The following is a 57671-nucleotide window of genomic DNA, read 5'->3' on the forward strand; positions in this document are numbered from 1 at the left end:
CTGACGGTGGACCGCAGCGTGGTGTTGACCTGCCCGGCGGACGCCACGAAAGCCTGCGGGTCGACGGTCACCACCGGACGATCGGGCGCCACCGGAAGTTCGAACACCCCACCGTGGCCCAGGACCACGACCTGCCCGGGACCCGACAGCTGCGTGGTGAACATGCCCTGGCCGGTCACCGCACCCGCCGCCGCCGACCGCAGCGATCCGAGTAGACCCCCGCCTCCACCGCCACCGCCGCCACCTTGCGACGCCACGGACACCACCGACGCCTGCAGATTCGAGGTGTAGGCCAGCGTCCGCGACGCCTCGACCCGGATCGTCCCGCCGACCTGCCCGACGTCGATGATCTGCACCTCGATACCGCGGAACCCGTAGTGCACCACCCCCTGACCCTGGGCGATCATCGTCGACTCGTGCTCGCCCGCCATCATCCGGCCCGCCATGCCGGCCATCCCCGACATGCCGAAACCACCGCCGCCGGCTCCGGCGAGCTGATGCGGTTGGAAGAACACGTCGCCGGTGTAAAAGAGCATCGCTCCCTTGCGCGCCACGATCGGCCCGCTCTGGCCGATGTCGACCGATACGACCTTGCTGTTGACCTTGGTGAACATGACCCTCCCCTACCGTTCCGCCGGCTGGATCGAGACGACGCCGGAGCCGTCGTAGCGCAACGAGAACGCCTCGCCACCGCCCTGACCCAGGGCGCTGCGCCAGCTGACGTCGGTGACGAAGGACTGACTCAACGCGCCCTTCGCGCACACGAACGCGTCGGGGTCGACGACGAGCGGGAACTGCGGGCTCACCTCCAGGTGGATGAGCGGACCGCCCTGCGAGAGCAAAGCGACCTGACCGTGCCCGGTGACGGTGGTGGTGAACAAGCCCTGCCCCGACGTCGCGCCCCGCACACCGGCGAAGGTCACGTTGGTCTGCAGATTCCCGTTCATCACCATCAACTGCTGCGACTCCACCTGCAGGGTCTCCCCGGCCAGTTCGATGATGGTGGTCTCGGCCGCGTTGTGGGCGAAGTACACCACCCCGGTGCCGGACGCCTCCATCAGCGACAGGCCCTCACCCGTCGCTCGTTGCTTGATCCCGGCGAGCAGACCGTCGCCGCCACCGAAACCGGCGGACTTGAAGTTGATCTGCCCTTCGTAGGCCACCATCGACCCGGACAATGCCCGGACCGCGGTGTTGTTCAAACGGGCCTCCACGACCCGTTTCGAACGTTGCACTAGTTGCATTCGCGAGCCCTCCTCCGAAGTCGCCGCCACAGCACGGCGCGTCTGGGAAAGAAGTTAGTCGATAGCATCGACTACGTGCCCAGGAAGTTTGCACGGAAATGGTTCGGGGGCAGCTCACGCGCGAATGCCGATCTCGGCGAGTACACAACCCGAATGACATCGGCGTTCCTCGCGTCCGAGCAGACCCTCTCGGAGATCGATTCGCCCGTGCGTATCGCGGCCGAACTCGACCCGCGATCGCGGATCCTCGACGAGTGGACGCAATTGCGCGAGTACTACGGCCAGGTGACCGCCGACTACCTTCGCCTGTCGTCGGCAGCCACGGCTCCGGACCCCCAGAATCATCCCCGCCCCCGTCTCGACGAGGTCACACGCTGCACGGATGCTCTCGGCGCGGTGAACACCCAGATGGGTGAGTTCGGCCGCGTCCACGCCACCGAACTCGATCGCGCACGGCACACCGCCACCGAACTGCGGGTCCTCGATCAGCGTGCCCGGGAGTCCGCCACGCAGGCAGCGAGGTCGCTGGAGACCGCGCCGCCACACCTGCTCGGTTTGCGCGTGGTGACCACCGCCGCCGACTCCCTGCAGTCGGCGATCGCGGCGTTCGAGCGGGCCCAGAGCATCCGTGACCGTCGTGCCGCCGGGACCGCGTTGGTGACCGCCGGCGAGCGGGTGCAGGCCGCGCTGATGGACGCGCCCGGCTTCTCCGAGCGGGCCACTCGGGTCATCCGGTCGGTGGATACCCGGCGCAGCGCCATCCGGACCCGTAGCGAGAAGATTCCCGATCTGCTGTCCGCGTTGCGTCGCGAGTTCAGCGCCGAGTGTTCGACGGACCTGCAGGACTCCGATGTGGTGATCCGTACCCACCTCGAGGCGGCCGACGCACACCTCGCCGACGCCCGCACTCACCTCACCAGCGCGCCTGACCAGTCGATTACCGATGCCGAGGCGGCCCGTGACGACCTCGATTCCGCCGAAGGTGCCGTCGACGCCGTCGGCGACCGCCTGACCCTGCTGCGTGAGGTCAGATCCGATCCGACGGCGGTGGAACGGCAGGTACGTTTCCGGCTACGTGACGCCCAACACTTCGCCGTCGACAAGTCGCTGGTTGACGAATGGGGCTCGGTGCTCGATGCTCAGGCCGACCGGATCTCGAGGGCGCGGGGCGCGCTGGAGCGTGTTCACCCCGACTACTGGTCCTACCTGACGCAGTTGCGTGCTGTAGAGCAACGCGTGGCCGAGATCGTCGACCGCATGAGAGGACAGGTGGCGGCACGATGACCGCGGCAGCACCCGAGGACGTCAACGCGTCCGCCGGCCCGTCGAAAACCGATGGGCCCGCACACTTCCATCACCTCACCGCCGAGGTCCACGAGCACCTGTTCATGCACCGACCCCAACCGCTGTCGGATGCGTGGCCCACCCGCCGTCTCGCGGTCGCACTGGGAGCGACGCTCTATATACCCGCGACACGACCCGACCTGGCCGAGGTGATCGCCCGCCGATACGCCGATGGCGTGTTGTCGATGGTGATCGACCTCGAAGATGCCGTCGCCGACCATCAGGAATCGGAGGCCATCGCCTCCGCGGTCCGCGCACTCCATGACCTCGAAGGCACCGCGGCGGGCGCGATGATGCTGTTCGTCCGCGTCCGGACCGCCGCTCAGATCGGCACCCTCACCTCCTTGCTCGGATCGTCGGAGGTGTTGTCGGGCTTCGTCATTCCGAAGTTCGGCGCCGACCACGCCGAGGCCGCCCTTCAAGCGGTCCACGATGCCGGCGCAGTGTTGGGCCGACATCTGTGGGCGATGCCCGTCCTCGAATCCGCCGCGCTCGTGCACCGGGAGACCCGCGACGACGAGTTGGCGGCGATCGCAACGGCTCTCGATGCACATCGGAAGAACGTGCTGGCCGTCCGGATCGGCGCGACCGACATGTGCGGGCTCTTCGGCATCCGTCGCGACCGTGACCTCACCATCTACGACGTCCGCGTCGCCGCCGACGCCATCGCCGGGATCGTCAACATCCTCGGCCGCAGCGACCCCTCGGGTCACATCATCACCGGACCGGTGTGGGAGTACTTCGCCGATCACGAACGGCGATTCGCCCCGACGTTGCGGCACACGCCCTTCCGTGATCACGACGCGGTGTGGTTCCGTCAGCAGTTGGTCAGCCGCGACATCGACGGCCTGCTGCGTGAGATCGCCCTGGACCGGGCCAACGGCATGCACGGCAAGACCGTCATCCATCCGGCGCACGTCGCGCCGGTGCACGCACTGAGCTCGGTGACCCACGAGGAGTACCACGATGCCCTCGACATCCTGGCCGCCGACACCGGCGGCGCACAGGCGTCGTCGTACCGGAACAAGATGAACGAGCTGAAACCGCACCGTCATTGGGCCACCCGCGTGATGGACCGCGCCGCCGCCTTCGGCGTCACCAATTCCGGGATCAGCTTCGTCGATCTCCTGACCGCCCTGGACGCCGCGTGAACAGCACCACCACCTCGGCCGGAGCCGTCTCGTGGGTCGGTGGGCAGTTCGGTGTCGAGGTACACGCGCGCAGCTCACCCCGGAGCCCTTGGGCCATCGACGATCTCATCATCGTCGGCCTGCGGCGTAATCGTCGGCGTGCACATCTGCTGGTGTCGACGGTACTCGGCAAGCACATCCCGACCCCGCCGAGCGCGGTTCGGGCCGCCGCCGACGACCTCGGCGACGCCGTGCTCGCCGCGGTCGGCGCCGACGCGGCGTCACGTGCCACCGTGCTCGGCTTCGCCGAAACCGCAACGGGTTTGGGCCACTGTGTGGCTGCGCGGATCTCGGCGCGGGCCTACCTTCATTCGACCCGGCGGCGGGCCACCGGGGTGCCGGCGTGGGGCACCTTCGAGGAGGGCCATTCGCACGCCACGACGCATCTGCTGCAACCCGCCGATGCCGACCTTCTCGCCACCGATCCGGATGCGCCGATGATCCTCGTGGACGACGAGATCTCCACCGGATCCACGGCACTGCGCGCCATCACCGCGCTCCAGCACCGCGCACCGCGCACGCACTACGTGGTGGCGTCGCTGGTCGACATGTGCACCGACGCCCATCGCGCCACGATCGCCGCGGCGGCCGCCGAGCTGGGGGTTCGGATCGATCAGGTCTCGCTCGCCCAGGCCCGAATCCTGCTGCCGGACAACATCATCGACGAGGTCTGGGCTCTCGAACCGGGTGCGTTGAATCCCGTCGGCGACCACCGCGGCGACGTGACAACAGTGCACTTGCCGTGGCCCGATGGCCTTCCCGACGGCGGGCGGCACGGATTCCTACACTCCGACGAGGCAGCGTTCGGGGCGGCGATTTCGGTTGCGGCCGAACAGATTGGCGAGGTCATCGATCCGTCCGGCGACGTCGTCGTGGTCGGGCACGAGGAACTCATGTATCTGCCGCTGTGCCTCGCGGAGGCGCTGGAGGTCTCCGGAGTGTCGGCGCGGTACCAGACCACCACCCGCTCCCCCGCCTATGTGCGTGATGTCGACGGCTATCCGCTGCGCCGCGGATTCACCTTCACCGCACCGGAATCCGATCCGGGGACTCCACGGTTCGTCTACAACCTGGTCTCGCCGTTCAGCGCGTCCGGGTCGGAGGTGCTGCCGCAGGTGGTGCTGGTCATCGATGCGCCCGCCGACACCGACCTGCTTCGCGAATCGGGTGGCGTCATCGATGTGCTCACCGCCGCCGGTCACGACGTGATCGTCGCCGTCGTCCCCACCGGCGGGCCGAAAAGATGACCGCACCCACCCCGCCACCCCTCACCCCGCCCCTGAACGGCCCGGCCTTCGGTTCCTACGCTCCCGACGAGGTGACCTGGCTGCTCAAGGACCTCTCCCATGTCGCCCTCGAGGGGGATCTTGCCGAGCGAGAACGCCGAATCCAAAGCGGTGCGGCCCATTACGCCGAGTCTCTGCCCATCGAGTATCAGCCGGGCTCGCAGTACCAGGACCTGTTTCACGAGGCGCTGCGCGGGTCCGCGGACCGGTTGGCCGAGGCGGTCGGTGTGGTCAGTGAGCTCGTGGTGGCCGAACGCGATCGGGTCCCGACGCTGGTGTCGCTGGCGCGGGCGGGCACGCCGATCGGCATCCTGATGCGACGCTGGATCGCTCACACCTACGGCGTCGAGGTTCCGCACTACACGATCTCGATCGTTCGGGGCCGCGGAATCGACACCGTCGCACTCGATCACATCACCGCGCGGCATCGGCCGGAGTCGGTGGTGTTCGTCGACGGCTGGACCGGCAAGGGTGCGATCCAGCGGGAACTCACCGAAGCTCTCACCGCGTACGCCGCCGCGGGCGGCGCGCGACTGCACGACGAGTTGGCGGTGTTGGCCGACCCCGGTTCGTGCACCACCACCTTCGGCACCCGAGACGACTTCCTCATCGCGTCGGCCTGCCTCAACTCCACCGTGTCCGGCCTGGTGTCCCGCACGGTGCTCAACGCCGACCACATCGGCCCGGGCGAGTTCCACGGCGCGAAGTTCTACTCGCATCTGGCGAAGTTCGACGTGTCAACTCTGTTCCTGGACACCGTGTCCGAGAGGTTCACCGCCGTCGCGCACCGCGTCCGGGACACGCTGGCGGCGATCCGCGACGGCGATCGGACGCCGCAGTGGTCCGGGTGGAAGTCGATGGAACGTCTCCGCGACGAGTACGGCGTCTCGTCGGTGAACTTCGTCAAACCCGGTGTGGGAGAAACCACCCGGGTGCTGTTGCGCCGCGTTCCGTGGATGGTTCTGGTACGGGAGGCCGACCTCGACGAACACGCCCACATCCGCGTCCTGGCCGCCGAACGCGGGGTGCCGGTGGAGGTACGTGGTGATCTCGCCTATTCCTGCGTCGGTCTGATCAAGGAGGATGCGTGAACGGCCTGATCGCCACCGATCTCGACCGGACCCTCATCTTCTCGCGTCACGCCATGGGCGAGGAGCAGTTCGCCTCGCTCGATCCGGTCTGCGTGGAGATCTACAACGGCGGACCCCTGTCCTATCTCACGCCGGCGGCCCGAAACCTGCTGGTGGCGTTGGCCTCCCAGGCGCCGGTGGTGCCGGTGACCACGCGGACACCGGCACAGTTCACGCGTATCGAGCTGCCCGGCAGCCCCTTTCGTCATGCGGTGGTCTCCAGCGGCGGCCGGATCCTGACCGACGGCACCGACGACCCGGCGTGGCGTGCGCAGGTCGACCGGCGGGTCGCGGCGTCGGCGGCCGACCTCGCCGAGGTGGTGGCCGCGCTCGAATCCCGCATCGACGAGAGTTGGGTGACCTCGGTACGGACCGCCGACGATCTGTTCTGCTACATCGTCGTCGACCTCGACCGGCAACCCGGCGACTTCCTGTCCGACTGGTCGCAGTGGTGTGCCGAGCGGGCGTGGACGGTGTCGCAGCAGGGCCGCAAGATCTACGCCCTCCCGCAGGTCGTCACGAAGTCCGCGGCGGTGGCAGAGGTCCGCGCGCGACTCGTCGCCGACGGGACGCTGCCCGACGACGCGCCCGTGTACGCGGCCGGTGACGGGCGTCTGGACATCGATCTCCTGGAGTACGCCGACGCCGCCATCCGGCCACGGCACGGCGAGCTCGAGCAGATCGGCTGGACACAACCACATCTCACCGTCACCGACACCACCGGTGCGCTCGCCGGCGAGGGGATCCTGGAATGGTTCACCGCGCGTATCGCCGACGCCGTGGTGACCGGAAATGCGAAGATCAAGGCATGACCGTACTCACCAAAGGACAGAACGCACCGCTGCCCGCAGGCGACGTGGTGATCTCCATCGACGTCGGGGCGCCCGCCGACCTCTCGGCACTGCTGGTGACCGATGCGATGAGGGTACGGACGGATGCCGACTTCGTGTTCTACAACCAGCCCCAGGGACCGGGCGTGGTGCTGGAGAACCCGACGAGCCGCCCGGTGCTGCGGGTGTCGACAGCGGGGCTGCCGCCGGATATCCACGCCGTGCGCGCGGTCATCACCCTCGATGACGCATCGTCGAGTTTCGGTCGGATCGCGGCGCCCGTCGCACACGTCGGTGATGTCTCGGGCCGGGAGCTGTTCACCTACTCGATCGACGGATTGTCCAGCGAGTCGGTGGTCGTCGCCCTCGAGCTGTACCGCCGCGGTGGCGACTGGAAGGTCCGCGCCGTCGGCCAGGGCTATGCCGGCGGCTTCGCCGACCTGATCCGCGATCACGGTGTGTCGGTGGATGACGCACCCGCCACGACGCCCGCGCCGGCGGCCGCGCAGCCGCCGACCCCGCCCGCCTATACCCCACCACCGGCGGCTTCGGCCTACCCCCCACCACCGGCCGCCACGCCGCCCCCTCCCCCGTACACGCCATCCGCACCCGCTCCGCCCGCTCCGCCTGCACCGCCCGCTCCGCCCGCACCTGCGGCGTCGGCGCCCGGCGAGATCAGCCTCACCAAGAATCGGCGCGTGAACCTGAGCAAGGGTCAGAAGGTGTCGCTGCGCAAGGACGGTGGTCTCGCGCTGACCCGCATCCGGATGGGCCTGGGCTGGGACCAGATCAAACGTGGCGGTTTCTTCGGTGGCCGGCAACGCGAGATCGACCTCGATGCGTCGGTGCTGATGTTCAGCCGCGGGCAACTCGCCGACGTCGTCTACTACGGGCATCTGTCCAGTGACGACAACTCCATCCGGCATTCCGGCGACAACCTGACCGGCGCCGGCGAAGGCGACGACGAGATCATCTACGTCGACCTCACCGCCATCCACCCGGCCATCGACAATCTGGTGTTCACGGTGACGTCGTATCAGGGTCAGACCTTCGAGGAGGTCGACAACGCCTTCTGCCGCCTCGTCGACGAGACCATCGGCACCGAGCTGGCCCGCTTCACCCTGCAGGGCGGCATGCCGTTCACCGGGGTGGTGATGGCGGTCATCAATCGCGAAGGCGCCGAATGGAAGTTACGGGCCATCGGCGACGGATTCCAGGGCAAGACACCGCGCGACGCGGTGGGTCCGGCGACGCGATACCTCGCCTGAGCCGAGCGAAGTGATGTCGATCGTAGTGCGGCCGGCGTCGGAGTTCGACGACGTCGCCACCATGGTCGGGCCGAAACGTCCCGACGCGAACGTCTGCTGGTGCCTGAGTTATCGCATTCCCAACAAGCTCAACCGATCCCTCGAGCGCCGGCAGCGCGGCGAGTATGTGCGGGGACTGTGCGAGAAGATGCCTGCCCCTGGGGTTCTCGCCTACGACGGCGACGAGGTGGTCGGGTGGGCCGCGATTGCGCCGCGCGCCGACACCACCTTCGCGGGCAACCGCAGGATCCCGCACATCGACGATCTCGACGTCTGGTCGCTGTGGTGCCTCCGCGTCCGTCCCGGGCATCGTCGACGTGGTATCACCGCGGACTTGATCAGTGGCGCAGTCGATTTCGCCCGGGCCAACGGTGCGCCGGCCGTCGAGGCCTACCCCGTCGACAACGGCGCCGATCGGGTGGACCTGACGATGGCCTACGTCGGCACGCGAATGATGTTCGAGCGCGCCGGCTTTCGGTATGCTGCCGACACCACGTCGGTGCTCAACCGGTTTCCGCGGGTGCTGATGCGACTGGCGTCGGACGAGTGCCGGTGATTGGCCGCCGGCTGCGCAATCCTCTCGTTACCACTCTGGAACGGCCGACGCTTATCGGACTTACTCATACCAATCACCTTCGATCTCGAAAATCCAGCGCCCGGTCGCTGCATCAGCACGCGGTGCGCCGCATCAGCGTAGGCCGAGTCGTTTCAGCTGCCGGTTGACGGCGCCGACGTCAAAGATCGTGGCGTCCACCGATACTCCGGCCGGAAGCCCGGCCCACTGCCGCAGATCCTGATGGTCGGGGTGAGAGGGTGTCACCGCGGCGAGGAAACGCTCCCATCCCGGCGGATCGCCGACGTCCTCGAGCGGGGCCGTCCCGGCACCGTCCCGTTCGGCCTGCTTGGCGCGGCGTTGTTTCTTCGTCGACATTGGGTCGACCCGACCGGGAGAGGGCAGTGGATCGGGCGCAGAGCGCTGTCAACGTGGCGGCGAGCGCTGTCAACGTGGCGGGCGGCGGGGTCAACGGTCGACGAGGTCGGCGAGCGAGCAGTTGGGCAGGTGAATCCAGCCCTCCCGCGCGGCGACGTCGCGGGCGGCGGCGGCGGGCAGCTCGGTCCGGCCGAGTGCGGCGGCGCGGGCGATGAGTGCGGTGATCACCGCGTCGAAGGCATCGTCGTCGCGTTCCATCACCGCACGGTGGGCGCCGAGATCGAGCCAGGGCGCGTCGGTGCGCAGTTCCACCACCAGTTCGGTGAGTACGGCGCGGTTTGCCGACCGCTTGTATCCGCGGGAGCGCAGACCCCACCGGCGCAACGCACCGGCCGGATACGCCTCGACGGCCCAGCCGTCGACACGATCGGCCACACCGAGATCGGCGAGCAGTCCGGCGCACCGGAACGCCACGTGCGCGATCTGATCCGCCGACACACTCAGCGGACGACCCGCTCCGATCTCGATGAGGTGACGGTCGCTGCGGCGCAGGGCAAGTGGGCGTCGTCGACTCACATCGTCGAGTCCGCGTCCGGTCGGTGTGGTGCCACGGTGATGGGCGCTCACGAAGTCGACGAAGTCGTCGGGCCAGCCGAACGGCGAGTCGATGCCCACGCGGTCGGCACCCGAGACGACGGCGTGAATTCGCGCGTCATCGGCCGGGATGACCAGATCGACCAGGCGGGCCCCCGAATCCGCCCAGTCGATCACCGCCACCGCGGTCTTGGTCGGTGCGGCCGCCAGATCGATTCCGGCGGTGCGCATCACGGCCGGTGTCACATCTTGCCGTCGAGGAACTCCGCATAGGCCGGAAGATCCAGCTGTCCGTGCCCGGAGAGCCCGATGACGATGACCTCGTCCTTGTCGCTGTCGGCGACGTGTGCGGCTGCGGCGGCGATCGCATGCGTCGACTCGGGGGCGGGCACGATGCCCTGGGTGCGGGCGAACTGCACACCGGCGGCGAACGCGTCACGCTGGGTGATCGCCACGCCCGAAACCAGTCCCAGCTCCACGGTGTGGCTCAGCGCGGGCGCCATTCCGTGATAGCGCAAACCGCCGGCGTGGATCGGATCGGGAACGAAATCCATTCCCAGCGTGTGCATCTTGAGCAGTGGGGTGAGCCCGGCAACGTCGCCGTGATCATACCGGTACTCACCCTGGGTGATCGACGGGCACGCCGCCGGCTCGGCAGCAACGATGCGCGGATCGGAGCGGCCGTGGATCTTCTCCCGCAGGAACGGGAACGACAGCCCCGCCAAGTTGGAACCGCCACCAGCACAACCGAAAACGATGTCGGCGCCGCCCGGCTCCACGGCGGCGAGCTGTTCGACGGCCTCCACGCCGATGACACTCTGATGCAGCACAACGTGATTGAGCACGCTGCCGAGTGCATAGCGGGTGTCGTCATGGGTGGCGGCCACCTCCACGGCCTCGCTGACCGCCATCCCCAGACTGCCGGTGGTGTTCGGGTCCTTGGCCAGCATGGCGCGTCCGGCCTCGGTGAGCTCCGACGGGCTCGGGTGCACCGTGCCGCCGTAGGTGCGCATCAGGTAGCCGCGGTACGGCTTGGAATCATAGGAGGCGCGGACCTGCCACACCTCGACGTCGATACCGAATTGGGCACCGGCAAACGCCAGCGCGCTACCCCACTGCCCGGCACCGGTTTCCGTGGTCAGCTTCCGTACGCCGTCGATCGAGTTGTAATACGCCTGCGCCACAGCAGAATTGGTCTTGTGGCTGCCGACCGGGCTGACGCCCTCGTACTTCACGTAGATGCGCGCCTTGGTGTTCAGTGCTTTCTCGAACCGCCGCGCCCGGAACAACGGCGACGGCCGCCACATCTGGTAGATCTCCCGAACCGGTTCGGGTATCTCGATGTACGGCTCAGCCGAGACCTCCTGCGCAATCAGACCCGACGGGAACAACGCCGCCAGATCGTCCGGACCCACCGGTTCCCCGGTGCCCGGATGCAGGTGCGGCGGGATCGGCGTGTCGAGCTCGGCGGCCAGGTTGTACCAGTGCGTCGGGACGTCAACGGTGATCAGTTCGGGGTTGGAGGCATCCACGTGCATCGTCATAGGGTCACTGTAGTGGGTGGGTGCGGGGTGGTTGGTCGGGTCGGGGGTGGTGGACGTCGCTGCTTCCGTCAGCTCCAGGTCCAGTCGCGGACCTCCGGGATGTCCTCGAAGTGCTCGCGCACGTACTCCTCGTGTCTGGCCAGCTGCGCCCGGCAGAAGTCGGCGAGCTCGGCACCCTTCTCCGGCGCCCGGCGCGATCGTTTGAGCGCCTCGAGCACCAGGTGGTAGCGACTCATCCGATTCAGCACGACCATGTCGAACGGCGTCGTCGTCGTGCCCTGCTCGGAGAAGCCACGGACGTGGAAGCGACCCGGGTGGGTGCGGCCGTGCACCAGTTGATGGATCGCGCGCGGGTAGCCGTGGAAGGCGAAGACCACGTCGGTGTCACGGGTGAACAGGTCGATGAACTTCTCCTCCGCCAACCCGTGCGGGTGATCGTTCTGCGGCAGCAGCACCATCAGATCCATCACGCTGACGACGCGTGTGCGCAGGTAGGGCACCCACTCGCGGAGTAGTTGCGCGGCGGCCAGGATCTCCTGGGTGGGCACATCGCCCGCGGCGGCGAGCACGATGTCGGGCGGCAGATCGTCGGATACCCCGGCGGGTTCGGTTCCCGCCCAATCCCAGATCGACGCGCCGGCGGCGGCCTGCGTGCCGGCCTCGTCGAGGGTGAGGTACTGCAGGTGCGGCTGCTTGTCGACGACGATCACGTTGACATGGTCGCGACTGCGGAAGCAGTGATCGGCGATCGAGAGCAGCGAGTTGGAGTCCGGCGGCAACCACACCCGCACCACGCCCGGCGACAACGGCAGCACCAGATCGATCAGGCCGGGTCCCTGATGAGAGAAGCCGTTATGGTCGTTACGCCAGCACGTCGAGGTGAGCAGGATGTTCAGCGACGCCACCGGCTCCCGCCAGGGCAGATCCGCGGCATGCTGCAGCCACTTGGCGTGCTGCACCACCATCGACGCGCTGACCATCGCGAACGCCTCATACGTCGCGAACAGACCGTGCCGCCCCGAGAGCGTGTACCCCTCCAGCCAGCCCTGGCAGAGGTGTTCGCTGAGTACCTCCATCACCCGACCCGACGACGAGAGCCCGTCGTCGTAGCTGGTGGTCGGCAGTTGCCAGCAACGGTCGGTCACCTCGAAGACCGCGTCGAGGCGGTTGCTCGACGTCTCGTCCGGGCAGAACAGCCGGAACGTGCCCCCACCATCGGGGGTGGTGTTCTGCCGGTAGATGTCACGCATGAATACGCCCAGCACACGGGTGGTTTCGTGCTGTACGACTCCCGGGGTGGGGATGTCGAGGGCGTACTGCGTGATCGGCGGCAGTCGCAGCGGACGCAGCAGTCGGCCACCGTTGGCGTACGGAGTCGCCCCCATCCGCAGGTCTCCCCGCGGCGCGAGGTCGCGGATGGCGTCGACGACGGTGCCGTTGTCGTCGAACAGTTCCTCCGGGTGGTAAGACCGCAGCCAGTCCTCGAGGATCTGCAGGTGCTCGGGGTTCTCCCGCACCCCCGACAGTGGAACCTGATGCGCCCAGTGGGTGCCCTCGATCTTCTTGCCGTCCACGTACTTGGGCCCGGTCCAGCCCTTCGGAGTGCGCATCACGATGACCGGCCACTTCTGGTCGACGACGGGCCCGGTGTACTCGTCCGCATGCTCGCCCACCGATTCCCCTGCGCCTGATTCCCCTGCGCCCGAATTCTTTCCGGCGGTGCCGCGCACGTCGGCCTGGATGCCCCGGATCGTGCGGTAGGCCTCGATGATCGCGGTGCGCAACGCCGGGAAGACCTCACGTGGATCGTCGCCCTCGACGAACAGCGGCCGCCACCCCTGCCCGGACAGGTAGTCCGACACCTCGGCGTCGGTGCTGCGCCCCAGCACCGTCGGACCGGCGATCTTGGCGCCGTTGAGATGCAGGATCGGCAACACCGCTCCGTCGCGGACCGGGTTGAGGAACGCCGGGATCTTCCACGAACCCGACAGCGGCCCGGTCTCGGCCTCGCCGTCGCCGATGACCGCGGCGACGATCAGGTCCGGATGGTCGTAGGCGGCGCCGGCCGCGTGCACGAGGGCGTAACCGAGTTCGCCGCCCTCGTGGATGCTGCCCGGCGTCTGCACGCTCACGTGGCTGGGAATCCCACCGGGAGTGGAGAACTGGCGGCAGAGACGTCGGACGCCCTCGGCGTCGAGGGAGATGTGCGGATACACCTCGGTGTAGGTGCCCTCGAGATAGGTGTTGGCCACCAGGGCGGGCCCGCCGTGACCGGGGCCGGTGATGTAGAGCCACTCCGATCCGGTTTCGTTGATGATGCGATTGACGACGGTGTAGATGGCCGAGAGCCCCGGGCTGGTGCCCCAATGCCCGAGCAGTCGCGGTTTGATGTGGTCGACGGTGAGCGACTCACACAGTAAGACGTTGTCCTGCAGGTAGATCTGCGCGATATTGAGGTAGTTCGCCGCCGCCCACCAGCGCAGGTCGGCGTCGAGATCGGTGGTGTCGTACGGGTGATGTGCCTCGGCTGCCGTTCCGGCCATGTGAGGTTCCTCCGAATGCGTCGGGTGTTGTTTCGCGCGGTCCCTACGCTCCTTCATACGCGCTTCGGGTTGCGCGGATCATGCAACTGCGCGAATTACCGGGCGGCGAATCGACACGCCGACACCCACGTCAGATGTATCCGGCGCTCCACGCGATGAGGGTCTGGCCCGGTCGGCAGCCCCGGATGACGGAGAGGTCGCGATCGGTCTCGGCGTGGGTGCCGTTGTCGTAGGTGTCGGTGACGATGATGCCGACGGGTGCCAGGTCGTCGGCGGCGTCGAACTCGGTGCACGGGTCCGCCGACGCCGCGCAGGTCTCGATCCGACGTCCCTCGTGCGGACTCGCCTCCGACAGGTCACGCGCGCCGAGGTAGGCGTCGACCTCGCCGTCTGGCACCAGGAACGCCAGCGTCGAGCAGAAGCCCTGCCATTCGATCCAATTAGGATATGCCACAACGATTTCCGCGTCATCGGGAATCGATACCCGCAGTTCGTGCGCCGCGACGCGTGCCCGGCCGAAGGTCGACGCCAGGACGCAGACGGCGATGATCAGCGTGACCACGACCATCGCCACCAAGGCGATCAGGGCGCGCACAACCGATCGAGGGGGCATCTGCTCGAGCATATCGCCCGTCGAGGGATGGTGTTCCAACCGATCAGTGAGCCGCTCGCCGATACTCCTGCCGCGGGCGTCCGGTACCGCCGTAGTGCAGGGTCACCGTCAACCTCCCGCCCGAGACGAGCGTGGCGAGGTGCCGGCGTGCGGTCGCCGCGGAGATCCCGATCGCATCGGCGACCTGATCGGCAAAAGGCCGGCGTCGGACTCCTCGAACAGGTCCAGAATGCGTTGTTCTGTGGGGGATTGGACGGTGCTGCGGTCGTTGCGATGGCCGCCGAACCGCAGCCCCGATAGGGCCGCGTCGACCGCGGCTTGATCGACCCGCGGCGCGTCGAGCACTCGGCGGTAGTGCGCGTACCCGGCCAGGCGGCGTGCCAGTTCGGTGTCGTCGAAGGGTTTGATCAGGTACGCGAGCGCACCTGCACGCGTGGCGGCGCGCACCGCTCGAGCATCGGCCTCGGCGCCGACGATGAAACAGTCGCAGGGTAATTCGCTGACGAGACCGATCCCTGAACCATCCGGCAGGTAGACGTCGAGCAGGACGAGTTCGATCTCTGGATGCTCGGCGATCGCGTGGCGGGCGGCGGCCAGCGTTCCGGCCCGCGCCACCACCCGGAAGCCGGCGACCGCCGATACGATCGCCGAATGCAGTGCAGCGACCCGGAAGTCGTCGTCGACGATGAGAACCCCGAATCCGTCGGCGGTGGCCTCGGCCGGCGAGACCCTGTCTGCGTTCACGGTTCTCCCTCCACTGCTGATCAGCCCTTCATTGCCTGATCAGCCCCGGTGTGATCAGGCACGGCGTCGACCACACCCGGTAGCCGTGCCACGAAGACCGCCCCGCCCAGGTCATCGCCCGCATCGACCAGCGCGATGTCACCGCCGATGCGGTGGACAAGTTGACGCACGATCGCCAAACCCATCCCACGGCCTCCCGGTACTGTCGGGTCGGTCTTGGTGGTGACACCCTCGGTGAAGACGTCGTCGGGATTGGCCAGCATGATGCCCGGACCCGAATCTGCCACGGTGACAAGGAGTTCGGTTCCGTTGGCGAGGATCTCGACCTCCACTTGCGCGTCCGGCGTACCCGCCGCGGCATCGATGGCGTTGTCGACGAGGTTACCCAGGACCGCGGTGACGGTGACGGCGTCGGTGAGCGTTCCGGTCACCCATGTCTGAGGTCCGAGGCACAGGGTCACCCCACGCTCACGGGCGTGGGCGGCCTTGGCTTCCAGGAAGGCCTGCAGGTGCGGTTCGTCGACGTTGTCCAGGCCCTCGATGGCATTGGCACCCCCGCCGGTCAGTTCGGTGAGGTAGTCACGCGCTTCGTCGACATGATCGTGGCGGAGTAGCCCGGCCAGGACGTGCAGGCGGTTCGCGGTTTCGTGGCGCTGTGCGCGCAGGGCCACGCTCATCGCGTGGACGGCATCGACCTCGCGGGCCAGATCCTCCACCGTCGTACGGTCGACGACGGAGAGGACCATGCCGAGGTCCCGGCCGTCGGCCGAGGCGGGGTGGGAGGAGACCAGCACGATGCGCTCGCCGACGGTCGCGGCGAGTGGCTCGGTGGTCGGCGCGTCGAGAACCCCACGGACTCGGGTGGTGAGGCCCAGGTCGTCGGCCGGTGTGCCGAGCGGCGCGGTGACCCCCAGGAGCTGCCGCGCCTTGTCGTTGGCGACGCGCAGGACACCGTCGGCGTCGACGGCGAGGACACCGTCGTCGAGGGAATGCAGCACGGCGCCCTGCTCGCGGACGAGTTCGGCCAGATCGTCGGGTTCCAGACCGAGGGTCAATCGTCGCCATCGTCGCGCCAGCAGCACCGATCCGACGGTGCCGATGCCGAGTGCTGCGAGGGCGATCAGCCCGGTGGTTACGATGTCGCGCCGGGTGTCGCGGGCGAGTTTCTCGGTGGACACGCCGACGCTGACCAGGCCGATGGGTGCATCAGAAGTTCCTACGGCAGAACCTGTTTGGTAGATGGGCACCTTCGCGCGGACCGATTCGCCAAGCGTGCCGCGGTCGGTGGTGATGTCGACCTGCCCGGACAACGCCTTGGTGGGATCGGTGGAGAGATGCACACCGACCTCGGTGTCCTCGGGGTGCGCGAGGCGGATGCCGTCGGCGTTGGCGATCACCACGAACAGTGCGCCGGTCTTGGCGGCCACCGCCCGGGCCTGTGATTGCAGGGGCGCCGTGGCCAAGTCGGTCGGATCGAGGTCGGAGCCCTGGTGCTCGGCGACCTCGGCGACCACGTCGGGATCGGTGGCGACCGTCTGCGCGATGGCGAGGGCACGCTGGGCGTACTCGTCGCGGACGCGGTCGTCGGCACCGTAGATCACCCACCCGAAACCGACGCCAAGGCTGACCGCGATGACGACGAGCTGCAGGAGCAGTACCTGCGTTCGCAGTCGCATGCGGTCAGCCTAGGCCGAAGCCGGGACGGTCAGAACGGAATCGCACCGACCAGGCATCCGACGCCGAGCATCACCAGCGAGACCACCGCGGCCCGCCACAACACCTTCTTGTGGTGATCGCCGAGGCCGACGCCGGCGAGGGCCACCAACAGCAGGATCGCGGGAACCAGCGGAGATTGCATGTGGAAGGGCTGGCCGGTGATGGAGGCGCGGGCCATCTCGGTGGGGTCGATGCCGTAGCGGGTGGCGGTCTCCGACAGCACCGGCAGCACACCGAAGTAGAAGGCGTCGTTGCTCATCAGGAAGGTCAGCGGGATGGACAGGACACCGATGACCACCGCCATGTGCGGACCCATCCAGGTAGGGATGCCGTCGGCGAGCCAGTGGGCAATCGCGTCGACCATCCCGGTTCCGCTGAACACTCCGGTCAGCACGGCCGCGGCGAGCACCATCGCGACCACCGAGACGATGCTGGAACTGTGCCGGGTGATGGCCTCCTGCTGATCCTTGAGGTGCGGAAAGTTCACCGCGAGGGCCAGGGCGGCGAAGATCATGAACAGCACCGGGATGGCGACGATATCGGCGCCCAGGATCGCCAGCAGCGCGATGGTGAGTCCGGCGTTGACCCAGAAGAGCTTGGGCCGCAAGGTCTTCCGTTGCGGATCGAGGATGCCGGTGAAGCTGGTCTCACCGTCGGCGTCGGTCTCGTTCGGGTCGTAGGCATGTGCCGGGAGGTCGCCGGTGGACGGGGCCTCGGGGTTGCTGTCGCGGGTTGCGCCGCTGCCGGTGCCCGGGTTGCGGCCGCGTCGGAATCCGCCCCGGAATCCGCCGCGACGCGGGGTGTCGGTGCCAGTGCCGCTGCCGCCGCCGGCGAGGACGAGCTCTTCCTGCGGTGCGAGCAGCGAGTCCCTGATCTCGATGTTGCCGATGCGGCGCCGTTCGAGAACACCGAGGTGGTAGGCGAAGGCGAGCACCACCAGCATGCCGATGGCCAGGGCCGGGACCATCGGAAGGAAGACGTCGTTGGTGTCGATCTTGAGCGCACTCGCGGCGCGGGCGGTCGGGCCGCCCCACGGCAGGATGTTCATGGTGCCGTTGGCCAGGCCGGCGACGACGGTGAGGACGACCGGGGAGACGCCGAGTTTGAGGTAGAGCGGCAGCATCGCGGCGGTGGCGATGATGAACGTCGTCGAACCGTCACCGTCGAGGGACACGATCGCCGCGAGCACCGCGGTACCGACGACGAGTCGCGCCGGATCGTTGCGGACCATCCGGACGATGAAGCGGACGATCGGGTCGAAGAGTCCGACGTCGATCATGATGCCGAAGAAGATGATCGCGAAGAACAGCATCGCCGCGGTGGGGGCGAGATCCTTGATGCCGTCCTTGATCATGTCGCTGATGCCGAGGCCCGCACCGGCGAACAGTCCGAACGCGACCGGCACCAGGATCAGCGCGACGACCGGTGTCGCGCGTTTGGTGATGATGAGGAACATGAAGGTGGCGACCATCGCCAACCCGAGAGCTACCAACATTTGCCTGACTTTCTGCCGAGGTTTCCGACGGTGACGCGGGGCGTGGCGTCGGCTACAGGTGAAGTCTGTGGGTAACTCAGATCACAGTCACCCTTGTGCTCATTACTCGGGTTTTGCGCATTGTGCGCACGCCGCGCCCAGCGGTGCGGAGGCAATCGTGCCGGGACGAGCATGATGGAGGGGTGCGAGTCCTGGTGGTCGACGACGACCGCAATGTGGCAGAGACCCTACGGCGAATGATGCTCGCCGAAGGCTGGGTCGTGGATGTCGCACATGACGGCCGGGCCGGCTTCGAGAAGGCCGTCGGCGGCGGCTTCGATGTGGCGATCCTCGACATCATGATGCCGGGACTCAACGGGTACGAACTGGTCCGGGACCTCCGTGCCGCCGGGATCTGGACGCCGGTGCTGATGCTGACGGCCAAGGACGGCGAATACGACCAGGCCGATGCGTTCGACTTCGGCGCCGATGACTACCTCACCAAGCCGTTCTCGTTCGTGGTGCTCATCGCCCGGTTGCGCGCACTCGCGCGGCGCGGTGCGCCGCAACGTCCCACTGTGCTCACGGCCGGATCGCTGCGGCTCGACCCGGCCGCACACACCGCGTCCCGGTGCGGCGACGACTTGACCTTGACCCCTCGTGAATTCGCCTTGCTCGAATTTCTGATGCAACACAAGGGCGAGGCGGTCACCAAGGCCGAGATCCTGGACTCCGTGTGGGACATCAACTATCGCGGCGACGAGAACGTGGTCGAGGTCTACATCAGTTATCTTCGGCGGCGCATCGACACCCCGTTCGGCTGCAAGGCGATCCAGACGGTGCGAGGCGTCGGATATCGCCTCGCCGCCGACGGCGGGTGAGGGCGGTCAGCTGCGGCCCACTCGACCCGGACGCGGGTGTTCGGAGGCGCCGCCGGAATGCCAGGGTTGTACCGGCAGGATGAAACCGACCGTGGCGCCGCCACCCGGGGTGTCGGCGATCCTGACCTCACCGTCATGTGCGCGGATGATCTCGGAGACGATCGCCAGACCCAGTCCCGATCCACCCCAACGACGTTCACGCGTGTTGTCGAGACGGACGAAACGTTCGGTGACCCGGTCCTTGTCGGCATCGGGGATTCCGGGTCCGTTGTCGGCGACGGTGACCGACACCCGGGCACCGTCGTCGCTGAGCGTCATCGCCAGCGTCAGCCGATCCCGGGTGTGGCGGGCGGCGTTGTCGGCCAGGTTGCGCAGTGCCCGAGACAGCTTTTCCGCGTCACCACGCACGCGGACAGCGACGATCCGTGCCTCCACATGATGCCGACCGAGCGCCTCGAGACGATTCACTTCCGCGGTGCAGATCTCGTCGAGGTCGACATCGGTGATGCGCAGCGGAACACCGCTTTCGTCGGCCCGCGCGAGCAGCAACAGATCCGAGACCATCGACTGCAGGCGAAGTGCCTCGGGCAGCAGCACCGAGTCGACCGTCTCGGGATCGAGGGGTTGGTGTTTGCTCCGCGAAAGATCCAACAATCCGACCAGCGTCGTCAGCGGACTGTTCAGTTCGTGTGAGGCGTCATTGACGAAACGCATCTGTTGCGCGCGGGCGGTCTCGATGCGGTCGAGCATGTCGTTCATCGTGGTCGCCAGCGTGGCGATCTCGTCGCCGGTGCCCGGTACCGGAACACGTTGGTGCAGGTCGCCTCCCGAGATCTCCTCGACCTGACCGCGGATCAGGTCCACGGGTTTGAGTGCGCGTCCGACGAAGTAGTACGTCATCAGGGCCATGCCGATCACGATGATCGGGAACACGATGCAGCAGACGACAGCCGCGGTCAGGACCAACCAGTCGATCGGCCGCTCGAGAGCGCCGACCTCGACCGTCACCGGGCCGTCCGGTGTGTCCACCCCCAGCAGCGTCGCCCGGTACTCCGACCCCGACGGGCTCGTCGTGGCGTCGTCGACGGTGATCTCGGATCCGGCATCGACCCCGGGCCCGAGTGGCGTCGTGGAGTGGTTCAGACTCGACACCACCACGGTTCCCTCGGCATCCACGACCTGCACCACGTCGACGTTGCGGACCGGACTCAGAAGTGACTCGTCGAGCCCGGCGATGCCCTGCTCTTGCACCACCTCGGCGATCTCATGCGCCCGCGACTGTGTCGCGGCATCGGCTGCGTGCAGCAGCAGGTGACGCAGCACTAGGACGAGGACGACGGCCGCGATCGTAAGCGCGACGGTGACCAGAGTGGTCGCCACCAGGGTCAATCGGATGCGCACACCGCGAGTGCGTTCGGTCAACCAGGTGGGTACCAGGGATCGCACTCGCACATTCCGACAGTAACGGCCGGTGGTCGACGGTGATGCCGACGTCTCCGTACCGCACTCAGCGTCCACTAAGCGTTGCCGCGCCACGCTGGTCACATGTCCGTGCTCAATGGCCGCCGCGTGTCGGCGGGTGTCCTGCTGTTGCTCGTCTGTCTGGTCGGCCTCGTCCTCGCGTTCCGGAGTGGGCCGATCGGCATCGACCGGGCGGTGATGACCTGGTTCGTCGATCATCGCAGCCACGCTGCGGTGCCGGCGGTGTCCGCGTTCTCCGACCTCTTCGGTCCACTCCTGGTTGCGGTGTGGACGCTGGCGATCGCCGTGCTGTTCTTCCTGCGGGATCGCACCGTCGGCCGTTCGACCGCCATCGTGGCGGGTGTCGCATGTGCGGCGGTGGTGACCAAGGTCGTCAAACTCGTTGTCGCACGACCCCGACCACCGATGATCGACCACGTGGGTATCAGCGAGATGACCTACTCCTACCCTTCCGGCCACGTGACCGGCACCACCGCACTCGCCCTGACGACCGCTGTCGTCGCGACCGCCACCTCCGGCCGCCGCGCGAAGGTGTGGGCGGTGTCGGTGGCTGCTCTCGTCGGTGTCATCGGGGCCGCAACGCGCCTGTACCTCGGCGTCCACTGGTTCTCGGACGTCCTCGCGGCGTTCGCGGTGGCTACCGCGTCCGCGCTGGTGGTGCCCGGGGCGACCGACGCCGCGTTGCGTGAGATCCGCCGACGACTTCCGGCCACCCCGCCCGACTGGCTTGCCCCGGCCACCCGGCAGGCGGTCCCCACCCGAGGGCGCTGACCTGCGTCTGCCGGCGGTGCACGGGAAGCACCTGCCTCAGTCCGGCAGCATGGGCGCGTCGTCGCCGTGATGGCGGCCGAGCAGGACGCCGCGGGTCAGCGCATCACGACCGAATCGATCACGCAGAGCGTCCATGGTGGCGTCGAGGTCGGAGGCGTGGAGTTCACCGGCCGGGACGTCGTCGAACGGGAGGGCCAGTTGCGGGGTGTCGGCGTCGTCGAGGTTGGCGAGACTGACTCCGATCAGGGTGCAGCCGCGCTCGACGATCAGCGGCCGGGCGGCGTCGAAGAGCCCCCGCGCGCAGTCCATCAGCAGGTCGGTGCGGTCGGTGGCCTCGGGCAGGGTGCGCGACCGGGTGACGGCGGTGAAGTCATGGAACCGTAAGCGCAGCACCATGGTCCGGCAGTAGCGGTCGGCGTTGCGCAACCGTTTGCCGAGCCGGTCGACGATGGCGATCAGGGTGGCCTCGATGTCGGCGGCGGATCTGTGCCCACGGCCGAGCGCACGCTGCGAACCGATCGAGCTGCGGCGGCGGCCCGTCTCGACCCGACGCGGATCATGCGCGAGCGACAACGCGAACAGGTGCCGACCGGCACCGCCACCGACGATGCGGCACAACGACTTCTCGCCGATGCGAGCCATGTCGCCGACGGTGGTGATGCCCGCGTCGGCGAGCTTGGCCTCGGTGACCGGGCCGACTCCCCACAGACGCCGGACCGGCAACGGATGCAGGAACTCCAGTTCCCGGCCCGCCTCGACCTCGAGGAGACCGTCCGGCTTGCCGACCGCACTGGCCACCTTCGCGAGAAACTTGCTGCGCGCTACCCCGACGGTGATGGGCAGCCCTACCTCGACGCGAACGCGGGACCTCAGGGCTTCGGCGATCTGAACGGGAGTTCCCGCGGTGCGGCGCAGGCCCGCGACGTCGAGGAAGGCCTCGTCCACGGAGATGCCCTCGACCAGCGGCGTCGTGTCCCGGAAGATCTCGAATACCTCGCGGCTGGCCTGCATGTAGTCGTCGAAGCGGGGCCGCACCACCACCGCGTCGGGACACAAGGCGAGGGCGTCGCGGCCGCCCATCGGGCTCCGGACGCCGCGGGCCCTGGCCTCGTAACTGGCGGCGAGCACCACCCCACCGCCGACGAGCACCGGACGTCCACGCAGCGACGGGTCGTCACGCTGTTCGACCGAGGCGTAGAACGAGTCGAGGTCGGCGTGCAGGATCGATGCGTCCGGTCGGTCGGCGGTGTGGATGCGGCCCATCGTGTCACTCCCGTCGAGTCAACCCTGCATCGGATCGAACAGATAGGCGAATGATACCCGGCGCGTCCGACACGGTGGATGCTCAGCCCGTCGCGGACCGGGCCCGCTCCTCGTCGGTCGTCGCGCGCAATTCGGGAGCGTTGGCCACGACGAGCCACGCGGCGAGCGTCGCGAGGAGCACCGGAACAACCAGATTCCATTGCGGCACCACCGCGAGCGCGATGAACAGGCTCACCCAGCCGTTACGGGTGGCGGCCACCACGATGCCGGCCGTGGCGGCGGCGACGGCGTCGACCAGCGGGATGGACGTCCAGATCGTGTGGATACCGAAACCGAGTGCGACGCCGATGAAGACGGCCGGGAAGATCCGGCCGCCACGGAAACCGGCGGCCGCGGCGATCAGCAGGGCGAGGAGTTTGATACCGGCCATCACGAAGAAGCCCAGGGCGGTCGTCGAGCCGAGTTCCCCGGGTAGTTCCTTGGCCTGATCGAGGCCCTTGAACAGGGTGATCTCGCCGCCGAGTGCGCCGAGTGCGCCCAGCGCGAGTCCGGCGAGCGTCAGCAGCAGCACCGGGTTGGCGATCCGGTGCATCAGTCGGTGCAGCGGGTCGAAGACGAACGCGGCGACCACACCGAGCGCGGCCGCCACGACGGCGACGCCAATGGCGACGAGCACGTCGCGCAGACCGTCGAAGGAGTCGTCGGGCAGGCCGATCGACAGGCTCAGATCGGTGAATCGCAACATCACGAACGATCCGGTGGCGGCGGCCACCAGCGGCAGATACAGCCTGTTCCACAACGGGATACGCGAGTCCCCGGCATTGACCTCGGACAGCATCAGCGCCGCGGCCACCGGGGTACCGAACAGCGCGCCGATGGTGGCCGCGGTGGACAGTCCCAGCCAACGCTCGCCGCCCAGTGCGGGCAGCACCCGGACACCGATGGCGACGATGAGCGCGGCGTTGATCGCCATGATCGGGTTCTCCGGGCCCAGACTGACACCTCCGGCGAGGGTGAGCACCGTGGCGACGGTCAATCCGGGTACCGCGGACGGCGGCAGGGGACGCGACACCAGTTCGACGGTGGCCGGATCCTCGCCGGCGTGGCCGGGTGCGTACCGGATGACCAGGCCGACGAGCAGGCCGGTCGCCGTCAGGATCGTCAGCGTCCACCACCAGGTGTCGGCGGTGGCGCCGACCGTCGACGCGAGGTCGTCCCAGATGAGTCGCTGCAGGAACTCGGCCAGCGCCGAGATGCCCCACAGGCCGAGCGCGCAGACGGCGCCGACGGCGAGGGCCACCGGCGTCAGGGCAAGGAGCCGGCCGACTGGTACCCGCACCGACCCCTCGGTGGATGGCTCTGGCGTTTCACTCACAGAGCGATTGTGGTCGATTGGGTAGACGGATTGGGTAGACAGGTGGACATGCACCCGCAATCCTCCCGTCCCGTTGCGCCTCCACTGTCCGAGTTGCGACGCCGGACCAGTGCGAAGTGGCGCACCTATCCCGACGACGTGCTGCCGTTGTTCGTCGCGGAGATGGACTACGGACTCGCGCCGGTGGTCGCCGAGGCGATGGTGGATCTGATCCGGACCTCGGATCTGGGCTACGCCGAGTCCGCGGGCCCGGCCGGTCCGGCGTTCGCCGGGTTCGCGCGACGACGATGGGGCTGGGACGTCGCACCCGAGGACGTGCACCCGACCACCGACGTGAGCGTGGTGATCGTCGAAGCCCTGCGGGTGGCGATCACCCCCGGTGACCCGGTGATCATCACGCCGCCGGTGTATCCGCCGTTCTTCGATCTCATTCCCGAGGCCGGCGGGCAGCCGGTGACGGTGCCGCTCGTGCGCGATGACGCCCGGACGACTGGACATCGTCTTGATCTGGACGGGATCTCGGCCGCCTTCGCGGCCGGGGCTCGCGCAATCCTGTTGTGCCATCCGCACAATCCGCTCGGGCTGGTCCACCCGCGCGGCGACCTCGAGGCGCTGGCCGAATTGGCCGCCGAGCACGGGGCGGTGGTGCTCAGCGACGAGATCCACGCGCCGCTGGTGCATCCCGGAACCGAGTTCGTCCCGTTCCTGGCGGTGAGCGACACGGCGCGCGAGGTCGGGATCGCGGCGGAGTCGGCGAGCAAGGCGTTCAATCTCGCCGGTGCGAAATGTGCGCTGACCGTCGTCGGCAGCAACCCGATGCGCGCGCTGATCGACCGGCAACCCGAGGAGGTCGCGTTCCGCACCAGCATCCTCGGGCGGGCCGCGACCGCGGCGGCCTTCGAGCACGGCGACGACTGGCTCGACGCCACCCTCGAGGTGATCGGCGAGAGTTTCGAACTGCTGGATCAGCTTGTTGCACAGCATCTTCCCCAGGTCCGGTGGCAACGTCCGGCCGCGTCCTACCTGGCCTGGCTGGACTTGCGGGCCACCGGTCTCGGTGACGACCCCGGCATCCCCATCCTCGACGACGGCCGCGTCGCCCTGCACCGCGGACCGGCCTTCGGCGTGCAGGGCAACGGCTTTGCTCGACTCAACGTCGCCTGCTCGGCGGAGGTGCTCACCGAGGCGGTCGAGCGGATCGGGCGGGTGGTCGGCGGGTAGGTGGCGCAGTCACTGCGTGGGAGAGCGCTGTCAGCGTGGACGCGAGCGCTGTCAATGAACAAGCCAGCGCCGAACAAGCAAGCGCCGTCAGCTCCGCTGCGCTCGCAGCACCACGTCGTTGATGTGGTGTCCACCGCCGGCGGGCCGCCCCCGTTCCCGGGTCTCGTGGGTGTGGATCGTCCAACCGTCACCCAGCATCGCGGCGACGTCGCCGGGCTGGACGTAGTCATCCGGGTCGAAGCCGTGGGCACGCACGCCTTCGGGTGCGTGCGCGACGACGAGCAACGTCCCACCCGGCCCGACCGCGTCGATCAGCTTGCGTGCGACGTGCACGTCGGTGGCCTTGATAGGGAAGTAGTGCGCGGTCACCAGCCCGAAGTCGCGACCCGGGACGTCGTCGGTGACGAGGTCGGCACGGACCCAGGTGATGGCCTCGCGCGGATCGATCTCCCGGGCGCGGTCGATGGCGACCTGGGAGATGTCGAGGGCGCTCACCTGCCAGCCCTGATCGGCCAGCCAGCGAGCGTCGGCACCCTCACCCGATCCGACCTCCAGCGCGCTACCCGGTTCGAGGTCCGACACCTCAACGGGCAGAGCAGGATTGACGTCAGATGTCCAGAGCTTCCCGGCGTCGCGGTACCGCGCATCCCATTCGTCGGCACTGTGTGGATCAACACCGCCTGGATCAACACCGCCTGGATCAACACTGTGTGGATCAACGCCGCCTGGATTGATGTCTGTGTGGTGGTTCTCGGTGGTCATGACGCCACTGTGGCACGGCGTCCGGCCACCGTCGAGGCTCCTTGCGCGCTCGGCAAGAACGGGCAGACTGGTGCTCATGGCCTTCCCCATTCGTATCGGTGTCCAGATCCAGCCCCAACACGCCCCCGACTACTCACTCATCCGTGATGCGGTCCTGCGCGCCGAGGACGCCGGCGTCGACGTGGTCTTCAACTGGGATCACTTCTATCCGCTCTACGGTGATCCGGACGGCGCCCACTTCGAATGCTGGACGATGCTCGGCGCGTGGGCCGAGCAGACCGAACGCGTCGAGATCGGCGCCCTGGTGACCTGCAACTCCTACCGCAATCCCGAATTGCTCGCCGACATGGCGCGCACCGTCGACCACATCTCCGGCGGTCGCCTCATCCTCGGTATCGGCGCGGGCTGGTTCCAGAAGGACTACGACGAGTACGGCTATGAATTCGGTACCCCCGGAACACGACTCGCCGATCTCAGCGAGGCGCTGCCGCGTATCGATGCCCGGCTGAAGAAACTCAATCCGGCACCGACCCGCCACATCCCGATCCTCATCGGTGGGAGCGGCGAGAAGAAGACCCTGCGGTATGTCGCCGAGTACGGCGATGCCTGGCACGGCTTCAACGACGTGGAGATCTACCGGCACAAGTCGAAGGTGCTCGCCGGGCATTGCGAAGCGGTGGGCCGCGATCCCGGCGACATCGAGCGGTCGGCCGGCGTCCAGTACAAGGGCGACGTCGACGAACTGCTGCGCAGCGCCGACGCGATCAGCGCCGAGGGCGTGACGTTGTTGACCGTCGGGATCACCGGACCCGACTACGACATGACCCCGGTGGAGGCGCTGTGCCGCTGGCGCGGATGATGATTCACTGAACTCAGGCATCAGGGAGCGAGTGCCCCCGGAGGATCCGAGGAGACGAGATGTCGGCGATCTGGGTGGTGGCGATCATCGCGGCCGCGGTCTGCGTGTGCTGTTGGGTGGCGTCGCTGATCACCGGCGACACGTCCTGGGTCGACCGCATCTGGTCGGTGGTGCCGGTCGTCTACCTGTGGGTGTTCTGCGGGGCCGCCGGATTCGACGATCCGCGCCTGCTGGTGATGGCGCTCCTGGTGACCCTGTGGGGTGCGCGGTTGACGTTCAACTTCGCACGCCGCGGCGGGTACTCGGGCATGGAGGACTACCGCTGGCAGATCCTGCGGTCCAAGATGACGGGCCCGCAGTTCGGGCTGTTCAACCTGTTCTTCATCGTCATCTATCAGAACCTGCTGCTGGTGCTGATCACGCTGCCGGCCAACACCGCACTGCATCACCAGGGCGGTTTCGGTGTGCTCGACGTCGTCCTGGCCGTGTTGTTCCTGGCCTTCCTGGCCGGTGAGACCGTCGCCGATCAGCAGCAGTGGGAGTTCCACGCCCGCAAGGCGGCCGACGTCGCGGCGGGTCGGGAGCCGGCCTCGCGGTTCCTGCGCACCGGCCTGTTCCGCTACTGCCGGCACCCGAACTACTTCTGCGAGCAGGCGCAGTGGTGGGTGATCTACGCGTTCGGGGCGTCGGCGGCGGGTTCGGTGCTGCAACCGAGCATCGTCGGCGCACTGCTGCTGACCGTGTTGTTCATCGGATCGACGAGGTTCACCGAGTCGATCACCGTGTCCAAGTACCCGGAGTACACCGACTACCAGCGCAGCACCTTCGGGTACTTTCCGCTGCCACCGCGCAGACACACGCAGGTTGCCTGACCACCGTTCCCCTCGGGGGTAGTGACTATCTTGTTCCCATGGGTTGCGCACGAGTGTCCGGACCTGTCCGTGCCGCGCTGACTGTGGTGGTGAGTGCTGCCGCGTTACTGGTATGCCTGCTCACCGCCGGTTTCGCGGCTGCCGAACCGCCGTCCCGGCTTCCCGAGCCGGTGTCCGACCCGGCCGACGTGCTCACCGAATCCCAACGCGCCGACATCGAGCGGGCCGTCGACGAACTCTCCGACAAGCACAACGTGCAGCTGTGGGTGGTCTATGTGAAGACCTTCGGCGGTCTGGACACCACCACCTGGGCGCAGCAGACGATCGCACTCAGTGAGCTCGGCAATCAGGACCTGCTGCTCGCGGTTGCGACCGACGACCGCGCCTATCGGTTCGCCGTTCCCGACAACGCCTCGACCACCGATCTGACCAACGAGGATCTGGCATCGATCGCGCAGGACGACATCGTGCCCGCGCTCCGCCGACAGGACTGGGCCGGGGCGGCCATCGGCGCGGCCAACGGGGTCAGCTCGACCCTCGATCCGTCCTACACCGGCTACCTGGTGGCCGGCGGGGTCGGCGCGGTCGCGGTGATCGGCGGCGGTGGTGCGTGGGCCTACTCGCGGCGCCGCAAGCGCCAACAGGTCGAGGCAGGCGTGGAAGCCGTCCGGGATCAGGAACTGACCGCCGATCAGCTGGCGGCGCAGCCGCTGGAGGTGCTCGATCCGTGGTCGCGGGAGGTGCTCACCGACACCGACAACGCGATCCGCACCAGCGACGAGGAACTCCGGCTGGCGATCGGCGAGTTCGGCGCCGGTCAGACGGCGCCGTTCCGGTCGGCGGTCGATGCCGCCAAGGCGGCGCTCGCGTCGTCATTCGCGCTGCGGCAACGCCTCGACGACAACATCCCCGAGACCCCCGACGAACAGCGCTCGATGCTGGTACAGATCATCACCACCTGCACCGACGCCGACCGCGCCCTCGACGAGCAGGTCACCGCGTTCGACGAGATGCGCAACCTGCTGATCAACGCGCCGGCGCGCTTCGACGAGCTCACCCGCCGGGTCGTCGACCTGCATACCCGGGCCGATGCATCCGAGCAGCAGTTGAGCGGACTCGTCGCCCGGCACGGTGAGCAGACGTGCACCTCGATCCTGCAGAACGTGGTGCTCGCGCGGCAGGAGATCGAATTTGCCGAGCGCAGCGCCGATCAGGGCCGGTCGGCCATCGCCCGCCCGGCCGGGGAACAGGGACCGGCCGTCGCCGACATCCGAGCCGCCGAGGGCGCGATCGCCCAGGCCGACAAACTCCTCGACGCCATCGACAACGCCGAGGGCAACATTGCTGCCGCGCACAGCCAGATGGGTTCGCTGATCGCCGAGGTGGAGGGCGAGATCGCGGAGGCCGCCGCACTGACCGCCGACGGCGGGCCCGGCCTGGCGAATGCGGTGACGGCGGCGTCGACGGCGCTGTCGAATGCGAAGACCCGGTCCGAGGACGACCTGCTCGGCACCTTCACCGCCCTCGTGGACGCCGACGCCGACCTCGACGACGCGCTGGAAGCGGCGCGCGGCGCGGCCGCCGAGCGCACCCGCCGGGCCGAGGTGCTGTCGGCGGCACTGACCGCCGCCGAGGCCAAGGTAACGGCGGCGCGGGACTTCATCGGCACCCGGCGCGGTGCCGTGCAGTCGGTGGCACGCACCCGGCTGTCGGAATCCGAACGGCTCCTGCAGGCCGCGCGCGACGCGTCGGCCACCGATCCGTCCACCGCGACCGACTCGGCGCGACGTGCCGGTGCCCTCGCCGATCAGGCGCTGATGGCGGCCCAGGGTGACGTGGTCAGCTGGCAGCAGGGGCAGCAGGGGCAGCAGCGCTCGTCCGGGTCGTCGGCGGCCGGGGCGGTCCTCGGCGGCATCCTCGTGGACAGCTTCCTGCGCGGCAGCATGCGCGGCGGCGGTTTCGGAGGTGGATTCGGCGGCGGTGGCTACACCAGCGGCGGGCGCAGTCCCGGGTCGTTCGGCGGGTCGTCGAGTTCGGGTCGGATCGGGGTCGGCGGGCGGTTCTGATCGGCAAGGTACTGCTTCGGATGATCATTCGCGACACCAACGTCGTCTCCGAGCTCATGGGCACAGAGCTCATGGGCACAGAGCTCATGGGCACAGAGCTCATGGGCACAGAGCTCATGGGCACAGTGCCCGATGCCCGGGTTCGAGTGGGTGGACCGACCCATCGGGCGGTGACCGCAGCCGTCCCTCCTGCCACGCCCGTGTTCGCGTCGGGCTACGTCGCGGAATCCGGGGACGACGAAGCGGGATCGGCATCGGCGGGCGGACCATCATCGGCACCGGAAGCCGGTTCGGATCGGAGCTTCGGGGGTGCACTGGGCACCGGTGTGGCCTGCTGCCGTCCCCACACGAAGTAGGCGATCGGGCCGAGGAAGTTGACGAAGCTCGCCGCGACCCACGCCCCTTGGGTCCGCGCACCAGGTAGTCGGGCCGCAACCACAGGTCGCGCAGCGCGGCCACCTGCAGGGCGATCTGTGCTGTCGCGCCACCGATGATCAGCGCTCGCGAACGGGTGGACAGTTTGGTGAACCGCTTCTTTCGACGTCGTGTCATATGTCACAGTAGTCCCGCTTTTACTTCGATACTCTAAGTATTAGAGTTACGAAGTGTGATGGCGACCAAGGACGACAACGTCGCAGTGGCCCGGCGGCTGCGGCCCGCGGTCACCCGGCTGTACCTGATGATGCGTCGCCACACCCCGATCCCCGAGTACACCGCGGCACAGGCATCCGGCATGGCCACCCTGCTCGACCACGGACCGATGCGGATGGGCGAGTTCGCCGACCGCGAATCGATCCGGATGCCGACCGCCACCAGCCTCATCGACGGGCTCATCCGCAACGGGCTGGTGCAACGCGAACGCGATCCGGCCGACCGCCGTGCGGTTCTGGTGTCGGTGACCGATCACGGTCATGCGGTCCTCGACCGGGTTCGAGCCCAACGCGATGACGCCCTGGCCGTCGCCATCGCAGCGCTCTCCGACGACGACCGCGCCGCGCTGGCCGCCGCCGCACCGGCCCTGCAGGCCCTCCACGAATCCCTTGAGGGCGCTGTGCAATCGAAGAACGCGCAATCCAAGACCGTCCACCGATAAAGACACACCGTCAGCGAGGAGAACAATGACCACCACCTCGACGACACCGGCCCAGAGTTCCGACGCCGCAACATCTTCCGACCAGCCCCACGACGAGCACTCGTTGCTCGCGACCTTTGCCCGGCAACCGAGAACCGTCTGGGTGACCGCCTTCGCCGCGGTCATCGCGTTCATGGGCATCGGCCTGGTCGACCCGATCCTCAACAGCATCGCCGAGGCGCTCAACGCCCCGCCGGACAAGCTGACCCTGCTCTTCGGTGTCTACGTCGGCGTGCAGTGCGTCGCCATGCTGATCACCGGATGGTCGGCGTATCGGTTCGGTCCCAAGCGCACCCTGACCGCGGGTCTGACGCTCATCGTCGTCGCCGCGGGAATCTCGGCCTTCGCCAACGGAATCGACCAGCTCATCGCCTACCGCGTCATCTGGGGATTGGGTAATGCCCTGTTCATCGCGACGGCCCTGGCCTTCATCGTCAGCTCCGCCAAGGGCAGTCAGCACGGCGCGATCATGCTCTACGAGGCGGCGCTCGGCGTCGGCCTGGCCGTCGGCCCGCTGCTGGGTGCGATCCTCGGATCGTGGACCTGGCGTGCGCCTTTCGGCGGTACCGCCATCCTGATGTTGATCGGCGCCATCCTGTGTGCGGTGATGTTGCCCGCCGACGGCCCGCGCACCGAACGCCAGCCCGTGCGGATCATCGATCCCCTCAAGGCACTACGCAACCGCACCCTGCTGATCACCTCGATCGGTTCGGCCTTCTATACCGGTGCCCTGTTCACCGTCATCGCCTGGGCCCCGATTGCCATGGGGCTCAAGCCGATCTGGGCCGGACTCATCTTCTTCGGCTGGGGTCTGCTGACCGCGCTGGCCGGCGTGTTCGTGGCTCCGCGCCTCGCCGAGAAGATCGGTCAGCGCGGCGGTGTGATGACGGCGATCGCCACCTACGCCGTCGTCATGGCCCTCGCCGGGGTCGGCACCTTCACCGACCAGGTGTGGCTGATCGGTCTGGCCGTCGTGCTCTCGGGTATCCCGTCGGGCGTGCTCAACACGCTGTTCACCGGTGTCGCCATGTCGTCCGGTGACGCGAGCACCCCGCGGTCGGTGTCGAGTGCCGGCTACTCGTTCCTGCGCTGGGCCGGTGCCGCGGTCGCCGCTGTGCTCGTCGCCCATCTGGCCGAATGGTTCTCGTCGGTGGCCGCTCCGTGGTGGTTCGCCGCCGGGTACTGCGTCGTCGCCGTCATCGCGGTGAGTTTCGTGACCACCAAGGCCGCCGAATCGCGTGACGTCGATGAGGAAGCCGCCCTGATCGGGGCCGAGGAGTACTGAGCCGTACCACTGCCGATACAACCGGGATGAGTAGCAGCAGCAACGTCAATTATTGACGCGAGCAGCGCTATTCGTCCCGGTAGTATTCGCCTGTCCCCATTCCCCTGTGCCCCATTCCCCCTGGCTTACCGAGTGGATCAGTCCAGCCAGTCCAGCACCGACGCCGCGGTCCAGCTCTGCTGCATACTGCCGAGCGGTTCCCCGGTGAACGGTTCGTAGTACTCGGCGAACGCACCGTCGGTGGCCTGCCGCAACCCCTCGTCGCGCAGCCGGGCCGAGCGTTCCGGCCAGCCGCGCCGCGCGAACGCCCAACTGAACAGCCACGTCATCACCGGCCACACCGGGCCACGCCAGTACTCCCGCGGCCGGAAGTCGTTGGAGATCGGCGACGTCGACGGCGGTACGGCGTAGCGCAGGTCGGGGTGACCGCAGAACCGTGGGCCGTCGAACAGGCGCATCAGCGCGCGCTCGGAATCTCGGGACAGTCCACCGCACAACAACGGTGCGAACTGCGCGATCGTTTCGGTGGTGATCCACCTGTTCGCACGGAGATCGAAATCCCTTGCGGCACCGTTTCTCTCGTTGGAGGCCGCGACCACGCCGGCCCGGAACCGATCCGCCCAGGCCCGCAGATCGCGGACATCGGCGCGCGGCTTCGAGTAGTCCTCGCCGATCGTCGCGAGGACGTCACACGCGAGCGCGAAGATCGCGCTGACGAAGACGTCCTCGACGGCGAAGCTCATCACCTTGGGGAGCAGATCGTCGTCGTAGTTGGCGCGCTTCATCTCCTCGACGAGCCAGATGTAGCGGTCGTATTCGAGGTCGGTCGGTCGCATCGACAGGTCGGAGACGTGGTCGAGGTCGGCGCGCTGGAACGGTGGGAGGTCGTCACCCGGCGTGACACCCGCGTAGGGCTTGTCCCAGCGCGGGGAGTTGTCCATCCCGGATTCCCACCCGTGATAAATGGTGATGCGGCCCCGGCCGTTGGGGTCACGGGCGTGCGCGAGCCATCGATGCCACCGCACCAGCGAACCCCACCGGCGGTCGATGAACTCGTTGGCCACCTGCCGCGTGGTGCGCCCATGACGACGCGAGTGATCGAGGATCCGCTGCACCGCAATCGCGTGCACCGGCGGCTGGGTGATGCCGGAGGTGTCGGGGTAATCCGGCGAACAATCGGCCAGCCGCGCGCACTCCCACCGACGTGGGCCCGGGAAGTAGCCGTCGCGACCGTTGGCGAACACGATGTGCGGGATCATCCCGTTGGTCCACTGCGCCGAGAGCAGCGTGTCCATCTCGATGACGGCGCGCTCCACCGACAACGGGGCCAACCCGACCGTGACGAACGCCGCATCCCAGCTCCACATATGCGGGTAGAGCCGGGGTGCGGCACTGGTCATCGTGCCCAAGTCATTGCCCCGCAGCAGGTACGCGGCACGCGCCGCGAGCTGCGTCGGGGTGAATCCATAGCGCGCCACGCGTCGATTCTGCCCCGCGGACCCCGATGCCGCCGGGCGAGCGCACTGGAGCCCCTAGGCTTGACCCCATGCCCACCGCACTGATCACCGGCGCGAGCCGCGGCCTCGGTGCCGAGATCGCCCGGCAACTCGCCCCCACCCACGACCTGCTGCTCGGCGGCCGACCGTCGGCCGAGCTGGATGCCTTGACCACGCAACTCGACGGCGCCTCCACCTTCCCGGTGGAGCTGACCGACCACGACGCCGTCGAGGCCGCCACGGAGGCCATCACCTCCCTCGACGTCCTGGTGCACAACGCCGGGGTGGGCAGCAGCCTGTCGCCGGTCGGCGAGACACCCGCCGACGAGTGGCGCCACATCCTCGAGGTGAACCTGATCGCCGCGGCCGAACTCACCCGCCTGCTGCTCCCCGCGCTGCGCGCGGCGGGCGGGCACGTCATCTTCATCAACTCCGGCGCCGGTCAACGCGCCAATCCCGGGTGGGCGCCGTACGCGGCGAGCAAATTCGGGCTACGGGCCCTTGCCGACGCCCTGCGGGCCGAGGAACCGGACCTGCGCGTCACCTCGGTCTTCCCCGGCCGCATCGACACCGACATGCAACGCGACCTCATCGCCATCGAGGGCAAGGAGTACGACGCATCGCAGTTCCTCGCCCCGGCGACGGTGGCCGCGGCCGTGCTGATGGCGATCCACACACCCGCCGACGCCCACCCCACCGAGATCGTGCTGCGGCCGACCGGACGTCAGTGATGCGTCAGGGCGTCACAGCTGGACCAGGTCGGAGGCCTGCCACACCGCACGCATCGAGGTGATCTTGCCGTCGGCGTCAAACACCATGATGTCGACCGGGGTGATCTCGAAGCGCATCCCGGCGGTGCCGGTGACCAGGGTGAACTCGAAGACCGCGGTGTCGCCGGCGATCTTCTTCCACTTCAGGGTCGCGGTGCGCTCGTCCATGCCGGTGATCACCGAGTAGAACTCCACCAGCTGCTCGCGGGTGTCGCGGATGTCGGCGCCGATCGGGTCCTCGACGGTGGCGTCGGCGGCGTAGAGATCGGCGATCTGTTCGGCGGTGCCACTGGTGAGGTACTCGATGTAGTTCTCGACGACGGCGTTGATCTTGTCGCTGAGTTCGGCTGCGGTGTCCTGCTCGACGGTCATGGGTACCCTTCCAGGGAAACGAGAACGTGTTCTAGTTTCACGGTAGCAGTCGCGCGCCGCTCAGCCGAGCCGTTCGTAGATCGTCGCGTTGGCCAGACCGCCCGCCTCGCACATCGTCTGCAGCACGTACCGGCCACCGGTCTGCTCGAGGGCGTTGATCGCCGTCGTCGCCAATCGCGCGCCGCTGGCGCCGAGTGGGTGGCCGATCGCGATCGCTCCGCCGTGCACGTTGACCCGATCGAGGTGGACGCCGAGGTCGCGTGCCCAGGCCAGCACCACCGGCGCGAACGCCTCGTTGACCTCGAACAGGTCGATGTCGGCGAGAGCCAGTCCGGCCTTCGCCAGCACCTTGCGGGTGGCCGGAATGATCGCGGTGAGCATCAACAGCGGATCGTCGCCGGCGACCGCCATCGTGTGCACCCGCACGCGCGGGCGCAGGCCGAGCGCAGCGGCCCGCTCCTCGCTCATCACCAGCACGGCCGCCGAGCCGTCACTGATTTGGCTCGCGTTGGCCGCCGAGATCACCCAGTCGATCTCGGGGAACCGCACCCCCATCGCCGGGTCGTGGTAAGCCGGAGGCAGAGCGGACAGTTGACCGAGGGTGGAGCCGACCCTGATTCCCTCGTCGGCGGTGAGCCCGGCCAGGGGTGCGATCTCCTGGTCGAAACGTCCGTCCTTGGTTGCGGCGGCTGCCAATTCGTGTGAGCGCAGCGAGAACTCGTCGATGGCCGACTTGGCAATGCCCCAGCGCACCGCGATCAGCTCCGCGGAGATCCCCTGTCCCACAAGCCCGTCGGGGTAACGCGCGTCGAAGGCGACTCCATTGGGATCGCTGACACCTTGAGCAGCCGATCCCATGGGCACCCGCGACATGGATTCCACTCCGGCCGCGACGACGACGTCGTTGACACCGGCCATGATGCTCTGCGCGGCAAAGGCGATCGCCTGTTGTCCACTTCCGCATTGTCGGTCAACGGTGACACCCGGAACCGACTCGGGGTATCCCGCGGCGAGCAAGCCGCGACGGGCGATGTTGAAAGACTGCTCACCGACCTGGGTGACCGCCCCGGTGATCACGTCGTCGATGTCGGACGGTTCGATTCCGTTGCGCGACACGATCTCTCGAAGGGAGTGCGCGAGCAGGTCAACGGGATGCACGTCGTGCAGAGCTCCGGAGGGCTTACCCTTGCCGACCGGGGTTCGGACGGCGTCGACGATGACGGCAGTGGTCATGATGAATCTCCTTGCATCAGTGGGTTACTACATACGGGGGTTGCTCGGGTCCCGGCGATCGCCGGGGACGGGTGTGGTGGCAGTGAGCGGGTCGCCGGCCGGAGTCGTGACGGTGACCCCGGCGTAGGCGACCAACGCGGCGGCCCCGGCGATGGCTGCGATGATCCACCACGAGACGCAGCGCGCGAGTCCACCGGCGAGGACGGCGACGAGCACACTCGTGCCGATCGTGGTGCCGAACTGTCTGCCCATGGTGACGACGGCGCTCCCGCGCGCCGCCATGTCCATCGACAGTCGCTGCGTTGCGCCCGCCAGCAGGGCTGGGATGGTCAGTCCCACGCCGATTCCACCGAGAAGCCATCCCGGCAGGAAGCAGGCTGCGTACGAACCATGAAGCGCGGCAATAGACGTGGAAACACCGATCACGATGCTGCCGGCGGCCCAGATCAGCGATCCGAGTGCGGCGAGCGGCCACGGCGAGATATGTGCCGCCCGACGGCCGACCAGCACCGTCACCACCGGCACCATCAACGGTCCGGGCGCGATGGCGAGTCCGCTGAGCAGCACCGAATAGCCCCCGTCCTGCTGCAGCAACAGGATGGCGTTGAGGAGTCCGGCGGCGAATGCGACGCTGAAGATCAGCATCGCGATCGTACCGAAGGTGAACCGTCGATCGTCGAACAGTTGCCGTGGGACGAGCGCCTCGGCCGCCCGGCGATCGGCGACGACGAAGACGGCCGCAGAGAGCACTGCCGCCACAAGCACCGCGATCGACGACGGAGAGCCCCAGCCCCAACTGTCGCCGTTGATCAGATACAAAACCGCCAGAGCACTCGCCGCCCCCAACAGCACCGAACACATCAGCGTTCGCACCACCGAGCCCGGAGCTCGTCGGCGTTGCGCGGATGCCGGATCCTTCGCGAACACGCCCAGCGCGAGCAGGACGAAGGCGATCCCCAGCGGCACGTTGATCACGAACGCCATGCGCCAACTGATCTCGACGAGGACGCCACCGACCACCGGGCCCAGTGCCGCCGCCATGCCCGACGTCGCCGCCCAGATCCGCATGCCCGCCGCGCGGCGGTGGGCCGGTAGCGAGGTGACCAGCAGCGACATGCTCGCGGGTGTCAGCGCTGCCGCGCCGACCGCCTGCAGCACGCGCGCGCCGATCAGCACACCGAGCGTCGGTGCCGCGGCCGCCAGTGCCGAGCCGGCCGTGAACACGAGGACACCGGTGATGAATCCGCGGCGGTTGCCCACCCGATCGCTCCACGATCCGAGTGGGACGAGCAGCGCGGCGAAGGTGATCGCGTACGCCGACAACGTCCAGCTGATCGTGCCCAGGCCGGAACCGGGGAATTCGTGTGCGAGCTGATCGAAGGCGACGTTGACGACGAACAGGTCGAGTGCAACCAGAAAGGGTGCCCCGCACGCTACCGTCAGCAGCCACTTCTGACTATGGGATCTCATAGTCAGATGTCTACACCCTGACTATTGCACGGTCAAGTCAGAGTAGGATGGGTTCATGAATCTGACGGGGCCCCTCACCGACCGCGACAGCTGGAAGGCTCGGCACTGCTCCATCGACAAGGCCATGGGCGTCGTCGGCACCCGGTCGGCGATGCTGATCCTGCGTGAGGCCTTCTACGGCGCAACCAGATTCGACGAGTTCGCCCGGCGGGTCGGCATCACCGACGCCGTCGCCTCGGCGCGATTGCGGGAGCTCACCGACGCCGGCATCTTCGTCAAGGTCCCCTACCGCGAGCCGGGCAGCCGCGTGCGTAACGAGTACCAACTCACCGAGATGGGCCGTGACCTGCTCCCCGTCGTCCTCGGGCTGATGCAGTGGGGCAACCGGTACCTGCAGGACGACGGTGGACCGCTGCGGCTCAATGCCGTCGACGACGGCACTCCCGTCACCGTCGAGGTCCGCTCCGCCGACGGGGAGCGACTCGGCTCCGACGACATCGCCGTCTCCGTCGCACCCCACGTCATGCGATCAAACGATCGGGACTGACGCCACGTCGGCAGGCGGGGCAGGGTTGGGTGTTTGATATGTTCGCCGACACGTTGGCGAACGCCGACTGTGCTCGACCGAACCGGGGATCACGCGCGACCCCGACGACCCGCTGGGAGGAGCCGCGATGACCTACCCATCGGGTCCGCAAGGGGGTTCGGCGCAGAGTGGTCCGGTGCAGTGGGGATCGGCCATCGGCGGGCCGCAACCACCACCGGTGTGGCAGCAGCCGACACCCGCGCACAAGCCCGGCGTCGTGCCGCTGCGGCCGCTCGACACACGTGACCTGATCGACGCCACGTTCTCGGCGATCCGATTCTTCCCCGGCATCACCTTCGGGATCACGGCCGGTCTCACCGCTCTCCTGACCGTCGTCTCGGCCGTCCTCGCCGCAGTGATCGTCACCGTCGAATCCGGCGGACATCCCGACCTCACGTCGTGGTTGGGCGCGATGGACAACGACTGGGCGAACTCACTGATCGGCGCGGCGGTCGTGGCACTGGCGGCCGGCCCCCTGGCCTACCCGCTCAACGCCGCCGCGGTCGGCGTGCGCACGACGTGGGCGGAGCTGTGGGCTCAGGTCCGTCCCGTCGGCGGGCACATCCTGGCGGTGGCGCTGGTGCTGTGCGGGGTGTTCTGCATTCCCGACGTCGTCGTCCTCGCCCTCGATTCGCTGACGGGCGGCGACGACGATCTCGTCGTCGCGGCCATCCTCCTCGTCGGTGTCGCGGCGATCATCCCGACCATCTGGGTCACCGTGCGGATCGCACTCGCCCCGGCGGCGGTGGTGATCGAACGGCTCGGCCCGCTCGCCGCGATCCGCCGGTCCGCGACGCTGACGCACCGATCCTTCTGGCGCTACTTCGTTGTGCTGCTCCTCATCTGGATCCTCTCCGGGATCATCAACGGGGTGCTGGGTATGGCATCGGAGATGATCTCCGATGCCACCGGAAGCGGCGGGGTGGCCGCCCTCGTCTCCGCAGCGGTTCTGGTACCGCTGATCACCGCGCTGGTCTCCCCCGTCGAGGCGATCGCGACGTCGCTGCTGCACGTCGACGCCCGGATCCGGCGCGAGGGCTACGACCAACAACTCGCCCAGATCGCCGCCGCGCGGGGAGGCCCGCGATGAGCGGCTCGATCATCCTTCTCGCCGACGGACTCTCGCCTGACAACGACCAGGCCCGCCAGTGGGCCCGCGACGAGTTGTCGGGATCGCGCTATCAGCCCCCACAACCCGGTCTGCTCGACCGACTCGCCGACGGGCTCTCGCGCTGGTTCACCGACCGGGTCGGGGATCTGCTCTGGTCGGATGCGAGTGTCGCCACGATCATCGGGGTCGTGCTGGGGCTGCTCGTCCTCGCATTGATCGTCTACGCGCTACTCTTCGTCCGCCGCACGCCACGCTCCGTTTCCGACGCCGAGGTCGGTCCGGTCCTGGGCGGTGACCCGTTGTCGGCCAAGGAGTTTCGTCGCAAGGCCGAGGAGATGCTCGCCGCCGGCGATCACGACGGATGTGTACGCGAGGCGATGCGTGCGCTGACCCGGCGCTCCGCCGAACGGGGTGTGCTGCGCGACGCCCCGTCGCTGACCGCACACGAGGTGGCGGTGCGCCTGCGCACGCCGTTCCCCGACCACGGACGCGAACTCACCTACGCGGCCAACCTGTTCGACGCGGTGGTCTACGGATACCGGCACGCCACCGCCGAGCAGGCCCGCCTCGTCCTCGATCTCGATGAGTCCCTGCGCGCGACCCGGCCGGCGACGTCGACGACACCCGCTGCCGTCGAGGGATTCGCGGTGCCGCGATGACCACCGACGTCTCTGCCGGAGGCACCGCCACCGCATCGACGGGCCCGGTGCCGGCCCCGCCCCGCCGGAACCGCCGGCGGGCCCTGTGGATCTGGTTGCCGATTGCCGCGGTCATCCTGGTCATCGTCGCGATCCTGGCCATCGTCGCCGTCGGGGGGTCCGCCGACGAACGCGGCAACTCAGTCCCCGGCGATCCGGGCAATTACGGCGGGAACGGTTCCAGTGCACTCGCGAACATCATCGGTGACCACGGCGGCGACGTGAAGGTCGTTCGCGGACTTGCCGATCTGACGGTCACCCCGAAACCCGACGGCGACACCACCGTCGTGGTCACCAACACGCCGGCGATGACCGCCGAAACCGCCCGGGCGTTTGCCGAGCGGGTCCGGGGCGCGAGGCGGGTGGTGCTCGTCGACGCGAACGATACGGTGCTGGACGCCCTCGGTCTCCCGGTGACCGAGTGGAGCAGTGTGGTCTTCGGCCAGTCGGGCATCCGCGCGGACTGCAGCGTCGCCGGAATCGAACCGACCGATACGGTGACGCCGTCGACCGCCCACTACGTGGCCACCGATGCGTCGTCGACCGTGTCGTGCTTCCCGTCCGGGTCGGCGAACGATCCGGCGGCGGGAACACCCGGTGCCGAGGTGGTGGTCGCCGATCCCTCGGCCGACCTGCCCGAGACGATCGTGATGACCGGCGCGATGACCACCAATTCCAGCCTGGCCGACGTCGACAATGCCGGGGTCACCGTGCGCACCATGGCCACCGGCGACAACGTGCTCTGGTACGTTCCCCTGCCCTCCGATCGTGTCGAGAGCGAGGACGACGATGAGGACTCCGTTCTCCCGTCGATCGTCTGGCCGTTGTTCTTCCTCGCCTTCTTCGTCACGATCGCCGTCTCGCTGTGGCGCGGCCGCCGATTCGGACCACTTGTCGCCGAACCACTTCCGGCCGTCGTCAAGGCCATCGAGACGACCCGGTCACGGGGACGCCTCTACCGCAAGGCCGCCGACGCCGGGCGTGCCGCCGCAATCCTGCGCGTCCACACCACCGCGTCGATCGCCCGCTACCTCGGCCTGGCCTACGACCCGGTCCGGGCACTCGACGCGATCTCCTCGGACACACCGATCGAGCACGACCCGGCACTGGATTCCGTCGTTGCCGCCGTCGCGTCGGCGACCGGACGCGACTCCCGACAGGTCGCCGCGCTGCTGGTCGGCCCACTCCCCACCGACGACACCCAGCTGGCGCAGTTCACCTCCGACCTGACCGACCTCGAGAAGGAAGTTCGACGCACACCATGACCTCTGAACCCGCGACCCCTCACCCCACTGCGCACTCCGAGCCCACCGTCTCCGTCGCCAAGGACGCCGCCGGAGCCCAGGACACTGCCGGAGCCGCAGCCCGCGATCCACGCCAGACCCTGGGTGCGGTCCGCGCCGAGGTCGCCAAAGCGGTTGTCGGACAAGACCCGGCCGTCGCCGGCATCCTCATCGCGCTGCTGTGCCGTGGTCACATCCTGCTCGAAGGTGTTCCGGGAGTGGCGAAAACCCTGCTGGTGCGATCGGTGGCGCAGGCGTTGGCGGTGGACACCAAACGGGTGCAATTCACCCCGGATCTGATGCCCGGTGACGTCACCGGGTCGCTGATCTTCGACAACGCCACCTCCGAGTTCACCTTCCGGCCCGGTCCGGTCTTCACTAACCTGCTTCTCGCCGACGAGATCAACCGCACCCCACCCAAGACCCAGGCCTCGTTGCTGGAGGCGATGGAGGAACGTCAAGTCTCCGTCGACGGTGTGCCGCGGCCGCTGCCCGACCCGTTCCTGGTGGCGGCCACCCAGAATCCCGTCGAGTACGAGGGCACCTATCCGCTGCCCGAAGCCCAGTTGGACCGGTTCCTCCTGAAGGTCACGTTGCCGATCCCGCCGCGCGACGACGAGATCACCGTATTGAGCAGGCACGCAGCCGGATTCAATCCGCGTGACCTGACCGCCGCGGGCCTGCGACCGGTGGCCTCGGCGGCCGACATCGTCGCCGGCGCCGACGCGATCCGACACGTGGCGGTGGCGCCGGCGATCGCCGCCTACATCGTCGACATCGCGCGCGCCACCCGCAGTTCACCGTCGCTGGCGTTGGGGGTCAGTCCGCGTGGTGCCACCGCATTGTTGTCCACGAGCCGTGCCTGGGCGTGGCTGTCCGGCCGTGACTTCGTCACCCCGGACGACGTCAAGGCACTCGCGCAATCGACTCTGGCCCATCGGCTCTCGTTGCGTCCGGAGGCGGAGTTGGAGGGCGTCTCGGTGGCCGCGGTGCTCGACGCCGCGATCAACTCGGTACCGGTCCCGCGCTGATGGTGCTGACCGGCCGCTTCGTCGCCCTCCTCTCGCTGGGCATCATTCCTGCGGTGGTGTTCCCCCACGTGTGGGTGGTGTTGCTGTGGGTGTTCGCCTGCGCGGTGGTGATGGCGGTCGATCTGCTCGCGGCCGGTTCGACGGCGCTGCGACTGTATCGCCTTCCGTCGGCACCAATCCGTCTCGGTGCTGCCGGTTCGTCGGTGATCGTCGCCGAGAATGTCGGGACCCGGAGATTCAGAGGGCGGCTGCGTGATTCGTGGCAGCCCTCGGCCGGGGTGCGGTCCGGTGAGCACGACCTCGACATCCCGCCGGGCGAGCGCCGGGAACTGACCACCGTTCTGGTGCCGGTGCGCCGCGGTGATCGGCTCGCGGTACGCGCGACCATCCGACGCCCCGGTCCGCTCGGCCTGGCCGCACGACAGCACAGCTATCCTCTGCCCGGGGTGATTCGTGCCCTGCCACCATTCAATTCACGCAAGCACCTCCCCTCACGCCTGGCCCGGCTACGCCAGCTCGACGGTCGGTCGGCCGTGCGTATCCGCGGTCAGGGCACCGAATTCGATTCGCTGCGTGACTATGTCGAAGGTGACGACGTCCGCAGCATCGACTGGCGCGCGACGGCACGCCGACGCTCGGTGGTCGTGCGTACCTGGCAGCCGGAGAAGGACCGCCACATCATCATCGTGCTGGACACCTCCCGGACCTCCGCGGCACGCGTCGGTGACGCGCCCCGCCTCGACGCGGCGATGGATGCGGCACTGCTGTTGTCGGCGTTGGCCGCCCACGCCGGTGATCGGGTCGACCTGATCGCCGGTGACAGGGTGATCCACCGACGTGTCGTCGGGTCGCCGCGCACCACCCTGCTCGGCGACCTGGTCAACGCGATGACCGAGCTGCAACCGGCTCTGTTGGAAGCGGATTGGCCGTTGTTGGCCGCCGAGGTCACCACGCTCACGCGGCAGCGGGCGTTGGTGGTGCTGCTGACGCCGCTCGAACCGGCCGCGGTGGAGGAATCGCTGCTCGCTCCGTTGTCGGTGCTCGCGTTGCGGCACAAGGTGATCATCGGCTCGGTCCGCGACCCGGCGGTGGAGGAGATGAGTGCGCGACGCGACGACGCCGCCGAGATCTACGAGGCAGCCGCGGCGGCGCGCACCCTGATGGTGCGTGAACGGACCGAATCGGCGCTGGGACGCATCGGGGTCGACGTGGTCGATGCCGATCCCGAACACCTCCCGGCCGCTCTGGCCGATCACTACCTGGTGCTCAAGTCACGCGGGCTGTTGTAGCAGTTTCGGTGGGGCCCTTCGTGATTCGATGCGCGGCCGAGTGCCGACGATCCTGCGAGTAGGAGTATTCGCCGGACCGAGCGGGTCGCGGTCGGGGCCACCGTCCGTCACCCGACGTCGGGCGCGGAGCTGAGTTGTCCCCAGAAGTCGATTGGTCCACAGATGGGGTGGCCGATCGTCGGCGTGAACGGTTTTGTCGGTGGCCGTCTTTACAATGATGGTCAGATCGAAGAGAGCTTCGACGGTCATCTTGTTCGAGGGGGCGAGGGTGAGCAGCATTCCATGGAGCGCGCGGATTCGTGGGGATGTGCGCGACGCGTTGTTGAAGCAGGGGCCGTCGCCGTGGCCGGGGTTGCCGCCGGAGTTTCTGTTCGGGGTGGATCCGGATCGGTTGGATCAGCATTCGATCAACGAGGTGTTGGTCGCGATGACCGAGTTGGATCGGTGCCGTTCCTATATGGCGTGGCTGGATTCGTATTTCACCGCGTATGTGGTGAGGTGTCTGACCGACCGGCCGTTGGACGAGTCGGCGGAGTACGCGCAGATCGCGGCCGAACACATCTCCCGCACCCGCAACCTGGCGATGGTGACCACCCGGCGGATGCTGGATGAGGCGATCGTGATGGCCACCCGCCTGCCGAAGACGGGGCGGGCACTACGCGAGGGGCGGATCAGCCACAGCCAGTTCCGGACCCTGATCGACCGCACCAACCTGCTCGATCCGGGGCCGGCCTTGCATCCGAACACCGCGCTGGTCGACGCAGCGATCGCCGAGCGGTTGTTCAGCAGGCAGGGGCAGTGGCCGGCGACGAGTTTGCGGGACATGGTCGACAAGATCGTGTTCCAGCATGCTCCGGACGCCGTGCGGGAACCGCGGAAACGGAACCTGGACAAGCGGGGTGTGTTCACTCATTTCGAGGGGGATGGGACCGGGGAGATCACCGGCACCATGTCCGCGGAGAACATCACGATCGCGGAGAAGACGATCGCCGCCCTGGCCGACTGCGCCTGCCGGAAAGACCCGCGGACGCGGCGGCAACGCCAGGCCGATGCCATGTACTCGTTGTTGTCGGGGACGCAGTTCGCGTGTGAATGCGGCAAAGAGGACTGCCCCGCCGACATTCCGGAGCCGGGCTGTATTCCGGATGTGCAGATCGTGCTGCACGTCATCGCCGATGAGACCACCGCTGCGGCGATCGAGGAACGCCAACAGGAACAGGAGCGCCAGGAACAGGAGCGCCAGGCGCAAGGACGGGGACGGTCCGATGCCGGCGACGAATCCGGTGGAGGTGCACGCCAATCGGTAGTTCAGTCGCGCCGTACGGAATCGAAGCCCGCATCCGAGCCGGATCTCGAGCCTGAGCTCGAGAAGGAACCCGAGCCCGAGCCGGCCACGCATACCGACACGCGTGCGGTGCAGATGACTCTGCCCGACGAATGCGGCTCGGACGCCGAGAGCGCAAGCGCAGAAACGGATGTCGCTGCGGAACCGCCACCCGAACCCGCCGACGATGGACCTCCCGATTCGGCGCCCGACGATGACACGGACGCCGCGCCCGCCGACGCCGAATCCCGCTCGGGCAGCACCGTTTCGGCCGCCGAGATGCCGATCGACGGGAACCTCGGCTACCTCGTCGGGCAGGGTGCGGTCATCCCCGAGCAGATCCTCGATCTGATCAGCCGATACCCGACCACGATCCGACGGATGGTGCCCAAGGGCGTGAATCCCGAGGACGTCGAACTCCCGTCGGCGTTGCCGTCGGATCCATACCGACTGTCGACGGCGTTGGACACATTCATCCGGATGCGCCACGGCGAGTGCGTCATCCCCGCCTGCCGGGGCAGTGCGTTCGACGGGGATTGCGATCACGTGCACGAATACGACCACGAGCACCCCGAACTCGGTGGACAGACCACCCCCGACGGGCTGAACGCCAAGTGCCGTGGCCATCACCTGCAGAAAACGCACTCCCGCTGGCTCGATGACCAGTACCGCGACGAGAACGGACGGCTGGTCACCGTCTTCACCACCCCGGAAGGCTTGAACATTCCGGGGCCGGCGGAAACCCTCGAAGACTTCTTCGGCGGGCTACGGCGCTACCGGTTCGCCGACCCACCAGCCGCGCCACCGACACCCCGGGAACCCGGGGTCATCCCCACCAGTAAGCGGGATCGGCTCGCCGCGAAGTACGAACGGCGACGCCGCGAACGGGAACGCAACCGGACCCGCATCGCCGATGGCGTCGACCCTTTGAACCCGCCACGCCCGAGACGACGCAAGAAGCGATACCCCGTCGTGCCTGATGACGGCGCACCACCACCCTTCTGAGGTGACTCCGATCAGCTACTGAATGTCACAGCTCATCGAAGGGTGCGGCGTACCGAAACGTGCCGCGGATCGGCGATTCCGATTGCCCCTCCGGGATTCGCAGTGCCTGAAAGTGCCTACCCCACTCGGGGTCCGGTGCTTCGATCCCCAGGTCGGCGGCCGTCCGGAAGCCGAACCGGGCGTAGTACTCGGGATCGCCGAGCAACGCGAGGACGTGCTCGCCGGCGGCCGCCGCGTCGTCGATCAGCCGCGTCATGAGGGCCGAACCGATGCCACCGCCCTGGGCGTGCGGGATGACCGCGAGGGGCCCGATGCCGATCGCGGGATCGTCGCCGACCCAGCCGCGGGTGCCGATCACGAAGCCGACGATCTCACCGTCGTCGACGGCGACGAGCGACAGAGCGAGCAGATAGCCGTCGTCGGCGAACAACGCGTCGGTCAACGCGGCCTCGACCGCGTCCTCCCCATCGGTGCCGTCGTCGAAGGCCGCCAAAATGATGTCCCGGATACGGGGTCGATCCTGCGTCGTCTCCTGGCGGATGTCGATCGTCATCCGACTCACGCTACCGGTGCCATGAAATCACGGTCGGCGGCGTCGATGTCGCCGCGCTCGCCGTCGTTGTACGCCCACCGTCCGAGCGTGAAGACGTAGACGAAGAAGCCGACCCACACGGTGACACCGATCCCGATGCGCGCCCAGGTGGGCAGCGGCGACGGCGTGACGAAGGCCTCGATGATGCCGGTGATCAGCAGCAGCCCCACCAGCCCGAGGGCGATGCCGATGGCGGCGCGACCCTGCGCGGCCAGCGACTGCAGCCTCGGCGTGTCGCCGGGCGCCACCCACGCCCAGAAGACGCGGAGTCCGACGCCGGCGGCCACGAACAGGCAGGTCATCTCCAGCAGCCCATGGGGGGTGATGAGGCCGAAGAACACGTCGGCGCGGCCGTGCCGGATCATGATCGACGCGGTGACGGCGAGGTTGAGCACGTTGCTCCACAGCACCATGATCACCGGTAACCCGAACACCCCGAAGGCGATACAGGTGGCCGCGAGCCAGAAGTTGTTGGACCACACGCGAAATGCGAACGAGGTTGCCGCGTGCTCGGAGTAGTAGTTCGCGAAGTCGTTGTTGACGAGTTCCTCGATCTCCTGTGGTGAGCCGAAACTGGTCTCCACCCGCGGATGATCGAGGAACCACCACGTCAACGCCACCATGGCGAGCACCGAGGCGATCATCGTCGTCAGCCACCACCAGCGGGTCGCATACAGCGCGGCCGGGAAGGTGCGTCCGAGGTAACGCCCGAGGGTCGCCCAGGCGCCGAGTTTGACCCCGGCCGCCCGCGACCGCGCCCGGGCCAGCAGCGACGACAGGTATCCGACGAGCGCGGGGTCGGGGGCGCTGGATCGGATCACCGACAGGTGCGTCGCCACCTTCTGATACTCGTCGATCATCTCGTCGGCCTCCGAGCCGGTGAGCCGACGCCGACGCGACAATTCGTCGAGTCGGTCCCAGGTCGGCTTCTTGGCCGCCACGTAGGCATCGAGATCCACGCCGACATGGTAGTGGCTGCGATGTTCACCGGGGCCGATCCGGCCACGGCACCGTCATTCGGTCGGCTGTCCGCCGAAGCCGCGGCCGACGTGCTGGTTAGAGTGTCGCGTATGTATCCGATGGCTCCCCCGTCGCCGCGCGGGCCGTACCCGGCCGCGCCGGCGGGCACCGCGGCCTGGGGTCGGGGCGTACCCGCGACGGTGGGCGTCGGCCGCGACGATCTGGTGTCCGGGGAGGCGGTCGCCCTCGATCTGCCCGCCGCATCGCTGGGACTGCGCATCGCGTCCGGCCTCATCGACTTCGTCGTGGGGATGACCGTCCTGATCTTCCTGCTGTGGCTGTCGTTCAAATTGGCCACCGACGAGGCCCTGTTCGGCGCCTGCGCCACCATGTCGGTGGTGCTGGCGTGGGCGGCGCTGCCGACGATCGTGGAGACCACCACCCGGGGCAAGACCCTGGGGCATCTGGCGCTCGGCCTGCGTACCGTCCGCGACGACGCCGGGCCGATCCAGTTCCGGCATGCGTTGACGCGCGCCATGCTCGGCGTCGTCGAGATCTACACCTTCTTCGGCGTCCCGGCGCTCATCGCGTCGGCCATCAGCCGGAAGAACAAACGCCTCGGCGACATGGTCGCCGGGACGTACGTGATCCGCGACCGCTTCCGCTTCCAGATGCCCGACCCCGTCGGCATGCCGCCGATGCTCGAACCCTGGGCGCGGACCGCCGACCTCTCGTCGATACCGGACTCGACCGCCATCTCACTGCGCCTGTTCCTCACGCGCGCCGAGCAGTACACCCCGGCCGCGCGTCGCGCGCTGTCGGATCGGCTGATCATCGCGGTCGCGCCGTACGTGGCACCCGCCCCGCCGTCGGGCGCACCGTATGAACTCGTGCTCGCGGCGATCCTCGCCGAACGACGCCGACGCGACGCCGAGCGCCTGGCCCGCGAAGAGCGGCTGCGACGTAACCTGTTGCGCTGAAACCTACTTCAGGTCGGCGCTGGACTTCCCGAGGATCCGGCGGGCGATGATCAGTTGCTGGATCTGCTGGGTGCCCTCGAAGATGTCGAGGATCTTGGCGTCGCGCGCCCACTTCTCCAGCAGCATCGTCTCCGAATATGCCGCCGTCGCACCGAGTTCCACCGCCTTATTGGTGACGTCGGTGACCATCCGCCCGGCCTTGGCCTTCGACATCGACGCCTCGAGGGAGTTCGGCTGCTTGTTGTCGGCCATCCAGGCGGCCCGCAGGGCGAGCAACCACGATGCCTCCCAATCGGATTCGAGGCGGATGAACTCGGCGACCGCGGCGTGCATCGTGGTGGTGGACGCGTCGTAGTCGATCGTGTGGCCGGCACCCTCGAGCAGGGCCCGCAGTTCTTCGAGGGCGGCGCGGCCCACGCCGACCGCCATCGCCGCGACCACCGGGCGGGTGTTGTCGAAGGTCTGCATGACCCCCGCGAACGCCTTCTTGGTATCGACCTCCGGGGAGCCGAGCAGGTGATCGGCCGGAACGCGGGCGTTCTCGAACCGCAGCACGGCGGTGTCGGAGGCGCGGATGCCCAGCTTGTGCTCGAGCCGCACCACGCTGACGCCGTCGGCATCGAGCGGGACGACGAAACTCTTGATGGCCGCGCGTCCGGCGCTCTTGTCGACGGTGGCCCACGTGACGACGTGATCGGCGCGCGAACCCGCGGTGACGAAGATCTTCTCCCCGTTGATCACGTAGTCGTCACCGTCGCGGGTGGCGGTCGTGGAGACGGCGGCCGAGTCGGAACCGAAGCTCGGCTCGGTGATCGCCATGGCCGCCCACACCCCGGCGAACTTCTCGAGCTGTTCGGGGTTTGCCACCGCCGAGATCGCGGCGTTACCGAGTCCCTGATACGGAATCGAGAGCATCAGGGCGACGTCGCCCCAGCCCATCTCCACGCCGTGCAGCACGCCGCGGATGTTGGCGCCGTTGACGGTGTCGGCCGTCGACGACGGCTCCGCCTTCTCGGCCTCCCTGGTCTTGGCCCGCGACTCCTTGACCATTTTGCCCAGGTCATCGAGCTCTTTGGGGTACTCATGCTCGGCCGCATCATAGGTGCGCGAGATCGGCCGGAAGATGTGCTCGGCCGCCAGGTGTGCCTGTTCGACCGCGGAGTCGAACTTCTTCGGGAGTTCGAGATTGATCGCCATGCGCCTATCTTACTCATCGGTAAGATAGGCGCAAGTGTGGTGCACGATATAGCCACGAACTCTCAGCGAAACGATCACGGTCGCCGACGCCGCTGGCCGCACACACCGATGCGTCCTACCCTCGTTGGGTGGCCTACGACGAGGATCTCGCCTTCCGCATCCGCGCGATGCTGGCTGCCGAATCCAACGTCGACGAGAAGCCGATGTTCGGCGGCCTGGCATTCCTCATCAACGGCAACATGGCGCTCGCGGCGAGCTCACGCGGCGGCCTGATGGTCCGGGTACCGCCCGAGGAAACCGAGACCCTGCTCGAGTACCCGCACACCGATCCGATGATCATGTCCGGCCGGCAGACGCGCGGATGGATCCGCGTCACCGACGAGGGTGTGCGCACCGAACGCCAACTCACCCGCTGGGTGACCCTCGGCTCCGACTACGCCCGGAAACTACCGGGTAAGTAGCCCGACAAGCGATCACCGGTGCCATGATTCCTCGTGCGGTGCACGTCGTCCGGCGGCGCCTGGCCGCGTCCGACCCGGGCCGGCTACGACTGATCACGGCGTCGGCGACCGCGCTGGCGGTCCTGCTGTCGGTGAGTGCCGCGTCGGTGACCCTCACCGTCGTCGACGGCGACTCCGGGTACTACGTGATGGCCGGGATTCTCGCCATGATGTCGATAGCGGCGGTGAAGGATCCCACGCCGGGCTCACGAGCGACGACCACGGCTCTGCTGGCGGTGCCGGCCACGCTGAGCATCGTCACCGCAGCCGGTCTGTCCGCCCACCGCGGCGCCGCGGTCGTCGGCTTCATCGCCGTGGCCGGTGCGGCCACCTGGCCGCGCCGCTTCGGGCCACGCGGGGCCGCACTGGGGACCGTCGGCTTCTTCGCCTACTTCCTGACCATGCTGCTCGACGTCGACATCACCCACATCTGGCTCGGTGAGATCGTGGCGATGACCGCCATCGGGTCCGCGTTGCTGGTACGACTGGCCCTGCTGCGTCAGCGGCCGCGCCGACAGATCATCCTGCTGCTCGACGAGTTGTGCGCCGCATCCGACGCGGTATGTGCTGCTGCGGGTCGGCCCCACGACGACCCCCACGGCGGCCCCCACGACGACGGCGGGGATAAGCGCCTCACCGTCCTGAGGCAACGCATGGCCGCAGTGGTCATCGCGGTCTCGGACTGGCAACGGCGTCACGACACGTCGACCGTGTTGGGTGTCGACGCCACGACACTGTCCCAGCGCGTCTTCGACGTGCAGGTTTCCACTGAACAGGCCGCCATCGGCACCGACGCCGACCGGTCACACGCCGCGGCGCTCGATCGGGTCACCACGGCCACCGAGGCCGTGCGGGAGGTCGGGCGATCCCACCCCAGCGCGTCGTCACGCCCCACTACGTCCACGGATTCGGTGCCCGCCCATCGCCGGTCGCCGACGCCGACAACAGCGGCCGCACCGACGTCAACGCCGGCGCCGGCACCGGCACAGACCTGGCGATTCTGGCGGCGATGGCGACCAACGACGCGAACCGCGGCACAGGTCACCGTCGCGACCGCCCTGGCGACGGTGGCCGGGGAGGCCATCTCGGCATCCCGGTGGTACTGGGCCGTGCTGACCGCCTACGTCGTGTTCGTCGGAACCACCACCCGCGCCGCCACGCTGACCCGCGCCGAGCGGCGCGTCGTCGGCACCGTCGTCGGAGTCGTTGTCGGCACAGGTGTCGTGGTGGTCCTGGGTCACCACATCCACATCGAGTTGGCGATCTGCGTGATCTGTGTCTTCCTCGCCTTCTACTTCGGCCCACTGAACTACGAGGCACTGGTCCTGTTCGTGACGATCATGATCGCGGTACTTTTCGACCTTCTCGGTGTCTTCGACCTCCGCCTCGTGATGTGGCGCGCCGAAGAGACGGCCGTCGGCGCGGTGGTCGGCGTGATCGCGGCGTACCTGTTGTTCTCCAACGAATCCCGGGGAGCGCTCATCGACGCGGTCGACTCCTGGATCGATGCGGTACAGACCGTGATCCGCCGGTCGGTGCACGCCATGTGCGGCGGCCCCGACGCCGACGTCCTCGCCGCCAGCCGGGGACTCGACACCGCCGAGGCGGCCGTCGCTCACACCACCGCCTCGATGTCGCTGGCGCTGCTCACCGGGGCCGGGTCGGCGACGAACCGGACCCTGCTCGTGCTGCACCGCACCACGCCCTATGCGCACGCCCTCGCCTCCACCGCCATCGGCATCGCCGAGGGGACCGCCGGCGGGACCTCCGACCGGTGCGCCGGCACTGTCACCGAGTCACCGGCGATCGTCGACGCCGGCGACATCGCCCTGCGGACCGCCGAGGCGGTACGCCAGACCGTTCACCGGCAGCAAGGGCAGCCCTCGGTCGATGCCCCCGGCGGTGCGACCGACGTGCCGGTCCCCGACGACGACCGGGTCTCCGACGCGGTCGCCGCGCTGTCCCGGCTCAACCGGGCACTATTGCTCGTCCCCGGTGTCGAGGACTCCGTGCCCCGGCCCTGACCTCGGTCACGGCACAGAGTTTCGGTCACGGCACAGAGTTCACGTCACGGCACGATGTTGACGAGCCGTCCGGGTACCACGATCACCTTGCGCGGCTCACCGTCGAGCAGGCCGACGATCTTCTCGTCGGCGAGTGCGGCGGTCCGCAGGGCGGTCTCGTCGGCGTCGGCGGCGACCTGAATGACGCTGCGCTTCTTGCCCTTCACCTGCACCACGATCTCGACGGTGTCCTCCACCAGCAGGGCTTCGTCGGCGATCGGGAATGGTCCACGCACCAGCAGATCCTGGTGACCGAGACGGTGCCACAGTTCCTCGGCGATGTGCGGGGCCAGCGGCGCCAGCATCAGCACCAGCGGCTCGACGATCACGCGGGGCGCACCGGTGGCCTCGAAATTCTTCGTCAGGTGATTGGTCAGTACGGTCAGCTTGGCGACCGCGGTGTTGTTGCGCAGCGCCTCGTAATCCTCCCGCACACCGGCAATCGTCTTGTGCAGCAGGCGAAGTGTGTCCTCGTCGGCCTCGGCGTCGCTGACCCGGCCGGTGCCGGTCTCCTCGTCGACGACGAGTCGCCAGATCCGTTGCAGGAACCGCTGTGAGCCGACGACGTCCTTGGTGGCCCACGGCCGGGACTGATCCAGCGGTCCCATGAACATCTCGTAGACGCGCAGGGTGTCGGCACCGTAGTCGGTGGCGATGTCGTCGGGGGTCACCGAGTTCTTCAGCGACTTGCCCATCTTGCCGTACTCCTGGGTGACCGGCTCCCCGTTGTAGAAGAACCCGCCGTCGCGTTCGGTCACCTCCTCGGCCGGCACGTAGATGCCGCGGGCGTCCTTGTAGGCGTACGCCTGGATCATGCCCTGGTTGAACAGCTTTCGGTACGGCTCCCGGCTCGTCACGTAGCCGAGGTCGAAGAGCACCTTGTGCCAGAACCGCGAATAGAGCAGGTGCAGCACCGCATGCTCGACGCCACCGATGTAGAGGTCGAGCCCGCCGGGATCGTTCGGCCCGTGCAGCGCCGGCCGCGGACCCATCCAGTACGCCTCGTTCTCCTTGGCGCACAACGTGTCCTCGTTGGTGGGATCGATGTAGCGCAGTTGGTACCAGGAGCTGCCCGCCCACTGCGGCATCACGTTGGCGTCACGCGTGTAGGTCTTGAGTCCGTCACCGAGGTCGAGTTCCACGGTCATCCAGTCGGTGGCCTTGGCCAGCGGCGGTGACGGTTCGGAATCGGCGTCCTCCGGATCGAAGGAGACCGGTGCGTAGTCATCGACCTCCGGGAGTTCCACCGGCAGCATCGATTCCGGCAGCACGTGCGCCTGACCGGCGTCGTCGTAGACGATCGGGAACGGCTCACCCCAGTAGCGTTGCCGTGCGAACAGCCAGTCACGCAACTTGTACTGGATGGTGCCGGTGCCGGCACCGCGCTCCTCGAGCCAGCCGATGATCGCGGCCTTCGCCTCCTCGACGCGCATGCCGTCGAGAAAGTCGGAGTTCACCAGCGGGCCGTCGCCGACGAAGGCCTCGGTGGCCACACCCTGCTCGGAGCCGATGACCTCACGGATCGGCAACCCGAAGACTGTCGCGAACTCGTGGTCACGAGTGTCGTGCGCGGGCACCGCCATAATGGCGCCGGTGCCGTAGCCCATCAGCACGTAGTCGGCGATGAACACCGGAACATTGCGCCCGTCAACGGGATTGGTGGCGAAGGTGCCGGTGAAGACACCGGTCTTCTCCTTGTTCTCCTGCCGTTCCAGGTCCGACTTCGCGGCGATCGACGCCCGGTAGGCGACGATCGCATCGGCCGGGGTGGCGGCCCCGGCCGTCCAGCGCTCATCGGTGCCGTCGGGCCAGGCGCCCGCGGTCAACGTGTCCACCAGCGGGTGCTCGGGACTGAGCACCATGTAGGTGGCGCCGAACAGCGTGTCCGGGCGGGTGGTGAACACCTCGATCGCGGCGTCGGCGGACGGGACCGCGAAACGCACCTGCGCACCACGCGAGCGCCCGATCCAGTTGCGCTGCATGGTCTTGACCTTCTCCGGCCAGTCCAGGTCGTCGAGATCGTCGAGCAGCCGGTCGGAGTAGGCGGTGATCCGCATCATCCACTGCCGCAGATGCTTGCGGAACACCGGGAAGTTACCCCGATCGCTGCGGCCGTCGGCGGTGACCTCCTCGTTGGCCAGCACGGTACCCAGACCCGGGCACCAGTTGACCAGCGAATCACTCTGGTACACAAGACGATAGGAGTCGACAAACTCGTTGCGCTCGACGCCGCTCAGCTCCGCCCAGTCCCGGCCCGAAAACGCGGTGCCGTCGAGAGTGCGTGCGCCGGAAGCGAATTCGTCGATCAGCTCCGAGATGGGGCGGGCCCTACCCTGCTCGGCGTCGTAGAAGGCGTTGTAGATCTGGGCGAAGATCCACTGCGTCCACCGGTAGAAGTCGACGTCGGTGGTGGCCACCCGCCGGCGCTCGTCATGGCCGAGGCCCAGGCGGCGGATCTGTCCGAGGTAGCGCTCGATGTTGGCCTCGGTGGTGGTGCGCGGATGGGTTCCGGTCTGCACCGCGTACTGCTCGGCGGGCAGCCCGAAGGAGTCGAAGCCCATTGTGTGCAGCACGTTCTTGCCGATCATCCGCTGATAGCGGGCGTAGACGTCGCTGGCGATGAAGCCGAGCGGATGCCCGACGTGCAGGCCCGCCCCCGACGGATACGGGAACATGTCCTGCACGAACACCTTGTCCGGGGCATCGGCCGACGCGCCGCCGTAGGGGGTCAGGTCACCGGCGAGCGGGCCCACCGGGTTGGGCGCCTCGTAGGCGTGCCGATCGGCCCAGTTCCGCTGCCAGCGCCGCTCGATCTGACCGGCGAGCTCGGCGGTGTAACGGTGGGTGCCGGGGGCGCCGCCGGCCGCCGATGAGGTCCCTGCCGGGGAGCCGTTGCTGCGCGAAGTATCCGCTGAAGTCACTCCACCAGCGTAAATGGTCGCCTCCGCGCGTCTGCAGCGGCGGCCCGGCCGCGAGGCGCCGGTTTCGCCCCGGCGGCGCCGGGCTCGTATGGTGGTCGGGTGAGTGTCGTGTCCATCGTCGTCGCCGTCGTCGTCTTCGTGCCGGCCCTGGTGTGGCTTGCCGTCGGCGTCGCAGGTCTGCGCGGAACGCTGCGCCGCAACCGGTGGGTGGGCGTGCGCTCGCCCGAGACGCTGAGCTCCGACGACGCCTTCGCCGTGGCCAACCGGGTCGCCGCGCCGGGCACGATCGGTGCCGCCGTGATCCTGCTGGCCGGCGGCCTGCTGACCCTGGGTGTCGGTTCCGCGTGGTCGTTCCTCTTCGGCGTGGGTGCCGCGGTGGGCGCGTTGATCATCGTCGGCGCGGTCAGCGGCTACGCGGTGCGTGCGGCCCGGTGGGCATCGTCCGAGGACTCCGATGCGGGCTGCGCCTGCTGTTCGGGTGCCGACGCCCATGATCACGGTGAGGCACCCGCCACAACGGAAGCCGCGACTGCCGGTTCCGATGCCACCAACGCCGCCGATTGCGGCGAGTCGAGCTGCGCGTCGTGCACCCTGCGCGGGGCCTGCCTCGGCGACGACGACACCGCCGCCAGCCGGGTCTGAGCGTCGGTGCGTTCCCTGCTGAGCCGTTCCCCCATCGACGGCTTCATCCTCGCAATCCTCGCCGCGGTGGGTATCGCCGCGGTCTTCCCGGCCCGCGGCACCTTTGCCGACGTCCTCGACTGGGTGGTCGTCGTCGCGATCGCTCTGTTGTTCTTCCTCTACGGTGCGCGGCTGCATCCGCGTCAGGCCCTTGAGGGCCTGGCGCACTGGCGACTGCACCTGATCATCCTGTCGTTCACCTTCGTCGCCTTCCCGCTGATCGGGCTCGCACTGCAACCGGTGCTGCGTCCCCTGCTCGGCCACGACCTCGCCGCCGGAATGCTCTACCTGTGCCTGGTCCCCTCGACGGTCCAGTCCTCCATCGCGTTCACCTCGATCGCGAAGGGCAATGTCGCCGGCGCGATCGTCAGTGCGTCGGCGTCGAATCTGATCGGGGTGGTGCTCACCCCGCTGCTCGTGGTGGCGTTGATGTCGGGGACCAACGGCGTGCACATCACCGGCTCGTCGATCGGGAAGATCGTCGCCGAGATCCTCGTCCCGTTCATCCTCGGCCAACTGTGCCGGCCCTGGGTGAGCCCCTTCCTGAAGCGGTTCGCCGAACCCACCAAACTCGTCGACCGCGGCTCCATCGTGCTGGTGGTCTACGCGGCGTTCAGTGAGGGCGTGCGCAACGGCATCTGGTCGATCGTCGACGCGTGGCAGGTGGTGGCGATGGCGGCTATCGCGACCGTGTTGGTGGTGGCGATGCTGTGGTTCACCGGCTGGCTGCCGCGTCGGCTGCACTTTCGCCGCGAGGACGTCATCGCGATCCAGTTCTGCGGAACGAAGAAGAGCCTGGCCACCGGCCTACCGATGGCGACGGTCCTGTTCAGCGGTTCGGTGGTCGGTCTGATCGTGCTGCCGCTGATGATCTTCCACCAGATCCAGCTCATCATCTGCTCCTGGATGGCCACCCGCTACGCCCGGGAAGCCGCCGCCGACACCTCCGCCGACACCTCCGACGAGACCGCCCGCTGAGCCGAGCGGCTCCTCGGTCACCGGAAGGGCCCGGTGATGCCAGCGGGCCATCGCCCACTTCCCGGCCAGCAGCACCGCCACCAGCGACACCACCACGAGAACCGCGTACACCAGGATCGTCGCACCCAGCACGGCGCCGGCGAAGAAGCCGACCAGCAGCACCGTCGTCGCCCAGCTGACGGCGCCGACCACGTCGGCCGCACCGAATCGGGCGAACCGCATCTCGGTCATCCCGGCCACCCGCGGAACGATCGACCGGACGTAACCGATCCACCGGCCCGTCGTCACGACGACGATCCCGGAGGTGTCGATCCGTTGCTGCGCGCGGTCCCAGCGCTGCTCCCCGAACCGGCGGCCCAATGCCGAACCACGCAACCGCGGTCCACCCAGACGACCCAACCAGTAGCCGGTGACATCACCGGCGATCGCACAGATACACGCGACGACGATCAACGCGACGATGTTGGTCTGGCCGACCGCGGCGGCCACGCCCGCCGCCAGCAGCAATGCCTCGCTGGGCATGATCAGCCCCGCCAACAGCAACGCCGTCTCGGCGTACACCGCCCCACCGGCGATCAGATACACCGCCCACGCAGGCACCGACTCGATCACGTGGATCAACCAATCGGCGAAAGCGTTCACCCTCGCGACGATAACCGTAGAACGGAAGGA

The 57671-nt window shown here is 68.2% G+C and carries 49 protein-coding genes and 2 pseudogenes (1 of these 51 running past the window's edge); 28 read left to right on the plus strand and 23 right to left on the minus strand.

Annotated elements, in window-relative coordinates; all coding sequences use genetic code 11:
* Positions 1–614, minus strand: partial view of an AIM24 family protein gene (locus tag ACWETB_RS01375; protein ID WP_449743425.1) — the 5' portion only. Its footprint begins 97 nt before the window's first position; the window shows 614 of its 711 coding nt (coding positions 1–614); its start codon is at positions 612–614; the stop codon falls past the left edge of the window.
* 9 nt (positions 615–623) lie between these two features.
* Positions 624–1244 (minus strand): AIM24 family protein, encoded by a 621-nt coding sequence (locus tag ACWETB_RS01380; RefSeq protein ID WP_348805503.1) that lies wholly within the window; start codon positions 1242–1244, stop codon positions 624–626.
* Positions 1245–1397: 153 nt separating this feature from the next.
* Between ACWETB_RS01380 and ACWETB_RS01385 the strand changes: the two genes are divergently transcribed.
* Genes ACWETB_RS01385 through ACWETB_RS01415 form a run of 7 tightly spaced genes read left to right on the plus strand, consistent with a single transcriptional unit; the run spans position 1398 to position 8887 of the window.
* Positions 1398–2528: a hypothetical protein gene (locus tag ACWETB_RS01385; RefSeq protein ID WP_449743424.1), complete on the plus strand. Its 1131-nt coding sequence runs from the start codon at positions 1398–1400 to the stop codon at positions 2526–2528.
* Positions 2525–3739, plus strand: coding sequence for an HpcH/HpaI aldolase/citrate lyase family protein (locus ACWETB_RS01390; RefSeq protein ID WP_449743423.1), 1215 nt, complete (start codon positions 2525–2527; stop codon positions 3737–3739). Before ACWETB_RS01385 ends, ACWETB_RS01390 begins: the two co-directional genes overlap by 4 nt.
* On the plus strand, positions 3736–5025 hold the full coding sequence (locus ACWETB_RS01395) for a phosphoribosyltransferase family protein (RefSeq protein ID WP_449743422.1): 1290 nt from the start codon (positions 3736–3738) through the stop codon (positions 5023–5025). The genes ACWETB_RS01390 and ACWETB_RS01395 overlap by 4 nt, the downstream gene beginning before the upstream one ends.
* Positions 5022–6155, plus strand: coding sequence for a cysteine protease StiP family protein (locus tag ACWETB_RS01400; protein ID WP_452208763.1), 1134 nt, complete (start codon positions 5022–5024; stop codon positions 6153–6155). The genes ACWETB_RS01395 and ACWETB_RS01400 overlap by 4 nt, the downstream gene beginning before the upstream one ends.
* A complete protein-coding gene (locus tag ACWETB_RS01405; protein WP_449743420.1) occupies positions 6152–7006 on the plus strand; it encodes an HAD family hydrolase in 855 nt (284 codons plus the stop codon). Before ACWETB_RS01400 ends, ACWETB_RS01405 begins: the two co-directional genes overlap by 4 nt.
* Positions 7003–8292 carry a TerD family protein gene (locus ACWETB_RS01410; protein ID WP_449743419.1) on the plus strand — a complete coding sequence of 430 codons (1290 nt, stop codon included), beginning with the start codon at positions 7003–7005 and terminating at the stop codon, positions 8290–8292. The genes ACWETB_RS01405 and ACWETB_RS01410 overlap by 4 nt, the downstream gene beginning before the upstream one ends.
* Positions 8293–8305: 13 nt before the next feature.
* A complete protein-coding gene (locus ACWETB_RS01415; RefSeq protein ID WP_449743418.1) occupies positions 8306–8887 on the plus strand; it encodes a GNAT family N-acetyltransferase in 582 nt (193 codons plus the stop codon).
* Positions 8888–9019: 132 nt separating this feature from the next.
* Here ACWETB_RS01415 and ACWETB_RS01420 read toward each other — a convergent pair whose 3' ends face one another.
* From ACWETB_RS01420 to ACWETB_RS01455, 8 genes and pseudogenes are all read right to left on the minus strand, one after another.
* Positions 9020–9262 (minus strand): IS1096 element passenger TnpR family protein, encoded by a 243-nt coding sequence (locus ACWETB_RS01420; protein ID WP_449743417.1) that lies wholly within the window; start codon positions 9260–9262, stop codon positions 9020–9022.
* Positions 9263–9352: 90 nt separating this feature from the next.
* Entirely contained in the window at positions 9353–10087 is a 735-nt protein-coding gene (locus tag ACWETB_RS01425; RefSeq protein WP_452208766.1) for a DUF429 domain-containing protein, read from the minus strand.
* Positions 10088–10098: 11 nt separating this feature from the next.
* Positions 10099–11400, minus strand: coding sequence for a TrpB-like pyridoxal phosphate-dependent enzyme (locus ACWETB_RS01430; protein WP_449743416.1), 1302 nt, complete (start codon positions 11398–11400; stop codon positions 10099–10101).
* Positions 11401–11468: 68 nt separating this feature from the next.
* A complete protein-coding gene (locus ACWETB_RS01435) occupies positions 11469–13943 on the minus strand; it encodes a phosphoketolase family protein (protein ID WP_452208769.1) in 2475 nt (824 codons plus the stop codon).
* A gap of 130 nt (positions 13944–14073) precedes the next feature.
* Positions 14074–14556 carry a hypothetical protein gene (locus ACWETB_RS01440; RefSeq protein WP_449743414.1) on the minus strand — a complete coding sequence of 161 codons (483 nt, stop codon included), beginning with the start codon at positions 14554–14556 and terminating at the stop codon, positions 14074–14076.
* Between the two features lie 43 nt (positions 14557–14599).
* A pseudogene (locus ACWETB_RS01445) lies at positions 14600–15300 on the minus strand (response regulator).
* Positions 15301–15320: 20 nt separating this feature from the next.
* Positions 15321–16976: an ATP-binding protein gene (locus ACWETB_RS01450; protein WP_452208771.1), complete on the minus strand. Its 1656-nt coding sequence runs from the start codon at positions 16974–16976 to the stop codon at positions 15321–15323.
* Between the two features lie 29 nt (positions 16977–17005).
* Positions 17006–18511 carry a CitMHS family transporter gene (locus ACWETB_RS01455; protein ID WP_449743411.1) on the minus strand — a complete coding sequence of 502 codons (1506 nt, stop codon included), beginning with the start codon at positions 18509–18511 and terminating at the stop codon, positions 17006–17008.
* A gap of 182 nt (positions 18512–18693) precedes the next feature.
* On the opposite strand from ACWETB_RS01455, the gene ACWETB_RS01460 reads away from it, so the two are divergent.
* The gene (locus tag ACWETB_RS01460; protein WP_348805486.1) at positions 18694–19371 is read left to right on the plus strand and encodes a response regulator transcription factor; all 678 of its coding nucleotides are present in this window, start codon (positions 18694–18696) and stop codon (positions 19369–19371) included.
* A gap of 6 nt (positions 19372–19377) precedes the next feature.
* Here ACWETB_RS01460 and ACWETB_RS01465 read toward each other — a convergent pair whose 3' ends face one another.
* Positions 19378–20823 carry a sensor histidine kinase gene (locus ACWETB_RS01465; RefSeq protein WP_348805485.1) on the minus strand — a complete coding sequence of 482 codons (1446 nt, stop codon included), beginning with the start codon at positions 20821–20823 and terminating at the stop codon, positions 19378–19380.
* A 93-nt stretch (positions 20824–20916) separates the two neighbouring features.
* Between ACWETB_RS01465 and ACWETB_RS01470 the strand changes: the two genes are divergently transcribed.
* Positions 20917–21624: a phosphatase PAP2 family protein gene (locus tag ACWETB_RS01470; RefSeq protein ID WP_452208774.1), complete on the plus strand. Its 708-nt coding sequence runs from the start codon at positions 20917–20919 to the stop codon at positions 21622–21624.
* A gap of 36 nt (positions 21625–21660) precedes the next feature.
* Here ACWETB_RS01470 and dinB read toward each other — a convergent pair whose 3' ends face one another.
* Entirely contained in the window at positions 21661–22887 is a 1227-nt protein-coding gene (gene dinB / locus ACWETB_RS01475) for a DNA polymerase IV (RefSeq protein WP_449743410.1), read from the minus strand.
* A gap of 82 nt (positions 22888–22969) precedes the next feature.
* Positions 22970–24262, minus strand: coding sequence for an ion channel protein (locus tag ACWETB_RS01480; protein ID WP_348805482.1), 1293 nt, complete (start codon positions 24260–24262; stop codon positions 22970–22972).
* Between the two features lie 48 nt (positions 24263–24310).
* Between ACWETB_RS01480 and ACWETB_RS01485 the strand changes: the two genes are divergently transcribed.
* Positions 24311–25483: a MalY/PatB family protein gene (locus ACWETB_RS01485; RefSeq protein ID WP_449743409.1), complete on the plus strand. Its 1173-nt coding sequence runs from the start codon at positions 24311–24313 to the stop codon at positions 25481–25483.
* An 87-nt stretch (positions 25484–25570) separates the two neighbouring features.
* Here the strand turns inward: ACWETB_RS01485 and ACWETB_RS01490 are convergent, their stop codons facing one another.
* Entirely contained in the window at positions 25571–26245 is a 675-nt protein-coding gene (locus tag ACWETB_RS01490) for a class I SAM-dependent methyltransferase (RefSeq protein ID WP_452208777.1), read from the minus strand.
* Between the two features lie 76 nt (positions 26246–26321).
* Here ACWETB_RS01490 and ACWETB_RS01495 point away from each other — a divergent pair, with 76 nt between their 5' ends.
* The 5 genes from ACWETB_RS01495 to ACWETB_RS01515 all read left to right on the plus strand — a co-directional run bounded on the left by ACWETB_RS01495 (position 26322) and on the right by ACWETB_RS01515 (position 32459).
* Positions 26322–27104: an LLM class F420-dependent oxidoreductase gene (locus ACWETB_RS01495; protein ID WP_452208779.1), complete on the plus strand. Its 783-nt coding sequence runs from the start codon at positions 26322–26324 to the stop codon at positions 27102–27104.
* A 59-nt stretch (positions 27105–27163) separates the two neighbouring features.
* Entirely contained in the window at positions 27164–27976 is an 813-nt protein-coding gene (locus ACWETB_RS01500; protein ID WP_452208781.1) for a DUF1295 domain-containing protein, read from the plus strand.
* Between the two features lie 38 nt (positions 27977–28014).
* Positions 28015–30042, plus strand: coding sequence for a TPM domain-containing protein (locus ACWETB_RS01505; RefSeq protein ID WP_452208783.1), 2028 nt, complete (start codon positions 28015–28017; stop codon positions 30040–30042).
* 610 nt (positions 30043–30652) lie between these two features.
* Positions 30653–31135 carry a MarR family winged helix-turn-helix transcriptional regulator gene (locus tag ACWETB_RS01510; RefSeq protein ID WP_449743480.1) on the plus strand — a complete coding sequence of 161 codons (483 nt, stop codon included), beginning with the start codon at positions 30653–30655 and terminating at the stop codon, positions 31133–31135.
* A 25-nt stretch (positions 31136–31160) separates the two neighbouring features.
* The gene (locus ACWETB_RS01515) at positions 31161–32459 is read left to right on the plus strand and encodes an MFS transporter (protein WP_452208785.1); all 1299 of its coding nucleotides are present in this window, start codon (positions 31161–31163) and stop codon (positions 32457–32459) included.
* A gap of 137 nt (positions 32460–32596) precedes the next feature.
* Here the strand turns inward: ACWETB_RS01515 and ggh are convergent, their stop codons facing one another.
* Entirely contained in the window at positions 32597–33937 is a 1341-nt protein-coding gene (gene ggh / locus ACWETB_RS01520) for a glucosylglycerate hydrolase (protein WP_449743402.1), read from the minus strand.
* A 68-nt stretch (positions 33938–34005) separates the two neighbouring features.
* Between ggh and ACWETB_RS01525 the strand changes: the two genes are divergently transcribed.
* Positions 34006–34686 carry an SDR family oxidoreductase gene (locus ACWETB_RS01525; protein WP_452208787.1) on the plus strand — a complete coding sequence of 227 codons (681 nt, stop codon included), beginning with the start codon at positions 34006–34008 and terminating at the stop codon, positions 34684–34686.
* A 12-nt stretch (positions 34687–34698) separates the two neighbouring features.
* On the opposite strand, the gene ACWETB_RS01530 is transcribed toward ACWETB_RS01525, so the two are convergent.
* The 3 genes from ACWETB_RS01530 to ACWETB_RS01540 are packed head-to-tail and all read right to left on the minus strand — an operon-like array spanning position 34699 to position 37800.
* The gene (locus ACWETB_RS01530) at positions 34699–35097 is read right to left on the minus strand and encodes a nuclear transport factor 2 family protein (RefSeq protein ID WP_449743400.1); all 399 of its coding nucleotides are present in this window, start codon (positions 35095–35097) and stop codon (positions 34699–34701) included.
* A 60-nt stretch (positions 35098–35157) separates the two neighbouring features.
* Positions 35158–36330: a thiolase family protein gene (locus ACWETB_RS01535; RefSeq protein WP_452208789.1), complete on the minus strand. Its 1173-nt coding sequence runs from the start codon at positions 36328–36330 to the stop codon at positions 35158–35160.
* A 27-nt stretch (positions 36331–36357) separates the two neighbouring features.
* Positions 36358–37800, minus strand: coding sequence for an MFS transporter (locus ACWETB_RS01540; protein ID WP_452208791.1), 1443 nt, complete (start codon positions 37798–37800; stop codon positions 36358–36360).
* Positions 37801–37855: 55 nt separating this feature from the next.
* On the opposite strand from ACWETB_RS01540, the gene ACWETB_RS01545 reads away from it, so the two are divergent.
* The 7 genes from ACWETB_RS01545 (at position 37856) to ACWETB_RS01575 (ending at position 46127) form a co-directional block, all read left to right on the plus strand.
* The gene (locus ACWETB_RS01545) at positions 37856–38347 is read left to right on the plus strand and encodes a winged helix-turn-helix transcriptional regulator (RefSeq protein WP_449743397.1); all 492 of its coding nucleotides are present in this window, start codon (positions 37856–37858) and stop codon (positions 38345–38347) included.
* 127 nt (positions 38348–38474) lie between these two features.
* Complete coding sequence (locus tag ACWETB_RS01550; protein ID WP_449743396.1) at positions 38475–39476, plus strand: hypothetical protein; 1002 nt, start codon at positions 38475–38477, stop codon at positions 39474–39476.
* The gene (locus ACWETB_RS01555; RefSeq protein WP_452208794.1) at positions 39473–40156 is read left to right on the plus strand and encodes a DUF4129 domain-containing protein; all 684 of its coding nucleotides are present in this window, start codon (positions 39473–39475) and stop codon (positions 40154–40156) included. Before ACWETB_RS01550 ends, ACWETB_RS01555 begins: the two co-directional genes overlap by 4 nt.
* Entirely contained in the window at positions 40153–41460 is a 1308-nt protein-coding gene (locus ACWETB_RS01560; protein ID WP_452208796.1) for a DUF4350 domain-containing protein, read from the plus strand. Before ACWETB_RS01555 ends, ACWETB_RS01560 begins: the two co-directional genes overlap by 4 nt.
* Positions 41457–42509 (plus strand): AAA family ATPase, encoded by a 1053-nt coding sequence (locus ACWETB_RS01565; RefSeq protein WP_452208798.1) that lies wholly within the window; start codon positions 41457–41459, stop codon positions 42507–42509. Before ACWETB_RS01560 ends, ACWETB_RS01565 begins: the two co-directional genes overlap by 4 nt.
* Positions 42509–43798: a DUF58 domain-containing protein gene (locus ACWETB_RS01570; protein WP_449743393.1), complete on the plus strand. Its 1290-nt coding sequence runs from the start codon at positions 42509–42511 to the stop codon at positions 43796–43798. The genes ACWETB_RS01565 and ACWETB_RS01570 overlap by 1 nt, the downstream gene beginning before the upstream one ends.
* Positions 43799–44066: 268 nt before the next feature.
* Positions 44067–46127, plus strand: coding sequence for a DUF222 domain-containing protein (locus ACWETB_RS01575; RefSeq protein WP_452208800.1), 2061 nt, complete (start codon positions 44067–44069; stop codon positions 46125–46127).
* A 25-nt stretch (positions 46128–46152) separates the two neighbouring features.
* Here the strand turns inward: ACWETB_RS01575 and ACWETB_RS01580 are convergent, their stop codons facing one another.
* Together ACWETB_RS01580 and ACWETB_RS01585 are read right to left on the minus strand one after the other, a co-directional pair.
* Positions 46153–46680 carry a GNAT family N-acetyltransferase gene (locus ACWETB_RS01580; RefSeq protein ID WP_348805465.1) on the minus strand — a complete coding sequence of 176 codons (528 nt, stop codon included), beginning with the start codon at positions 46678–46680 and terminating at the stop codon, positions 46153–46155.
* A 5-nt stretch (positions 46681–46685) separates the two neighbouring features.
* Positions 46686–47678: a stage II sporulation protein M gene (locus ACWETB_RS01585; RefSeq protein WP_348805464.1), complete on the minus strand. Its 993-nt coding sequence runs from the start codon at positions 47676–47678 to the stop codon at positions 46686–46688.
* Positions 47679–47789: 111 nt separating this feature from the next.
* On the opposite strand from ACWETB_RS01585, the gene ACWETB_RS01590 reads away from it, so the two are divergent.
* A complete protein-coding gene (locus tag ACWETB_RS01590; RefSeq protein WP_452208844.1) occupies positions 47790–48659 on the plus strand; it encodes an RDD family protein in 870 nt (289 codons plus the stop codon).
* 3 nt (positions 48660–48662) lie between these two features.
* Here the strand turns inward: ACWETB_RS01590 and ACWETB_RS01595 are convergent, their stop codons facing one another.
* On the minus strand, positions 48663–49856 hold the full coding sequence (locus ACWETB_RS01595; protein ID WP_449743388.1) for an acyl-CoA dehydrogenase family protein: 1194 nt from the start codon (positions 49854–49856) through the stop codon (positions 48663–48665).
* Positions 49857–49984: 128 nt separating this feature from the next.
* On the opposite strand from ACWETB_RS01595, the gene ACWETB_RS01600 reads away from it, so the two are divergent.
* Both ACWETB_RS01600 and ACWETB_RS01605 read left to right on the plus strand, forming a co-directional pair.
* Positions 49985–50317 carry a TfoX/Sxy family protein gene (locus tag ACWETB_RS01600; protein ID WP_449743387.1) on the plus strand — a complete coding sequence of 111 codons (333 nt, stop codon included), beginning with the start codon at positions 49985–49987 and terminating at the stop codon, positions 50315–50317.
* Between the two features lie 23 nt (positions 50318–50340).
* Positions 50341–52380, plus strand: coding sequence for an FUSC family protein (locus tag ACWETB_RS01605; RefSeq protein WP_452208803.1), 2040 nt, complete (start codon positions 50341–50343; stop codon positions 52378–52380).
* A 44-nt stretch (positions 52381–52424) separates the two neighbouring features.
* On the opposite strand, the gene leuS is transcribed toward ACWETB_RS01605, so the two are convergent.
* Positions 52425–55340, minus strand: coding sequence for a leucine--tRNA ligase (gene leuS / locus ACWETB_RS01610; protein ID WP_449743385.1), 2916 nt, complete (start codon positions 55338–55340; stop codon positions 52425–52427).
* A 99-nt stretch (positions 55341–55439) separates the two neighbouring features.
* On the opposite strand from leuS, the gene ACWETB_RS01615 reads away from it, so the two are divergent.
* Both ACWETB_RS01615 and ACWETB_RS01620 read left to right on the plus strand, forming a co-directional pair.
* Entirely contained in the window at positions 55440–55982 is a 543-nt protein-coding gene (locus ACWETB_RS01615) for an SdpI family protein (protein WP_452208806.1), read from the plus strand.
* 6 nt (positions 55983–55988) lie between these two features.
* On the plus strand, positions 55989–56999 hold the full coding sequence (locus ACWETB_RS01620; RefSeq protein WP_449743383.1) for a bile acid:sodium symporter family protein: 1011 nt from the start codon (positions 55989–55991) through the stop codon (positions 56997–56999).
* A gap of 207 nt (positions 57000–57206) precedes the next feature.
* On the opposite strand, the pseudogene ACWETB_RS01625 reads toward ACWETB_RS01620, so the two are convergent.
* A pseudogene (locus ACWETB_RS01625) lies at positions 57207–57521 on the minus strand (DedA family protein); the annotation flags it as partial.
* Between the last annotated feature and the right edge of the window lie 150 nt (positions 57522–57671).

This window comes from Gordonia sp. NPDC003950 (genome assembly GCF_053605205.1).

Bases quoted from the DNA above. Each gene is read 5' to 3' on its own strand.
- ACWETB_RS01380 (WP_348805503.1), bottom strand. From the start codon at position 1,244: ATGCAACTAGTGCAACGTTCGAAACGGGTCGTGGAGGCCCGTTTGAAC.
- ACWETB_RS01485 (WP_449743409.1), top strand. From the start codon at position 24,311: ATGCACCCGCAATCCTCCCGTCCCGTTGCGCCTCCACTGTCCGAGTTG.
- ACWETB_RS01545 (WP_449743397.1), top strand. From the start codon at position 37,856: ATGAATCTGACGGGGCCCCTCACCGACCGCGACAGCTGGAAGGCTCGG.
- ACWETB_RS01420 (WP_449743417.1), bottom strand. From the start codon at position 9,262: ATGTCGACGAAGAAACAACGCCGCGCCAAGCAGGCCGAACGGGACGGT.
- ACWETB_RS01400 (WP_452208763.1), top strand. From the start codon at position 5,022: ATGACCGCACCCACCCCGCCACCCCTCACCCCGCCCCTGAACGGCCCG.
- ACWETB_RS01570 (WP_449743393.1), top strand. From the start codon at position 42,509: ATGGTGCTGACCGGCCGCTTCGTCGCCCTCCTCTCGCTGGGCATCATT.
- ACWETB_RS01425 (WP_452208766.1), bottom strand. From the start codon at position 10,087: ATGCGCACCGCCGGAATCGATCTGGCGGCCGCACCGACCAAGACCGCG.
- ACWETB_RS01550 (WP_449743396.1), top strand. From the start codon at position 38,475: ATGACCTACCCATCGGGTCCGCAAGGGGGTTCGGCGCAGAGTGGTCCG.
- ACWETB_RS01435 (WP_452208769.1), bottom strand. From the start codon at position 13,943: ATGGCCGGAACGGCAGCCGAGGCACATCACCCGTACGACACCACCGAT.
- ACWETB_RS01500 (WP_452208781.1), top strand. From the start codon at position 27,164: ATGTCGGCGATCTGGGTGGTGGCGATCATCGCGGCCGCGGTCTGCGTG.
- ACWETB_RS01530 (WP_449743400.1), bottom strand. From the start codon at position 35,097: ATGACCGTCGAGCAGGACACCGCAGCCGAACTCAGCGACAAGATCAAC.
- ACWETB_RS01565 (WP_452208798.1), top strand. From the start codon at position 41,457: ATGACCTCTGAACCCGCGACCCCTCACCCCACTGCGCACTCCGAGCCC.
- dinB (WP_449743410.1), bottom strand. From the start codon at position 22,887: ATGGGCCGCATCCACACCGCCGACCGACCGGACGCATCGATCCTGCAC.
- ACWETB_RS01510 (WP_449743480.1), top strand. From the start codon at position 30,653: ATGGCGACCAAGGACGACAACGTCGCAGTGGCCCGGCGGCTGCGGCCC.
- ACWETB_RS01490 (WP_452208777.1), bottom strand. From the start codon at position 26,245: ATGACCACCGAGAACCACCACACAGACATCAATCCAGGCGGCGTTGAT.
- ACWETB_RS01595 (WP_449743388.1), bottom strand. From the start codon at position 49,856: ATGGCGATCAATCTCGAACTCCCGAAGAAGTTCGACTCCGCGGTCGAA.
- ACWETB_RS01455 (WP_449743411.1), bottom strand. From the start codon at position 18,511: ATGTTGGTAGCTCTCGGGTTGGCGATGGTCGCCACCTTCATGTTCCTC.
- ACWETB_RS01505 (WP_452208783.1), top strand. From the start codon at position 28,015: ATGGGTTGCGCACGAGTGTCCGGACCTGTCCGTGCCGCGCTGACTGTG.
- ACWETB_RS01555 (WP_452208794.1), top strand. From the start codon at position 39,473: ATGAGCGGCTCGATCATCCTTCTCGCCGACGGACTCTCGCCTGACAAC.
- ACWETB_RS01385 (WP_449743424.1), top strand. From the start codon at position 1,398: ATGACATCGGCGTTCCTCGCGTCCGAGCAGACCCTCTCGGAGATCGAT.
- ACWETB_RS01430 (WP_449743416.1), bottom strand. From the start codon at position 11,400: ATGACGATGCACGTGGATGCCTCCAACCCCGAACTGATCACCGTTGAC.
- ACWETB_RS01590 (WP_452208844.1), top strand. From the start codon at position 47,790: ATGTATCCGATGGCTCCCCCGTCGCCGCGCGGGCCGTACCCGGCCGCG.
- ACWETB_RS01605 (WP_452208803.1), top strand. From the start codon at position 50,341: ATGATTCCTCGTGCGGTGCACGTCGTCCGGCGGCGCCTGGCCGCGTCC.
- ACWETB_RS01525 (WP_452208787.1), top strand. From the start codon at position 34,006: ATGCCCACCGCACTGATCACCGGCGCGAGCCGCGGCCTCGGTGCCGAG.
- ACWETB_RS01390 (WP_449743423.1), top strand. From the start codon at position 2,525: ATGACCGCGGCAGCACCCGAGGACGTCAACGCGTCCGCCGGCCCGTCG.
- ACWETB_RS01440 (WP_449743414.1), bottom strand. From the start codon at position 14,556: ATGCCCCCTCGATCGGTTGTGCGCGCCCTGATCGCCTTGGTGGCGATG.
- ACWETB_RS01470 (WP_452208774.1), top strand. From the start codon at position 20,917: ATGTCCGTGCTCAATGGCCGCCGCGTGTCGGCGGGTGTCCTGCTGTTG.
- ACWETB_RS01535 (WP_452208789.1), bottom strand. From the start codon at position 36,330: ATGACCACTGCCGTCATCGTCGACGCCGTCCGAACCCCGGTCGGCAAG.
- ACWETB_RS01560 (WP_452208796.1), top strand. From the start codon at position 40,153: ATGACCACCGACGTCTCTGCCGGAGGCACCGCCACCGCATCGACGGGC.
- ACWETB_RS01415 (WP_449743418.1), top strand. From the start codon at position 8,306: ATGTCGATCGTAGTGCGGCCGGCGTCGGAGTTCGACGACGTCGCCACC.
- ACWETB_RS01540 (WP_452208791.1), bottom strand. From the start codon at position 37,800: ATGAGATCCCATAGTCAGAAGTGGCTGCTGACGGTAGCGTGCGGGGCA.
- ACWETB_RS01495 (WP_452208779.1), top strand. From the start codon at position 26,322: ATGGCCTTCCCCATTCGTATCGGTGTCCAGATCCAGCCCCAACACGCC.
- ACWETB_RS01450 (WP_452208771.1), bottom strand. From the start codon at position 16,976: ATGCGACTGCGAACGCAGGTACTGCTCCTGCAGCTCGTCGTCATCGCG.
- ACWETB_RS01410 (WP_449743419.1), top strand. From the start codon at position 7,003: ATGACCGTACTCACCAAAGGACAGAACGCACCGCTGCCCGCAGGCGAC.
- ACWETB_RS01515 (WP_452208785.1), top strand. From the start codon at position 31,161: ATGACCACCACCTCGACGACACCGGCCCAGAGTTCCGACGCCGCAACA.
- ACWETB_RS01580 (WP_348805465.1), bottom strand. From the start codon at position 46,680: ATGACGATCGACATCCGCCAGGAGACGACGCAGGATCGACCCCGTATC.